Source organism: Delftia sp. ASV31, from assembly GCF_016428765.1.
Classification (GTDB): Bacteria; Pseudomonadota; Gammaproteobacteria; order Burkholderiales; family Burkholderiaceae_C; genus Comamonas; species Comamonas acidovorans.
Genome location: NZ_JAELTK010000050.1, coordinates 1 through 44,826 on the forward strand (window position 1 = coordinate 1; position 44,826 = coordinate 44,826).

Sequence of the window (44,826 nt, forward strand, 5' to 3'; positions counted from 1 at the left end):
GGCCAGGGCCGTGACCACGGGCATGCGGCCGACCAGCTCGGGGATGATGCCGAACTTGATCAGGTCTTCAGGCTCGATCTCCTGGAACACTTCCGAGATGGAGCGCTGCTTCTTGCTCTTGACCGTGGCGCCAAAGCCGATGCCCGACGCCTCGGTGCGGTTCTCGATGACCTTCTCCAGGCCCGCGAACGCGCCGCCGCAGATGAACAGGATGTTGGTCGTGTCGATCTGCAGGAAGTCCTGGTTCGGATGCTTGCGGCCGCCTTGCGGGGGAACGCTGGCCATGGTGCCTTCGATGAGCTTGAGCAGGGCCTGCTGCACGCCCTCGCCCGACACGTCGCGCGTGATGCTGGGGTTGTCGGACTTGCGCGAGATCTTGTCGATCTCGTCGATGTAGACGATGCCGCGCTGTGCACGCTCGACGTCGTACTCGCAGCTTTGCAGCAGCTTCTGGATGATGTTCTCGACGTCCTCGCCCACGTAGCCGGCCTCGGTCAGCGTGGTGGCATCGGCCATGACGAAGGGCACGTTGAGCATGCGCGCCAGCGTCTGCGCCAGCAGCGTCTTGCCGGAGCCCGTGGGACCGATGAGCAGGATGTTGCTCTTGGCCAGCTCAATCTCGTCCTTGCCGGCCTTGTCCTTGTGGCGCAGGCGCTTGTAGTGGTTGTAGACGGCAACGGCCAGCGTGCGCTTGGGCAGGTCCTGGCCGATCACGTAGTTGTCCAGGTTGGCCTTGATTTCGGCGGGCGTGGGCAGGTCGCCTCGGCCGTCCTTGGCCTCGGTGCTGGGCTGCTCGTCGCGGATGATCTCGTTGCAGAGATCGATGCACTCGTCGCAGATAAAGACTGACGGACCCGCGATCAGCTTCTTGACCTCATGCTGACTCTTGCCGCAGAAGGTGCAATAAAGGTTTTTTTCGCTGGAGGAGCCTTTTTTCTCGGCCATGGGGTCGGTGCCTTGTTACAGAAATATGGAAAAGGATGATAACCAAATGGAAAGCGGCGTTTTCCGTAGGGGGAAAACGCCGCCCATTCTCATGCAGCCTCCGGACTTCAGGAGCGCTTGTTGATCACCTGATCGACCAGGCCGTAGTCCTTGGCTTCCTCGGCGGACAGGAAGTAGTCGCGCTCGGTGTCGTGCTGGATCTTTTCCAGCGGCTGGCCCGTGCGCTCGGCCAGGATCTTGTTCAGGCGCTCGCGGGTCTTGAGGATCTCGCGTGCGTGGATCTCGATCTCGGTGGCCTGGCCCTGCATGCCGCCCAGCGGCTGGTGGATCATGACCTGGGAGTTGGGCAGCGCAAAGCGCTTGCCCTTGGTGCCAGCGGCCAGCAGGAAGGCGCCCATGCTGGCTGCGATGCCGGTGCACAGCGTGGACACATCGGGCTTGATGAAGTTCATCGTGTCGAAGATGGCCAGGCCGGCGCTCACGGAGCCGCCGGGGCTGTTGATGTAGAACGAAATGTCCTTGTCGGGGTTTTCGCTTTCAAGGAACAGCAGCTGGGCCACGACGAGGTTGGCCGTCTGGTCATTGACAGGGCCCACCAGGAAGATCACCCGGTCCTTGAGCAGGCGCGAGTAGATGTCGTACGACCGCTCTCCGCGGCCGGACTGTTCGATGACCATTGGGATCATGCCCAAACCCTGAGTTTCCAATGCGCTCATGTTTTCTCCAGTACTAGGGGGCTACTTTAGCCGTATCCGGAAAGAAAATGGGGCTTGTGCGCCAAAGCACAAGCCCCGCAGATGCCAACCCGCCCGCCGATCTCACGAAGCGGCAGGCAGGCGGTGCTCAAACCCTCAGGCCTGGCCCATCAGTTCGTCGAAGGACACGGCCTTGTCGGAGACCTTGGCCTTGCCCAGCACGAACTCGGTCACGTTGTTTTCGATGACAACGGCTTCGACTTCAGCCAGGCGTTGGCGGTCGCCGAAGTACCAGCGTGCCACGTCTTCGGGCTTTTCGTAGCTGGCGGCCAGCTCTTCCACGTGGGCCTTGATCTGGTCGGGCGTGGCGTGCAGCTCGTTGGCGCGCACCAGCTCGGCCACCACCAGGCCCAGGCGCACGCGGCGCTCGGCTTGGGGCAGGAACACGTCTTCAGGGATCTCGGCCTTCTCGGCGTCCTTGATGCCGCGCTGCTGCAGCTCGGCGCGGGCGCCTTCCAGCAGACGTGCGACTTCAGCCTGCACCGACGCCTTGGGCAGTTCCAGCTCGGCCTTGGACACCAGGGCGTCCATCACGGCCTGCTTGTTGCGGCCCTGGACGCGGAACTTGACTTCACGCTCCAGGTTCTTCTTGATGTCGGCGCGCAGGCCTTCGACCGTGCCTTCAGCCACGCCCAGTGCCTTGGCAAAAGCCTCGTCCACTTCGGGCAGGTTGGCGGCTTCGATCTTCTTGACCGTCACCAGGAAATCAGCGGTCTTGCCGGCCACGTCCTTGCCGTGGTAGTCGGCGGGGAATGCCAGCGGGAAAGTCTTGGACTCGCCAGCCTTCATGCCGCGCACTGCGTCTTCGAATTCCTTGAGCATCTGGCCTTCGCCGACCAGGAACTGGAAGTCTTCAGCCTTGCCGCCGGAGAAGGTCTCGCCGTCGATCTTGCCTTCGAAGTCCACGGTCACGCGGTCGCCGTCCACGGCCACATCGGCCTGGGCGCGCTGTGCGAAGGTGCGGCGCTGCTTGCGCAGGATGTCCACGGTCTTGTCGATGGCGGCGTCGTCCACTTCGGCGGTCAGCTTCTCGACTTCGGCCGAGGTCAGGTCACCGATCTTGACTTCAGGCATCACTTCGAAGATGGCTTCGAACTGGGCCTCGCCCTCGGGAGCGCCTTCCTTTTCGGAGATGCGGGGCTGGCCAGCCACGCGCAGCTTGGCTTCGTTGACGGCCTGTGCAAAAGCCTCGCCAACCTTGTCGTTGAGCACTTCGTACTGCACCGAGTAGCCATAACGCTGGGCCACCACGCTCATCGGCACCTTGCCGGGACGGAAGCCGTCCATCTTCACGGTGCGCGCCACTTGCTTGAGGCGGTTCTCGACTTCGCTCTGGATGGAGTTCAGGGGCAGGCTCAGCGTGATCTTGCGCTCGAGCTTTTCAAGGGTTTCAACAGTAACGGCCATGTTTGTTCCTATGAGGGATTGGACCGTGCCGGCTGCTGTACAGCCCGCACCGTATTGCGCAAAAGTCACGGTGCGACGCGAGCCAAGCCAGTCGGCCGCGCGGCACCTCAGATTTCAAGGGCTTACATCACATGCACCTGGCCGCTGGGGACCGCACATGGTTCGCTCAACCCGTGATGTAAGCGAAGCCGGACATTATAAACGAGGCGGTTTTGCCTTCCAGACGCGCGCTCTTGCAGGGGAATCCCGCAATCCGCCTGGCCAATGCGCCTCCTCTACAGGAAGCGGGCTTGAGCAGTGTTCGCCGCAGTTGAGCGGCGTTGGTGCGTGGTGCGCGGGGGGCGGGTCGTTATCCATTCAAAAACAATCACTTGCCTTCACTGCGCGGGATCCGTGCGGGCCAATAAAAGCTTTCGAGGCCGCCCGGCACACGCCGACCCAACATGCGCGCAGCCCGACCAAAGGCCCTGCCAGTCATCGCCAATCAGCAGATGAAAAAGGGTCATATCAAATTGAAACATCTGGCCATTCGACCTATACTGTATGTGCATACAGTAGAAAGAAGACGCGATGCAGCACCAGATTGAGACGGTCAGGGACGATGTGGAAAGCGCCAGCGAGCAAGTGGCCGCCATCTGCGAGCTGCTGGCTGCAGCCCGGGGCACGGCCGTGCACGCCTCGGCCATTACCGCATTGCTGCTGCCCGTGTCACGCAAGCTCAGCGCGGCAGCGGGTGACCTGTCCGACCATCTTCATCGCAGCCAGGTAGTTGGCAGCAAGCGCTGCTAGACCCTCTCACCCCCACCATGACAAGACCCCGCCCTGCGGGGTCTTGTCATTTCTGCATTCGGCATGGCCGCTGGCGTGCCCGCAGCGCGCACAGGCTGCAGCGATTGCCGGGCCTGCTCCCGTCGGCAAACATGGCATTCATACCCGGCCCGCGCGCCGGACCCGGCATACCGCCTGCCCGGTGCCACCGCGATCCGGTGGCCTGAGGCGTTCCCGGCATCCGCAGCCACACGCATGGCGGGTGCACCAGGAACAGGTCCGCGCGGGCCGGCCCACGAGGAGCTTCAGTGAGTCTTGCCATTCCCTTTCCCGCGCCGGATCAGGCGATACCGCCACCGGCCCGTATCGCCGCTCCCGCCGACCCTGCACACAGGGAGCGCGCCTGATGCTGGCCATCGCCCGTGAATACGAAACGCTGGACGAGCTGTGCATGCGCCAGCTGGGCGCCACGCGCGGCGTGGTGGAAGCCACGCTGGAGCGCAACCCGGGCCTGTCGGCCCACGGTCCCCATCTGCCCGCCGGCCTGGCCGTCGAGCTGACCGAACCCGCCCAGGCGCCCAGCCTGCCCCTGATCAGCTTCTGGGATTGAAATGGACCGAGAAACCATCGTCAGGACCGCCGCCCTGGAGGGCGCCAAGGCCGCGCCTCCCGTCACCGTCGTGGCCGCTAACGTGGCCAATGGCTGGACCATGACCCATACCGCCACCGCGCTGACCATCGTCTACGTGCTGCTGCAGGCCGCGTATCTGCTGTGGCGCTGGCGCAATGAGCGCGAGGACCGGCGCGCGCGCCAGGCCGAGGACGCTGCGCGCAGGAAGGCGTCTTCGACCGCCACAGACACCGGAGCGGCCCCATGAGCACGGCCCGCATGCCAGCGGCAGGACTGGGCATTGGCGCGGCCATCGTTGCCGCCTGGATTGCTGCAGAAGGCTTCAGCGCGGCGCCCATCATTCCCGTGCAGGGCGATGTGCCCACCATCGGCCACGGCGCCACGCGCTACGAGGACGGCACACGCGTGACCCTGGCCGACCCGCCCATCACCCGCGAACGGGCGCGCGAGCTGGCGATCAACCTGCTGGAGCAGCAGTACGGCGCCTGCGTGCGCGATTCGCTGGATGACACGCGGGTGCACCCGGCCGAGTTCGCCCAGGCGGTGGACTTCGCAGGCCAATACGGCTGCGGGGCCTGGCGCGGCTCCTCGATGCTGGCCAGGACACGGGCCGGCGACTACGCCGGCGCCTGCCAGTCCTACCTGTCCTGGCGATTCATGACCAGCACCCAGCCTTTGCAGGGCTTCAGCGTCTATCGATGGGATGGCGCAGGCCGGCCGACGCGCTGGCGCTTTGACTGCTCTGCCCCCGGCAACAAGGTATGCCGCGGCGTGTGGACACGCCAGCAGGCGCGCCACGCGGCCTGCATGGAGGCCCAGCCTTGATGGACCGCCTGCAAACCCATGCCTGGCAGCTGCTGGCCCTGCTGCTGGCGGCGCTGCTGGTCTGGCAGTCGCTGGCGCGGCTGGGTGCCGAGCGCGATGCGGCGCAGGCACGCACGGATCTGGCGACCGATCGCCAGGCCGCTGCCACCGCCGCGCTGCACGCATCCGAACGCTATCGACAACGGGAAGGAGCCTACCGTGAACGCCTCGACTTTCTTGCACGCGACACGGACCTGGCCCTGGCGCGCGCTGCGGCGGATGCCGATGCTGCCCGCGCTGCTGCTGGCCGGCTGCGCGGCGACCTCGCCGACTACATCACCGCCCACCGTGCCGCCGCCCAGGCTCGCGCCGCTGCCGGACAGTGCGCGCCAGACACCGCAGCCCTCGATCTGCTCGCCGAGCTGCAGCGCCGCGCTGACGAGCGAGCGGGAGCGCTGGCGCGCATTGCTGACGACGCCCGCCACCGAGGCAGCGCCTGCGAGCGCGCCTACGACGCCGGGCTCGCCCTGACCAGCGCCCTGACCAGCACCATGACCCAGGACCCACGCCATGCTCAAGCCCGCTAGCCTGCGCGACGCGCTCGTCGCGGCCCTGCCCCAGCTGCAACAGTCGCCGGGGAACATCCGTTTCACCATCCAGAGGGGCCGTGTGGTCAACACGGGCACGCCGTCCCTTTCCTGGGAATACCGCTACACGCTCAGCCTGGTGATTGCAGACTTCACCGGCAGCATCGATGCCGTGACCGTGCCGCTGCTGGTCTGGGCGCGGCGCCACCAGCCCGACCTGTTCGACCATGCCGAAAGGCGCGAGCAGGCGATCCGCTTCGACATTGCGCCTCCTTCCACGGACCCTGCAGCCGCCTCGCAGCCGCAGCAGCTCGCCATCGAGATCGACCTGGTGGAGGCCGTGCTGGCGCGCCCGCGCGATGGCAGCCCCGGCGCCTTCGACCTGATCTACAAGCCCGAGCCGCCAGGCCAGCTCGACATTGCGCAGCGCCAGTTGTGGGAGCTGTTCCTGTTCGGCGAGAAGGTGGCCGAGTGGAACTACGACCCGCGCTGAGGCGTGGCCCTGCTCCATGCCGGGCTGCATGTCGGGCTGCATGTGGCAGCGTGCGCCACGCCCGGCACACGGCGACACGCAAGGGCCCGGCCGGCACCATCGATGCCATGGATTCGCCCGTCGCACAAACCGAGAGCCCGTACGAGATCATCCGCCGTCTGGAGGGGCTGATCCGCACGGGCACCATCGCCGCAGTCCGCCATGCGCGTCCTGCGCGCTGCCGCGTCAAGACCGGCAACCTGACCACCAACTGGATTCCCTGGCTGGCCCTGCGCGCCGCGGGCGAGAACGCCAGCGTCTGGTGGCCGCCTGCGGTGGGCGAGCAGTGCGTGCTGCTGTCGCCCGGCGGCGACCTGCTGGGCGCCGTGGCGCTGACCGGCATCTACAGCAGCGCCGCAGCCCAGCCCAGCGACCGCGAAGGGGTGTGCCACACGCAGTGGAGCCCCACCGATTTCATGGAGCACGACAGCACCACGGGCCGTCTCAACATCAACGTGGCCCACGGCATCACGCTGCGCGTGGGCAACTCGGTGATCAGCATCGACGAGCAAGGCATCAGCCTGCAGGCCGGCGGCGGTTCGGCCACCGTCAATGCGCAGGGCCTGGCCGGCGCGCCCGATGTGACCACCGGCCCCATCAGCCTGCTGCGCCATCGCCATGGTGGCGTCAGGGCGGGCGACGCCATCACGCAGGGGCCGCTATGAACCGCCACACAGGCCGCCGCATCGAGGGCATGGAGCATCTGCGCCAGAGCGTGGCCGACATCCTGTCCACGCCCATCGGCTCACGCGTGATGCGCCGCGACTATGGATCGCTGGTCCCGGCGCTGCTGGACCAGCCCGACAACAACGCCACCCAGGCGCGCCTGCGCGCCGCCGTGGCCAGCGCGCTGATGCGCTGGGAGCCCCGCATCCGCCTGACACGCATCGTGATCGAGCGCGATCCGACCGCACCCGGGCGCGCCGACCTGACGCTGATCGGCACCTTCAACAACACGCGCCGCCCGGCCCCGCTGAGCCTGCAGATGCCCATTGCCCGCACCCTTTCATGAAGCAAGACATGACCCCTGCACTGGACGCCCTGCCGCCGCCCGGCGTCGTCGAGACGCTGGATTTCGAGCGCATCCTCGACGCCCACCGCGCCGATCTGCTGGCGCGCCACCCCGAGGCCGCCGAGGTCCTGGCGCTGGAGAGCGAGCCGCTCAACAAGCTGCTGGAGGCGCACGCCTACCGCGAACTGCTGTACCGGGCGCGCGTCAACGATGCCGCGCGTGCGCATTTGATTGCGTTCGCCCAGGGCTCGGACCTGGACCACAAGGGCGCCTTCTACGATGTGGCCCGACTGCCCGGCGAAAGCGACGAACGCTACCGCCAGCGCATCCTGCTGCGCGTGCGCGCGCTGGCCGGCAGCGGCACGGCCGAGCACTACGAGCACCTGGCCATGACGGCCAGCGCCAATGTGCACAGCGCCATCGCCACACAACCCCAGCCCGGCCGCGTGAGCGTGCAGCTGTGGCTGGTCGAGCCCGCACAGGCCGAAGAGACCCTGGCCATCGTGCTGTCGGCCCTCAATGCGCCAGGCGCACGGCCGCTGGGCGTGCCCGTGTCGGTATCGCTGGCGCGCCCGCACCCCATCGACATCACGGCGCGCCTGCTGCGCGAGCCCGGTGCGCCCGTGGACATCGTGGCGCGCCTGCAGGCCGGCCTGGCCGCCCAGATCGCGGCCTACGCGCTGCTGGGCCGCGATGTGCCGCGCTCGTGGATCACCACGCGCCTGCATGTGGACGGCATTGCCCGCGTCACCTACCCCGACGCACAGGCCCCGGCCGAGCTCACGCCGCTGGCTGCAGACGAATACCCGGTGCTGGGCCGAGTACAGCTGGTGGACGAGGGCCTGCAGGCATGAGCACCGCCGCCATCGTCCCGACGGCGCCCCGCCGCCACGTGCTGCCGCCCAACGCCACGGCGCTGGAGAAGGCCGTGGACCAGGTCGTCCCGAATTGGGACGGCCTGGCCGGCGCCTTTCCCGCGCCGGCCCATGGCGAGCCTGCGGCCTTTCTGCCCTGGCTGGCGGCCGAATGGGGCATCGCCCAGTTCGACCGCTACTTCGACGACGTGCCCGCCCTCATCGCCAACGGCCTGCCCTGGCTGCGCGAGCGCGGCACGGCCGCGTCCATGCAGCGCGCGCTGGGCTGGCTGGGCTATGACGGCGCGCAGCTCGACGAGGATGGTGCCTGGCTGCACCTGGACCTGGGCCGCATCATCGGCGACGCAGAGCTGGCCAGCGTGGCCCATGTGGTGCGCGCCAGCCTGCCGGCGCACGTGCGCTTTTACCGCGTCTTCCACGGCCACGACCTGCGCCCGCTGCGGCTGGACCACGGCCCGGGCCTGGACGCCGGCATGCTGGACAACGACAGCGGCACCTGGATCGATGTGTCGCCGTATGGCGAACCCGTCAAGCTCAGCCAGGGCCTGCCCCGTCGCACCGGCACCGAGGCACCGCCTTCGGACGGCGTGCTCACGGCCCAGCTGTTCCGCGTCACCACCATCGCCACCTATGCCGACCGCATGCTGCTCGATGCCTGGACGCTTGACAGCGAGATCCTGATCGACGCCAGCCTGGGCATCACCGAAGTCAACGCCACCACCACGGGCGAGCCCGCCTACTACGCGCCGCTGCGGCCCATTCCCGCCCAGGCCATGGCCACCCACAGCGCCTGGACGGCGCCCGCTCCGCTGGCCCTGGCCAGCCTGCACCCCTGGGCCAGCACCGAGCGCCCGCACGACAACACCCGTACCTGGACCGGACGCTGGGACAGCACGCCCTGGCGCCGATCCTTCGAAACCCGCACCACCACCACCGAAGAACCCGAGGAACCCTGAACATGGCAGTTCTGCAGCAAGCGGGCCGCATCGCCCTCGCCAAGGCGGTCGCCGCCCAGACCATTCACATCGCCTGGGGCCGCGGCCTGCCCGCCTGGGACGCCGCGCCCGAGCCCGAACCCATCACCGCCAACGCCCTGGTCGACGAAATCGGCCGCCGCCTGGTCACCGAGGTGCGCTTTGCGCGGCCGGACGACAACGGCGAGATCGAGCTGCCCAGCGGCGCGCGCTACAGCGTCAGCGACACACCCACCACCTTCGTCTACCTGCGCGCGGCCTTCGGCTTTGACGACGCCAAGGGCGAGGACGTGCGCGAGATGGGCGTGTTCTTCGGCACCCAGGTCGCCACGGACGTGCCGCCCGGCCAGCGCTGGGTGCTGGCCAGCCAGCTGACCGGCAAGGGCGAGCTGTACACGCTGGAGCGCCGCCCCCGGATCCTGCGCAGCGGCAGCGTGCGCCAGGTCGAAGAAATCATCCTCCCCTTCTGAACGGCACCCCATGAGCCAGACCAAGATCTACGACCGCTTCGACGCCGGCAAGCGCTACGACAGGCTGCAGTTCGCGGCCGACCGCGTGCTGCAATCGGCCGAACTCAACGAGCTGCAGAGCATGCAGCAGCACCGCCTGCGCGGCATCACCGATGTGCTGTTCAAGGAGGGCGACATCGTCCGCGGCTGCCAATGCATCACCTCCGCCGACACGGGTGCCACCACCATCGAGGCCGGCGCGCTCTACGTGGCCGGCGCCGTGCGCGGCATCACGCCGGGCACGCTCACCGTGGCCACCGTGGGCACGGTCTACGTGGGCGCCTACCTGCAGACCGACACCGTCACCGAGCTGCAGGACCCCGAACTGCTCAACCCCGCCGCCGGCACGCGCGGCTATGGCGAGCCCGGTGCGCTGCGCGAGCGCGTCACCCTGGTCTGGGGCGCGCAGGGCGACGGCACGGCCGGCACCTTCTATCCCGTGTGGACCATCATCGACGGCTCCGTCATGCCCAAGGAGCCGCCGCCCAACATCGACGCCGTCACCCAGGCCCTGGCCCGCTATGACCGCGACAGCGCGGGCGGCACCTACGTCGTGCGCGGCCTGGACGTGATCATGGGCGAGGACCTGGCCACCGGCCAGCAGGTCTACACCGTGCGCGAGGGCGCCGCCCGCGTCAACGGCCATCCGCTGGAGCTGGGTGCCAGCCGCCGCCTGGTCTACGAGGCCAAGCCCGACCTGTTCTTCGTGGACAGCGAGCCCCACACCTCGGCCGGCACGGCCGCCCAGCGCATCCGCTTCGACCGCCAGCCCGCTGTCGGCACGCCCCAGGTGCGCGTGCAGGCGCGCAAGACCGTCACGCTCACGCATGGCGGCTTCACGGGCGCGGCCGACCCGCTGCCCGACAACGCCGTACTGGCCGTGGACAGCGTGGTCCAGGCCGGCACCACCTACGTGCAGGGCACGGACTGGAAGCTGGTGGGCGGCCAGATCGACTGGAGCCCCTCGGGCGCCGAGCCCGTGCCCGGCAGCACCTACCAGGTCACCTACCAGTACATGCTCAACGCCACGCCCACGGCAGTGGACTCCACGGGCTTCACCGTGGAAGGCGCGCTCAAGGACACCCTGGTACTGGTCAGCTACCACTACGCGCTGCGCCGCTACGACCGCCTGGTGCTCAACAGCGAAGGCCAGCTGCAATGGGTGCCCGGCGTGCCAGCCGCCTGGTCGCCCAAGGTTCCGGCCGCACCCAGCGGCACCCTGGCCCTGGCCTCGGTCTACCAAAGCTGGGACAGCAACCGCCGCGTGGACCAGGACGCCGTGCGCGTCGTGCCCATGCAGACCCTCAAGGCCTACCAGGACCACATCCAGACCATCTACGCCGACCTGGCCGAGCTGCGGCTGTCGGTGGACGTGTCGGGGCGGCACAGCGGGGTCAAGAAGGGGTTGTTTGCGGATCCGATGCTGGACAACGGCCTGCGCGATGCGGGGCGCAGCCAGAGCGCCCATATCCTCGGCGGACAGCTGCAGTTGCCCATGAACGCCGCGCTGTACCAGATCGGCACCGACATCACCACGCCCCAGACCACGCCTTACCAGGCCGTGTCCGTGCTGGGCCAGCTGGGGCGCACCGGCACCATGCTGGTCAACCCATACGGCGCCTTCGACGTTCTGCCCAGCGCCGCCACCCTGACACCCGCCGTGGACTACTGGACCGACGTGCAGACCCAGTGGGCCAACCCCATCCTGGTCTGGCTCACACCCAGCCAGGCGCGTCCCACGGAGACCCAGAAGCTGCTGTCCGAGTCCACTTCGGCACTGGAGCATCTGCGGCAGATCGAGGTGCAGTTCTGGCTGGATTTCCCGCTGGGCGAAACCCTCACCGAGCTGATCTTCGGTGGTATTGCCGTCACGCCCCAGCCGCTGGCAGGCGGCACGCTCGTGGCCACGGCCCAGGGCCTGAAGGGCAAGTTCAAGATCCCGGCGGGCGTGCCCTCGGGCACCAAGAGCGTGCGCTTCACAGGCCGCGCCGGCAGCCACGCCGAAGCCGTCTTCACCGGCCAGGGCCAACTGCTCGAACGCAGCGTGTCCAAGATCACTGTCCAGATCTACGACCCGCTGGCCCAGACGTTCACGCTGAGCTCCACCCGGGAGATCTGCGGCACGCGCCTGTGGTTCTCTACCGTGGGTGACAAGGATGTGCAGGTACAGCTGCGCGAAGTCACCGGCGGTGTGCCATCGCGCAGCATCCTGGCGGAATGCGTGCTCAAGCCCGCACAGATCCAGGCCGACATCGCTGGCGCCAAGCCCACCCAGGCGCAATGGGCACCTGCGTTGCTGGAGTCCGGCGTCGAATACGCCATCGTCGTGCTGACCAACGACGCCACCACGGCCCTGGCTGTGGCCGAGCTGGGCGGCTGGGACGCGGCGCGTGCCCAGTGGGTCACCAGCCAGCCCTACAGCGTGGGCGTGCTGCTGTCCAGCAGCAATGCCAGCACCTGGACACCGCACCAGACACGCGACATGGCATTCGAGCTGCTGGCGACCGAACACACGGCCACCACGCGCACCATCGAGCTGGGCAGCATCGCCGTGCAGGACGCCACCGACCTCATGGTCCAGGCCGGCGCCATGCTGCCCGCGGCCGACGCGCAACTGGTCTTCGCCATGCAGTTGGAGGACGGCACCACGCTCGAGGCCGCTGCAGGGCAGCCCGTGCAATTGGCCAGCCGCTACAGCGGCAACGTGGCCGTGCGCGCCAAGCTCTCTGGCAACACCAACCACGCAGCCCACCTGCTGCCGGGCATGCAGCTGGTGGCCGGCAGCCTGCAGGCCACGGGCGACTACATCAGCCCCGCCATCAACGCCGGCACCAACGTCACGCTCAACGTCGTGGCCGAGGCCGTACTGCCCGCCGGCAGCGCTCTGGCCGTGCAGATGCAGGCCGAAGGCAGCAGCGCCTGGACCAACGTGCCCTACCTGAGCACCAGCCCCCAGACCGCAGGCGTGCTGGAGCTGAGCTACCGCCTCACCGGCATCAGCGCCGAGCGCCTGCGTGTCCGCCTTGTCCTCACGGGCAGCCACGGCGCCCGTCCCCAGGTCACCAACCTGCGAGCCATCGTGATATGACATTGCACGACGACAAGACAGCGCAGGGCTGGCCCCTGCCCCACCCCGACAACCGCCTGGAAGACGACGTGCTACGCCTGCGCCAAGCCGTGCAGGACGTGGACCAGGCGCTGACCGCAGCGCGCCAGCTCATCGACACCAAGGCCAGTTCCCAGGGCGTGCAGGACGCCATGGACGTGGTGGCTCACCGCATAGAGCAACTGGAGACCGCCGTCCAGTCGCTGAGCACCGGCAAGGTGGCCAGCGTCAACGGCGTGGCCGGCGTCAACGTCAAGCTCAACCCAGAGCACCTTGCGCTGGGCCCGGCCAACGGCGCCACCAGCGAAAGCTTCGGCTACGACGCCCAGGGCCGCATCAGCAGCATCACGCGCAGCGTCAACGGCTTCAGCGCCACCACCGCCGTCAGCTACGACGGCGCCGGCCGCGTCTCCCAGCAGCAGACCAGCTACCGCGGGCGCGTGCGCACGGAAACCTATGCCTACGACGCCGCCACGGGGCGGGTGTCGGGGGTGAATGCGACGGAGGTACAGGGATGAGTTTCGATCCCATCACGAATGCAGGCGTCAAGGCGCTGCAGGGTCAGGTCAACACGGTGCAGTCGCAGACGACTGCGCTGACGACGAAGCTGGCACAGATCGAGAGTACGTTGGCCGGTTTGGGGACGGCCGCTGCGCGCAAGCCGCTCAGGGTAACCATCTACACCTGGGGCGCCGCCACGCATACGTTTCTGCCCGAGAGCAGCTACCAATATGTCTGGTTGATAGGTGCCGGGGGTGCCGGAGCTGTTGGCTACTCGTACTCCAACACAAGAATGCGCATCGGAACGGGTGGAGGTGCTGGCGACGAACTCTATCGGCGAATCACTCTCACAGGAAGTGCGACCTACGAAGTTGGCGCAGGCAGTTCGGGGCGCGGAGGCAATACAAGACTCGGGCTGCTCTCAGTGGACGGGGGGCCTCCAGGCCAGACCGGTGATTTCGACTTTCCAGCCTATCCGACCACGCAATCGACGCGGCGAGGCCATGGCATAACACCCGGCAATGTGGGAGCACAGGCTGGGGGCTCTTCCAGCATGGGAGTTGGGGGCGTCTGCGGCAACAACACCGTCGATGCTACGTATCCCACGGGATACGGCGCAGGAGGAGGCGGAAGCTACCCTACCCGCGCGGCGACCCCTGGTGCTGGTGGCTACATTCGCATCGAGGAGTATTGACCATGGAACGCTATGCAAAAGTCATCGAAGCGGTGGTAGACAACATCGTGCTTTCCGAGACTGATCTACCGGATTGGATCCCGTGTGGCGACGCCTCTCCAGGCTGGCTGCATGACGCCAACACGGGCCTGTTCACCCCCCCGCCCACGACGGTGTCCACTTCTGCCACACGCCACATCACCCCCCTGGCACTGCGCCGCCGATTCACCCTGACCGAACGCTCGGCCATCGAATGGGCTGCCGTGGACCGTGCCGACACCAGCGAGAAACAGCGCAAGGATGCCGCCATGCTGCGCGCCTGCCTGAAGGACCAGGAGCAGGCCGGCTTCATCGACCTGGACGATGCGGACGTAGCCGCCGGCGTGCGGCTTATCGAGGACCTGCAACTGATCGCACCAGGCCGCGCAAGCGAGATCCTCGGGGCACCCGTCCAGCCCGGCGAACGCCCCTGACATCTCCACCTGCAAAAGCCCCGGCACCTATTGGGCGGCCGGGGCTTTTCCGTTTCTGATCTGCACCCCGAACCGGTGCAAAAGCAAGCCTCTGTGCAGCCCTCCCGCACAGCCAAGGTCGCTGGCGCCCATGCCCCTGCCGCGAGAACATCAATGCAACCCGGGCGCAACGCCAGCGGCCTTGCAGGCTGCAGGCGCCAACCCGGCCAGGACAACCAGGCCGCCTTGGCTGCATGAACTTCAGCATGAAACAAACCATCACTGTCGATCCCGCCAACGCCGCAGCTTGCGCAAAGGTGCCTGCATGAGCCTGGATGCCGTCATCAGTGCCGATCTGGTGAAAACGCGGGCGGAGATTGCTGCGCTGGGCAGTGCTGTGGCGGCTGCGCGCAATGAGATTGCAGGGCTGAACACACAGGTAAGCGGCAACAGTGCGATCAAAAGCGTACAGCGATTGAGAGTTCAGCCAATTGCGGACAACACAAGCCGCATCTACCACAGCGATGTAACGATTAGTGCGATCAATCCCCTGAAGTCAATCGTGCTGATCCGCCGCATCTACTCCGGTTCTCGGTTCGACACCATTTTCCTGGATTGCGAAATACTCACCCCGACGCAGCTGCGCTGTAGCTCCTATGCTTACTACGAAGGAAGCTACAACGCAATTTCCGGGCCTCTCATGGACATCCAGGTGGTGGAGTTCAAGTAATGCCCCACCACTACGCCCAGCTCACCCCCGCCGGCGTGGCCTTCGCCATCACCGAAACGCACGCCGAGCTCAACGCTCCCGACCTGCTCCCCCTGCCCCGCTACGACACCTCGGTGCTCGGCCGCCGCTGGACCGGCACGCACTGGGAGGACGTTGCGCAGGCCCTGCCTGAAAGCCTGGCTGCACCCGCTGCAGCCAGCGAACCCGCCTTACGCCACATCACCCCCCACGCCCTTCGCCGCCGCTTCACCGTGGTCGAGCGCACGGCGCTGGAGTGGGCCGTGGTGGACCGCGCCGAGGCGGGCGAGGCCGACCGGCTCAACGCGGCCACGCTGCGCTCACTGCTCAAGGACATCGAGCAGGCACGGCAACTCGATCTTGACGACCCCGAACTGGCCGACAGCCTGCGCCGGTTCGAGGGTTTCGGACTCATCGCCGCGGGGCGTGCCCAGGAAATCCTGGACGGCCCCGTACAAGCCCACGAACAGCCGTGACCACCCCCTTTTGACGACAGCCCCACGGCCCAACCACCCCCCAACCCGGAGAACACCATGGCGACAGCCCCGTTCCATCATGGCATTCGCGTCACGGAAGTGAGCGAAGGCATCAATTCCATCCGCATCGTGTCCACGGCCGTCATCGGCCTCGTGGCCACGGCCAGCGACGCCGATGCGGCCACTTTCCCGCTGAACCGCCCGGTGCTGGTCACCAAGGTCGATGCGGCCATCGGCAAGGCCGGTACCAAGGGCACGCTGGCCCAGGCGCTGAACGCCATCAAGGAGCAGTGCCGCCCGGTGCTGGTCGTGGTTCGCGTGGCCGATGGCGAAGGCGCCACCGAGGCCGAGCGCCGCACCGACCAGGATGCCAAGGTCATCGGTACCACCGCCGGCAACCAGTACACGGGCCTGCAGGCGCTGCTGGCGGCCCAGGCCCAGCTCGGCGTCAAGCCGCGCATTCTGGGCGCGCCGGGCCTGGACAGCCAGGCCGTGACCGACGCGCTGGCGTCCGTGGCCATCAAGCTGCGCGGCTTTGCGTATGCAGCGGCCATCGGCAACGATGTGGCCGAGGCCCAGGCCTACCGCGAGCACTTCGGCCAGCGCGAGCTGATGCTGCTGTGGCCCGGCTTCAAGGCGCTGGACCTGTCCACCGCCGCCGTGCAGGACGCCTCGCCCGTGGCCTACGCCCTGGGCCTGCGCGCGCGCATCGACCAGGAGCAGGGCTGGCACAAGACGCTGTCCAACGTGCCGTTGTCCGGCGTGCTGGGCATCTCGCGCGATGTGCACTGGGACCTGCAAAGCCCCGATACCGAGGCCGGCATCCTCAACCAGGCCGGCATCACCACGCTGATCCAGAGCCAGGGCCACCGCTTCTGGGGCTCGCGTACCTGCACGGACAGCGAGCTGTTCCGCTTCGAGTCCAGCGTGCGCACCGCGCAGGTGCTGGCCGACACCATGGCCGAGGCGCATTTCTGGGCCGTGGACAAGCCCATGCACCCCAGCCTGGTCAAGGACATCCTGGAAGGCATCAACACCAAGTTCCGCGAGTTGAAGGCCCTGGGCTACATCCTGGACGGCAAGGCCTGGTACGACGAAACGGTCAACGAGACCGCCACGCTCAAGGCCGGCAAGCTGGTGCTGGACTACGACTACACGCCCGTGCCCCCGCTGGAGGACCTGGGCTTTCGCCAGCGCATCACCGACCGCTACTTCGCCGACTTCGCCCTGCGCGTGGGCACCGGCCAGTAAGCGGCGGCCGCACCCGACACACCCAATACACCGAACACACCGGATACACAGGAGAAAAGCACCATGGGACTGCCCCGCTCTCTCAAGAATTTCGCCACCTTCGTGGATGGCAACTCGTACATCGGCGACATGCCCGAAGTGGGCTTGCCCAAGCTCACCCGCAAGATGGAGAAGTACCGCGCCGGCGGCATGAACGGCGAGGTCAGCCTGGACTTCGGCATGGAGGCCATCGAGGCCGACCTGACCGCTGCCGGCTACATGAAGGAATTGATCTCCACCTGGGGCACGCTGCGCCACGACGGCGTGCTGCTGCGCTTCGCCGGCGCCCTGCAGGGCGATGACAGCGAAGGCGTGGACTCGCTGGAAGTGGTCATGCGTGGCCGCTTCTCGGAGTTCGACCCCGGCAAGGCCAAGGCCGGCGACAAGACCGAGATCAAGTACAAGCTGGCCGTCAGCTACTACCGCCTGTCCATCAACGGCCAGGTGCTGATCGAGATCGATCCGGTCAATTTCGTCGAAGTCGTCAACGGCATCGACCGCCTCGCCCAGGTCCGCGCCGCGCTGGGCATCTGAGCCTGGCTCAACTGACCGGGCCGGCCGGCCCGGTCCTCCTCTTTTCTTCACCCGAACGCTGACACACCATGGACACCACCAAGCCCCAGGAAGACCTCCAGAACCAGGCTGCCGCCAACGCGGCCGCCCTCGCATCGGGCGATGCGCGCGAGATCACGCTCGACGTGCCGCTCAAGCGCCCCGGCGGCGACCTGGCCCGGGTGCTGGTGCGCCGCCCCAATGCCGGCGCGCTGCGCGGCCTGTCGCTGGTCGAGCTGCTGCACATGAACGTGACCGCGCTGCAGACCCTGCTGCCGCGCGTGACCGAGCCCATGCTGCACAAGGCCGAGGTGCTGCAGCTGGACCCCGCCGACCTGGTGACCCTGGGTACGGAGGTGGCCTCTTTTTTGGTGCCGAAGGCGCAGAGGGAGCAATTCCCGAGCGCGTAGAGGACGCCATGGCCGACCTGGCCATGGTCTTCCACTGGCGGCCGGCGGACATGGAGGACATGTCGCTGACCGAACTCGGCCAATGGCATGAACGGGCGCGCGAGCGCTACGAAAGCCAGGACTGAGCCAGGACTGAGCACCACTTCCACTCCATCGCCCGCCTCTCGCCCCTCTCTTGCACGCCCCTTGCCCATGACCTCCACCCAACGCCAACACCGCACCGGCCAGGGAGCCCTCCATGGCCGTTGACACCCTGCGCCTGGACGAGGTGCTCAAGCAGGCCGAGCGCGTGCACCAGCCCCTGGCGCTGCTGGGCAGAACCAGCAGCAACACGGCCCGGGAACTCAAGGAAACGGTCGACCAGTTGAAGAAGCTGCAGCAGCAGCAAACCCAGCTGGGCGACTACCGCGCGCTGCGCAGCGGCTTGGCAGACACCACGGCACGGCTGCGCGGCGCGCGCCAGCAGATGGCCCAGCTGCGGCTGGAATCGGGCGCGGGCGAGCAGCCCTCGCGCGCCATGCTGCGCGCGCTGCGTTCGGCCCAGGTCGAGGAAGAGCGTCTGGCGCTGCTGCGCGCCACGCAGCGATCGCGCCTGATGGACATGCGCGAAGGCCTGCGCGGCGCGGGCGTGGACACGGGCAACCTGTCGGCGCACGAGCGCAAGCTGCACAACGACATCCGCGCCACCACGGCCCAGATGGAAAGGCAGCGCAAGGTGGTGGCACCGGCCGCCCAGCGGCTGGAGAGGATCGACGCCCTGCGCGAGCAGAGCAAGACCCTGGCCGATCGCGGCCAGGCGCTGCGCGAGACGGGCGGCAAGATGCTGGCGCCCGTGCGCGCCGTGAGCCAGGCCTTCATGACCGACGACCAGGCCGCCGCACAGCTGCGCGCCACCATGGCGGGCAGCAACGGCAAGCCGGGCGCCGACTACCAGCAGGTGCTGGACTTGGCCAAGAGCCTGGGCACCGACATGCCCGGCAGCACGGCCGACTACATCGCGATGATGAACCAGCTGCAGCGCCAGGGCGTGTCCTCGCAGGATGTGCTGGGCGGCGTGGCCCGGCAGGCGGCCAACCTGGGCGCGGTGCTGAACATGCCCGCCAAGGAGGCCGGCGAGTTCGCGGCGCAGCTGCAGCAGGCCACCCGCGCAAGCGCGGGCGACATGGCCGCACTGGCCGACACGGTGCAGCGCACCTCCCACCTGGGACTGGACCCGACAGGCATGGTCAAGGGCCTGGATGCCATCGGCAAGGCCCTGCCGCAGCTGGGGCAGCAGGGCGCAAGGTCGGGACAGATGTTCGCGCCGCTGCTGCTCATGCTCAACGACGCCAGCATCAGCGGCGAGGCCGCGGGCAAGGCCGTCGGCAACCTGGTCAAGAACTCCATGGACCCGGCCAAACTAGGCCAGGTCAACAAGATGCTCGCGGGCCAGGGCGTGTCGCTGGACTTCAAGGACGCCAGCGGCCAGTTCGGCGGCACCGAGCAGATGATGGCCCAGCTGCAAAAGCTGCAGAGCCTGGGCAGCGACAAGCTGCGCGCCGCTGCGCTGGACAAGCTGGCCGGCGGCGATGCGCAGACGCGCAAGGCCTTGGAGGCGCTGCTCCAGCAGGGCCCGGGCGGCTACCAGCAGATCGCCTCCCAGCTCAAGTCACAGGCGGATCTGGATGGGCGCGTGGCCATCCTGAAGGACTCGGTCTCGGCCCAATACGAGTCCGTCAAGGACAGCTACAACGGCCTGTTGAGCGACATGGGCTCGACCATCGAGTCCGACCTCAAGGCCGTGCTGGGCACGCTGCGCGAGATGACCGAAGGCATGCGTGCCTGGGTCAAGGAGCATCCCCAGATCGTGCAGTGGACGCTGCGCATCGTGGCCGTGCTGGGCCTGCTGGTCGCAGGCGTCGGCGTGGTGAGCAGCGTGCTGTTCGGCCTGCTGGCGCCGCTGCTGCTCACGCGCACCGTATTCGGCCTGCTGGGCGCGGCCATGGGCGCAGGCAGCGGTGCCTTGGGCGTGCTCAGGCGCGGCCTGGCGGCCGTGGTCCTGTCGCTGGGAATGATGGGCGGTGGCGGCAGTGCCATGGGCCTGTTGGCCGGCGGCATGCGCATGGCCAGCAACGCCGTGGGCGTGCTCCGGCGCGGCGTGGGCGCCGTGGTCCTGTCCCTGTCCATGATGAGCGGCGGTGGCGGAGCCATGGGTCTGCTGTCGGGAGGCTTGCGCATGGCCAGCAACGCTGCGGGCGTGCTCAGGCGCGGGCTGGGAGCCGTGGTCCTGTCGCTGGCCATGATGGGCCGCGGCGCTGCCATGGGCAGCATAGGCACCGCCCTGGCCGGCGCGGGCCGCGCTGCAGGCCGCATCTTCGGCGGCGGGGCAGGCGCAGCCAAAGGCGTGGCCGGCAAGGGCCGTGCGGGCGCCGTCATGGGCCTGCTGGGCGCCGGCCTGGGGGCCGCAGGAGCCGTCGGCGGTGGCCTGGGCGGTAGTCTGGGTGGTGCAGCCGCATCGCTGATGGGCCTGGTGCGCATGACACCCATGGGCCGGCTCGCAGGCGGCCTGATGGGCGCGGGCGGCTCGATCATGCAGAACTGGGACGGCCTGTCCACCGCCTTCAAGGCCGGCGACTGGAAGGGCGTCGGCGGCACGCTGCTGGAGGCCGGCAAGGCCGGTCTGGATGGCGCTACGGGCGGGTTGTTCGGCGTGGTCTCTGACCTGGCGGGCAAGGGCATCAGCGGCCTGGCCTCGTCGGTGGGCTCGTGGTTCAAATCCGGCGATGCGTCAGCACCCGACCAGGGCCGCGCCGGCGCACTGCGCCAGGGTGTTGCGGCCGCAGCCACGGCGGCCACGCTGGCCACGGGCGCCATGCCGGCCCTGGCCGACACGGGCGCCGTGCGCATCGACAGCCGCCCGCCGCTGGCCAGCGCCGCTGCACCCGCGCCGGCACCGGCCCCGGTGGCCGGCGCAACCATCCATATCACCGTCAACGCTGCGCCCGGCCAGGATGCGCAGGCCATTGCCCGCGCCGTGGCCGCCGAGCTGGACCGCCGCGACATGGCCAAGCGCTCCAGCGTGCTGTCGCAGCTGTCGGACATCGACTGAGGAGCATGAGCATGCTGATCACACTGGGCCAGTTTGCCTTTGGCATCGACACACTGGCATTCGACAAGCTGGTGCGCAGCAGCACCTGGCGCCACCCGAGCAACAGCCGCGTGGGCGCGCGCCCCGCCCGCCAGTCACTGGGCCCAGGCGATGAAACGCTGGGCCTGACCGGCGTGCTCGCACCCGAGTTCCGGGGCACGGCCAAGTCGCTGGACGACCTGCGCGAAATGGCCGACCAGGGCAAGGCATGGGCCCTGGTGGGCGGCGAAAGCATCCTGGGCGCCTGGGTCATCGAGAGCCTCCAGCAGACCGGCACGCACTACACACCGGGCGGCAAGCCGCGCCGCATCGAGTTCGATCTCAAGCTGGCCCGCGTGGACGATCACCTGGCCGAAGGCGGCGGCGGCGTCGACCCCTGGCCCGATGACGACTTCTGGGAATGGTGGATCTGATGGCCACGCAGGAATACTTGCACGCCAAGCCCCAGTACGAAATCGTCCTGGACGGGCGCGACATCACCAGCAGCGTGAACACGCGGCTGATGAACCTGACGCTGTCCGAATCGCGCGGCGAAGAGGCCGACAAGCTGGACATCACGCTGGACGACAGCGATGGGCGCCTGCCCATGCCGGGCAAGGGATCCAAGATCGCGCTGAAGCTGGGCTGGGCCGGCCACGGCCTGGTCGACAAGGGCACCTACGAGGTGGACGAGGTGGAGCACCAGGGTGCGCCCGACAGGATCGTGGTGCATGCGCGCTCGGCCGAGCTCAAGCGCCAGCTGCGCACGCGCTCCGAGCACAGCTACCACAACAGCACGCTGGGCCAAATCGTGCGCAGCATTGCGCAGCGCAACGGCCTGCAGGTGCGCGTGGACGCGCAGTTCGAGAACCTGCGCGTGGACCACATCGACCAGACCCACGAGAGCGACCTGAACTTCTGCAGCCGCCTGGCGCGCCAGTACGACGCCGTGTGCACGGTCAAGAAGGGCAAGCTGGCCTTCATCGCCATCGACAGCAAGATCACCGCCGGCGGCCAGACCGTGGAGGCCGCCACGCTCACGCGCGCCGTGGGCGACAGCCACAACTACCACACGGCCGCACGCAACGACTACAGCGGCGTGCGCGCGTACTGGAACGACGCGGATCGTGCCGAGAAACGCAGCGCCACGCAGGGCGCCGAGGACAACGAAAAGCGCCTGAAGGACACCTACGGCAGCGAGGCCGAGGCGCAGGCCGCCGCCAAGGCCGAGATGGGCCGCATCAACCGCGCCAAGGCCACCATGGGCCTGAAGCTGGCGCTGGCGCGGCCCGACCTGATGCCGCAGACGCCGCTGAAGCTGCAGGGGTTCAAGGCGGAGATCGATGACACGCCGTGGCTGGTCGTCAAGATCCAGCACGAGCTGGGCGACGGCGGCTTCACCTCCAAGCTGACGCTGGAGACTCGCGCCAAGTGAGCGAGAGGTAGGCCGGTAGAACGCGTCCTGGAACGGGCCGGCGCAGGCCGTTCAGCGCGCGGCCAGGGTCGCCACGGCCATGATGGCGGCGCGGCCCGAATCGTCGGCCCGGCCGTAGCAATCGAGCAGCTCGCGCTCGTCGGGCGCCAGGGTCTGGACCGATGCGTTCGCATGCTGGCCCGTGACCACATACAGGACATCCACGCCCAGGCCCGCCATCACGGCCAGGGCGGCCGCATTGGGCGATTGCTCGCCCTTCTCCCAGGTGGCCAGGGTGCCGCGCGAGACGTCGCAGGCGTCGGCCATGGCGAGCTGCGCCACGTCCAGACGCAGACGCTCTTGCCTCAGCCTTTCACCGATGTGATCGAAATTTCTTCTATTCATCAATTGACATGCTCGAAATTTCGAGCAATGATGCAGTCAGCGTGTAACCAAACCATCCAAACCATCCCAAATACTACATGACAGCCATGCACTCCCCCAGAGCCGTGCCCGGTATCCCTGCGGATCCGGTGCTTCATGACAGGCCCGTGCCACTGCGCATGACGGCATCCGAACGCGAACGCCACGCCCGCTATGCCAGCCGTGAAAGCCGCAGCGCCTCCAACTTCGCGCTGAAGCTGTACCGCATGGGCATGCAGCAGTACGAGCAGCAGATGCCACCGCTGCCCCAGGCCGATCAGGCGCGATAGCCACCCGCGCCGACCTGTTCACCGCCTTGTCTTCGATCCCAACTGCCCCCAGGAGCCTGCCATGCGCATGATGTGCCCCCACTGCAACGAACACGCCTACACCCGCACCAGCCTGCAGCTGACCAGCACCAGCCGCGAGACCATCTTCCAGTGCCGCAACTTCGAGTGCGGCCATGTGTTCTCGGCGGTGACCGAGATCAACCGCACCATCAGCCCCAGCGCCATTCCCAACCCCATGGTGATCCTGCCGATGAGCACGCACATCAAGCGCAAGCTGCTGCAGACCCAGCTGGACGCCATGCCGTCCTCGCAATACGAAGGCGCAGCGCACCGCGCAGCCCAGGCGGCCGAATCCGCCCAATCCACCGAAGGCGCGCGCAGCTAGCGCGGCCGGGGCGCCTTCGCCGCTCCTGACGGCGCCCCACCCGGCGCGCGGGCAGCCCGCCTGCACCGCCGCCACCCCACCCCCTTTCCCGCAACCTGCGGAGCCTGCATGAAGGCCCTGCGGGATGCGCTCACCCTGAAACGACCTGGACAGACCATGAAGCTCGGCGACCTGCGCCTTTCCGATCTGATGCGACTGCTGCGGGCAGACGATGCGCCCGCGCCCGAATACCGGCCCGAGGACCCGCCCGCGCTGCCCGAGGCCTACCAGCGCCTGAGCGTCCAGGACTGCCGCATCCGCCTGCGCGAACTGCAGCGCGAGGCCGCGCAGCGCTGCGCCAATGGCCGCTCGGGCAGCGCCGAAAGCCGCGAATGGGCGGGCCTGGCCAGCCACTACCGCATGGCCCTGGTGCTGCTGGCGGGCATAGACGGCGAGATCGAGGAGCTGGCCCTGCGCGACTGGCGCGAAATGCCGCCGCCCGAGCGCGACGCCATCCGCCGCCAGATCCGCGCGCTGCGCAGCTGCCTGCTGCCGCTGCGCGCGCTGGCCCTGAGGACCTGAGTCCATGTCCGTCCTGCTCGCCGCCAAATCCACCGGCCGCAGGCTGCGCACCGACAGCCTGCAGCAATGGGACCAGCACAAGCCCCGCCCCCACATGGTCCAGCGCGCCATGCAGGCGCTGGAAAAAGCCTTGCCGCCGCAGTGGCTGCAGCCCATGAAGCTGCTGGGCCTGGGCGACTGGCAAAAGGGCGCGCAACACGCCAACGGCCAGCCCGAATGGGCTGCCTGCCACGACGCGCTGGCCGCCATTGACGACTTTGCCAGCCGCCACGGCCGTGCGGCCGAATGGAATCTGGACGACTACGAGATCTGCCAGATGGCCAGGCGCCTGAGCGACGAAGTCGGTGAGCTCGACGCCGGCGCCCAGGCCCAGAACATGGACCTGGCCGCACGCGTGGACCTGGTGCGGCTGATGCTGCGCATGCTGGGCCTGCAGGAAAGCACGCCGCTGGCCGGCGAGCCCGCCATCCGCCGCGCGCTGGACGCGGCCTGGTGGCGCCGCATGCTGCGCCGCCACGTCACGCGCACCGTGGAGGCCGGCGCCGTCAAGCTGGGCATCGTCAACCGCAGCGCCGGCGGCTATGCCAGCAATGCCACCGTGCGCCGGCGCACCGCGCAGATCGAACGCAACGCCCGCGCGCTGGAGCGCAGCCTCTACCGAAACGAGGCCGGCCAGGTCTTCACCCTGGCCGAGCTGGCCGCGCTGTCGCCGGCCAACCCCGTGATCCGTGGCGGCGAGCTGATGACGCGCATCCGCGGCGCAGAGGAATATGCCGACGCGCGCAGCCACGTCGGCCTCTTTCTCACGCTGACGGCGCCCAGCCGCTTTCACGCCGTCACGCTGGGCAGCGGCGGCCGGCCGCGCCCCAACCCCCATTACGACGGCCACAGCACGCCGCGCGATGCCCAGCTGTGGCTGCGCACCATGTGGGCGCGCGTGCGCTCGCACCTGGGCCGCCAGCGCATCGCCATGTACGGCATCCGCGTGGCCGAGCCGCACCATGACGCCACGCCGCACTGGCACGCCCTGGTCTGGGCCGAGTGCGAGGAGCACGCCCGGCACATCGAGGCCGCCATCCGCAAATGGTGGCTCAGCGAAGATGGCGACGAGCGCGGCGCCCAGCGCAACCGCGTCAACGTCAAGCGCATGACCGGCGGCGGCGCTGCCGGCTACGTGGCCAAGTACATCGCCAAGAGCGTGGGCCATGTGGCCCTGGCCGACCACCTGGACGTGGTGCAGGGCCGCCTGTGGGATGTGGAGCAGGGCGGCATGCCCGGCCACCGCCGCGTGGACGCCTGGGCCGCCTGCTGGGGCATTCGCCAGTTCCAGGCCGTGGGCATGCCCAGCGTCTGCGTCTGGCGCGAGCTGCGCCGTGTCAGCAAGGACCAGGTCGAACAGATCCGCATCGACGGCGACAAGGCCAGCTGGAAGGCCTGGGGCGCCAGCCACCGCCACGGGCCCGACATCCCCGCCGACTGGCGCCGCTACATGGAAGCCATGGGCGGCCACTGCCTGGCCCGCGACCGCTGGCACCTGCGCATGGCACGCCGCCCCGTGCCCGCCGGCGCCGTCAACCAATACGGCGAGGCCATCGCGCCCGGCTGCGGCCGCGTGGTGGGTCTGGAAACCCGGCGCGGCCAGTGGCTGGTCTCGCGCCGCATCGCCTGGCGCAGCGTGGCGCGCGCCACGCTGGAGTTCCAGGAAAACCACGGTGCAGAAAGCGTCGAGGGCGCCGAGGGTGCCGAGGTCGCCGACACGGCCCCGCCCGCCCTGCCCGCCCGCGCGCCGCTGGCGCGCGCTTGGACTGGTTTCAATAACTGTACGGCCCGGCTCACGGGCCACACGCTGCGCGCCCTCATCGGCCGCGGCGGGCACCAGCGCGAGGACCGGGCCAACCCGGCCGGGCCCGATTCGGGTGCCGATCCAGTGCCCCATTCCGTGCTGCACCGCCCCGCATCGGGCGCCACGCCATCCAACCACCCTTTCTTGACCAGCTGATCCACCCCAGGAGGACCCACCATGCACCACAACATCACCGCCCTGCGCAGCTATCGCGCCACCCTCATCCCCCACGGCGTGGACGCCGCGCAGCTGGATCAACTGGCCGACGCCCGCCTGCTGCCCGTGCTGCGACTGAAGGCGGCCAGCGCCAGCCACGCCCAGGCCTGCGCCCTGCTGGCCAGCGGCCGGCCCGTGCTGCGAGTCGAGCGAGTTGAACGTGTGGAGCGCAAGAAGGCAGGCAAGTCCATCACGCCGCGCCAGGCCTGATCAAGCACCCCAGCACCGGACACGACATCGGAGAACACCGCAATGACGCAACAGAACATGGAACTCTTTCACAGCGCCCCGCGCCTGGACACCCAGGGCATCGCCAACTACCTGGGCCTGAGCCGCGAGCACGTCACCGCGCGCCTGACCAAGCGCCCGGACTTTCCCAAGCCCTTCATCAACGCCAGCCGCCGCATCCGCTACTGGCGCATGGCCGACGTCAAGGCCTGGGCCGAGGGGCGCCGGTGAGCCGGCACCAGGCCATCGCCGTGCGCTCAGTGATCGCTGCCCGCAAGAAAGCGGCGAGCCTGGTCGCGCGCCCCGTCGAAGATCTGCCGGGCCATAGGCTGCGGCACGCTGGCCGGCAGGCGAGGCTGCAGCCGGTCGATGGCGCCGTCCAGCGCCTCGACCATCTCCACCATGCTCTCCCACAGGCCTGCGATGCGCGTGGTCTCGGCCAAGGCCTTCCAGTGGCGGCGCTGGATCTCGGCCAAGCGGTAGTGGCGGCTGCGCCCCGGCAGGGCCATGGCCATCCTGGCGCGCTGGCGGGCGATCTTGCCGTGGCCGTGACCGATGATGGGCCAGGCCGACAGCACGTCGTACAGAGGCGTCATCTCATAGCCGCCGCCCGGCTGCAGGAACACCGAGAAATTCTTGGCATGCCCGTCCGTGGCCGCCAGCAGCCAGAACGCCAGCTGGGCCATCACGAAGCGGGCGCAATCCTGGGCAGGCTCGCTGCCATGCTGCAGCACCTGCAGGCACTGCAGCATGCCAGGCCCGCCATGGGTCTCGTACTTGTTGGCGCTGGCAACGCCGCGCACCTGGCAGAAATCTTCCTGGGGCAGACGCGCAATCCAGCCCCGGGGCGTCCAGGCGCGGTCAAAGCGCTCCACGCACAGCACCTGCTGCCCGCCAAAGCTCTCGATGCTGCTGTCGGCCACGGCAAAGCCCAGCTCGGCCAGCAGGCGGGCGCACAGCCACTCATTGGCCACTGACTCGCTCAGGTCGTAGTGCCAGTGCGGCACCACGCCGATGGCCGGCTTCAGGATATGCGTGGTCGGCGTCGCACCCAGCGGGCGGCACCACTGGCCGCCATGGCGCAGCACCGCCGTCTTCTCCTGCGCACCGGCGATGGACAGCCGGAACTCCTGGTCCACCTCCAGCGCACCAAACCCGCCACCCAGGCTGGCCAGGTGCTCTGCAATCTGCGCCTCGCTCAGCGGCTCGAAGCGCACCTGGTCAAAACCGTCGGGCACGGCCCCCTCGGGCAGCAGCTGCACGGCCCCCACGCAATCGCGGCCAATGGCTTCCAGCAGCGAAAACGCATCGATCCCGCGCAGCCCGAAGCGCTGGTGAATGCGCCGGCGAATGCCCTCGCCGTCCGGCAGCAGGTTGTCGAAATAGTGGGCCACCACCTCGCCCGCCACCGTCAGGTCGCGCGTGAAGGGCATGGACAGCGACAGCGGCCGCGCATGCGCGCTCTGCGGCCAGGCCGGGTCATAGGCGAACACATGGCGGCCCGTACGCGTGACCTCCCAGGTGCCCACCCGCTCCCCATTCATCCAGACGCCCAGCACCGCCATCACCAGGACCCTTTCGGCTTGCGGTCCTGCCAGTGCGGCGGCAGCGCCTGCGGCTTGAAGGCCACGGGGCGGTCGGCGGGCTTGCGGGGCACGTTGTCACCCGCGTACGGTTGTGGAGCTGGCTCGGCAATCTTCAACGCAGCAGGCACAGGCACAGGCACAGGCACAGGTGCAGAAGAAGCCACCGCATCCGCCCTGGGCCGCATGAGCAGATCGGCATCCAGCAGCTGCAGGATCTCCATCAGCTGGCGCACGCTGATGGCGGCCGGGTCACGCTCTATCGCCGCCACACGCGACTGGGACACGCCCAGCCGCTGTGCCAGTTGGGCCTGGCTCACGCCAGCGGCCTTGCGCAGCGACTTCAGGTGCAGCGCAAGCTGATCGGGCAGTTGCAACAGGTGGTCCATGGTGTTCTCCTGGCCAGGGCATTCAAAATATCATCTCAAGATGATGGATTGAAATTATCACTCCAGAATAATATTGTCAACATATCATATTGGAGTGATATTTCTGGCAGCCATCCTGCCTACAACCGTGCCGCTATGTCCTCGGCCGTCTCCCGGTAATAGGTATTGAACAGCTCGTTGATATCCACGTGGCCGCTGATGCGGGCCAGCGTCATCACATCCACGCGCTTGCTCAGCCAGGTCAGCGCCGTGGCTCGCAGGTCATGAAAGCGCAGGCCCTCCACCATCACCCGGTCGCGCAGCTTGCGGTAGAGCGTGTCGCGGCTGGCGTCGCTGATGGTCCAGTAGGCGTCGCGCCCGGCAGCCTCGGCCGCGGCGTCCAGCACGCGCAGCAGGCGCACGGCACGGCGCGTCAGCGGCACATGGCGCTCGCCCACTTTGGCCTCGGTCTTGTGGTGCGGCAGGTGGTAGACCCGGCGCTTGAGATCCACATTGCTGCGGCCCATGCGCAGGATCTCGCCGCTGCGCATGGCCGTGTGCAGGGCCACCAGCATGGTCCAGGCCGTCTGCTCCATGGCGGTGACAGGCGCCAGGCGCGGCGAGACATTGGCCGAGCGCAGCATGCGCCGCACCTCGCTCCACTGCCCCGTGCGCCGGCGCGCATGGGACTTGGCCGGCAGCTTGATCTCCGGCCAGGGGCTCTTGCCCACCCATTTCCACTGCTTGACCGCCAGCGTCCAGATCGGACGGAATTGCTGCGCCTCGCGCAGCACGCTGGCGCCGGAGACCTGCTGCAGCCGCGCATCGCGCCAGCGCGCCAGGTCGTCGCCCGTGATCTCGTGGAAGACCTTGGAGGCCAGCTCGGGAAACTCGCGCAGCCAGGCATCAAAGCGCAAATGATCGGCCCGCGCCGTGCTGGCCGTCTTTTTGTCAGTCACCTCGCGCCGATAGCGCTCCACCGCCTCGGCCAGCGTGCGCCGCGGAAACTCCCCGCGCGCCCCGGCCAGAATGGCCGCCTCCTCGGCCACGGCCCAGCCCTGCGCCTCGGCTTTGGTCGCCCGCGTGGCGGTGCGCCGAATACCCGCACGCTCCACCTCGGCCCGCCAGCCGTTCTTCACCTTCCGGAAATACGCCATCCCACCTCCTGCTGCCCGCGCGGGATCACAAGCGGGATCTGCGCGGGATTGTGATGTGATTTTGCGCTGTTTTGTGCCGGTTTCAACCCGTTCCGTTTTGCCCCCAGAAACCAGAAAAAAAGCCCGCCTCCTCTACAGGAAGCGGGCTTGAGCAGTGTTCGCCGCAGTTGAGCGGCGTTGGTGCGTGGTGCGCGGGGGGGGACTCGAACCCCCACACCATTGCTGGCGTCAGGACCTAAACCTGGTGCGTCTACCAATTTCGCCACCCGCGCTGGTTCTTGGGGGAGCCGCCTGCGCGGCGGCTCCTAGGTCAGGGCGCAGATTCTAGCCGCAATTGCGGGGTGCATTGCCATACCCCGGATTTGAGCGGCGGCCTCTGCGCTTTCGCCGCATCAATGCGTGGGCTCGCGGCGCACGCGGAACACGGCGGCGTACATGGCCGGCAGCGCCAGCAGTGTCAGCACCGTGGCCACGATCAGCCCGCCCATGATGGCCACGGCCATGGGGCCCCAGAACACGCTGCGCGACAGCGGGATCATGGCCAGCACGGCGGCGGCAGCCGTCAGCACGATGGGGCGCAGGCGGCGCACGGCGGCTTCGATGATGGCGTCCCAGGCCGGCACGCCGCGCGCGCGGTCGGTCTCGATCTGGTCGATCAGGATCACCGAGTTGCGCTGGATCATGCCCATCAACGCCACCACGCCCAGCAGCGCCACGAAGCCGAAGGGCCGGCCCAGCAGCAGCAGCGCCGCCGCCACGCCGGGAATTCCCAGCGGCCCGGTGATGAACACCAGCAGTGAACGGCTGACACTGCGCAGTTGCAGCATGAGCAGCGTGAAGGTGAGGAACAGCATCACCGGCACACCAGCGACGATGGCGTCCGAGCCCTTGGAGCTTTCCTCCACGGCGCCAGCCACATCGATGCGGTAGGCCGTGTCGCCTGCGGCATGCCAGCGCGCCTCGATCTCGCGCAGGCCCGGCAACAGGGCATGGGTCAGCGTTGCGCCCTGCAGGCCCTCGCGCACATCGCCCTGCACGGTGATGGCGAACATGCGCTTTTCTCGCCACATCACGCCGGGCTCCCAGACCATCACGGGCTTGGCGATCTGCGTGAGCGGGATCGACTTGCCCGACGCCGTGGGCAGGTAGGCGTTGGCGATGTCGGTGATGGCGTCTCGCTCCGAATACGGCGTGCGCAGCACGATGTCGATGAGCTTGTCACCCTCGCGGAACTGGCCCACGGTGGAGCCGCTGAGCATGACGCGGGCCGCCTGTGCGATGGCCTGGCTGCTCACGCCCAGGGCGCGCGCCTTGTCCTGGTCCACCTCCAGGCGCACGGCCTTGACGGACTCGTTCCAGTTGTCGTTGACGCCGCGCATGTCGGCGTTGGCGATCATGACCTGCTTGACCTCGTCGGCATAGGCACGCAGCTTTTGCGGATCGGTGCCGGAGACGCGGAACTGCACCGGATAGGGCACGGGAGGCCCGTTGGGCAGCAGCTTGACGCGGCCCCGCACCTCGGGGAACTCCTGGGCCAGCAGCGCCGGCAGCGCCTTGCGCAGACGCTCGCGCGTGGGCAGGTCCTGGGCGACCAGGATGAACTGCGAGACGTTGTTCTGCGGGAACACCTGGTCCAGCGGCAGGTAGAAACGCGGCACGCCCGAGCCCACCCACTCGCTGACCGTGCGCACGCCGTCCAGCTGCATGAAGCGCTCTTCCACGCGGCGCGTGACGGCCTCGTTGGCGGCCAGCGACGTGCCCTCGGGGAACCAGATGTCCACCAGGACCTCGGGCCGGCTGGAATCCGGGAAGAACTGCTGCTGCACGCGCGACATGCCCACCAGGCCCAGCGCGAAGACCAGCACCGTGATGGCGATGGTCAGCCAGCGGTGCGTCACGCACCAGTTCACGGCGCGCCGGAAGCGGTTGTAGAACGGGCTGTCGAAGACTTCATGCTCGGCAGACGAGGCATTGAGGTTGGTCTCCTCGATGGGCACCTCGCCCGAGGCCACCTCGGGCGGCAGCGTGGCCGCGTGCGGCGGGCGCTTGAGCAGCAGCATGCCCAGGTAGGGCACGAAGTACACCGAGGCGAACCAGCTGAGCACCAGCGCAATCACCGTCACCGCGAAGATGGCGAAGGTGTACTCGCCCGTCATGGACTTGGCCATGCCGATGGGCAGGAAGCCCGCCGCCGTGATCAGCGTGCCGGTCAGCATGGGCTTGGCCGTGATCTCGTAGGCAAAGGTGGCGGCGCGGTACTTCTCGTAGCCCTCCTCCATCTTGCGCACCATCATCTCCACGGCAATGATGGCGTCGTCCACCAGCAGGCCCAGCGCGATGATCAGCGAGCCCAGCGACACCTTGTGCAGGCCGATGTTCCAGTACCACATGGCCAGGAAGGTCGCGGCCAGCACCAGCGGGATCGTGATGGCCACCACCAGGCCCGGGCGCGGGTCGATGTACCAGCGCTTCCACAGCGGCTGGTGGCCCTCGCGCTTGTGCAGGCCCAGGCTGATGAAGCTCACGGCCAGCACCACCACCACGGCCTCGATCAGCACCTGCAGGAATTCGTTGACCGAATCGGCCACCGCCTTGGGCTGGTCCTGCATGTTGGCCAGCTCCACGCCGGCCGGCAGCGTGCGCGCGATGTCGCCCACGGCGCCGCGCAGGGATTTGCCCAGGCGGATGATGTCGCCGCCCTTGGTCATGGATACGCCCAGCGCAATCGTCTCGCGGCCCTGGTGGCGCACCTTCACATTGGCCGGATCGGCATAGCCGCGGCGGATCTCGGCGATATCGCCCAGGCGCAGCTGCGCGCCCGATGCGCCGCGGATGGGCATGGCGCGCAGCTCATCCACCGCCAGGAACTGGCCGGCCACGCGCACCTGCACATCCTCGCGCGGCGTCTGCAGCACGCCTGCGCCCTCGATGGCGTTTTGCTGGCCCAGCTGGCCCAGCACCTGGTTCATGTCCAGGCCCAGCTGCGACAGGCGGCGCTGCGACAGCTCGATGTAGACCTTCTCGTCCTGCACGCCGAACAGCTCAACCTTCGCCACATCGGGCACGCGCAGCAGGCGCTGGCGCACGTCGTCGGCCATGGTCTTGAGCTCGGCGTAGCTGAAGCCGTCGGCCTGCAGGGCGTAGATCACGCCATAGACATCGCCGAACTCGTCATTGAAGAACGGCCCCTGCACGCCCTGCGGCAGGGTGTAGCGCATGTCGCCGATCTTCTTGCGCACCGTGTACCACAGCTGCTGGACATCGCCGGGGCGCGAGTTGTCCTTGAGCTGGAAGATGATCATCGACTCGCCGGGCTTGGAGTAGCTGCTGATCTTGTCGGCGTAGGGCACCTCCTGCAGCGTGCGCTCGATCTTGTCGGTGACCTGCTCGGCCATCTGCTGCGCCGTGGCGCCGGGCCAGTTGGTGCGCACCACCATGGCGCGGAAGGTGAAGGGCGGGTCTTCGTCCTGTCCCAGCTGGAAGTAAGAGGCAAAGCCCAGCAGGAGCAGCACGACGATGAAATAGCGCGTCAGCGCCACATGGTCCAGCGCCCAGCGCGAAAGATTGAAGTGCGCGCCCTGCGGCGCCTTGTGCTTGGGCCCGCTCATTGGGCCGCTCCGCTGGGCGCAGCGCCTGCGGCGGCAGGTGCCTGTGCAGGCTGTGTCTGTTGCGGCCGCTGCTGAGCCGGCTGCTGCTGTGCCGGCTGCGGGGCCTTGTCATAACGGTCCTGATAGACCGTGACCTTCTGGCCTGGCGTGAGCACATGCACGCCGGCGGCCACCACCTGCATGCCGGGCGTCAGGCCAGCGGCAATCACGGCCTCGTTGCCATCGGCCGTGGCCAGTTGCACGGGCTGCAGCTTCACCGTGCTGCTGGCGGCGTCGAACACCCACACGGCCGTACCCTGGCCGCCGCCGCCTTCCTGGCGCAGCGCGGTGGTGGGCAGCTTGATCACGGGCTGGCCCGTGGGGCCCATGCCCTCGGGCAATGCGTGGACCGTGGCACCCAGCGGCGGCACGGCGGCGGCGTCCGAGGTGGGCAAAGCCACCTTCACCTGGTAGGTGCGCGTGACGGGATCGGCGCTGGCTGCCACCTCGCGCACCTGGCCCTGCAGCGGCTGCATGCCGGCCGACCAGGGGCGCACATTCACTTTCTGTCCCACGCGGATGGCACCGCGCTTGTCTTCGGGCACCACGAAGACCACATCGCGCGGGCCGTCCTGGGCAATGCGCACCACGGGCGAGCCAGCCGACACCACCTGGCCCGGCTCGGCGTCTATGCCTGTCACCACGCCGGGCACATCGGCCAGCAGTTGCGCGTAGGACTCCTGATTGCTCTGCGATGCCAGTTGCGCCTTGGCCTGGTCCAGCGTGGCCTGGGCGGACTTGAGCGTGGCCTCGCGCCGCTCCAGCTCCGCACCGCTGATGAAGTTCTGCGCCTTCAGCTGCGAGTAACGCCTCACATCGGCGGCGGCAAGATCGCGCTGCGTGGTCGCGGCCGCCACCTGGGCGCGCGCGGCGTCAGCTCCCAGCCGGTAGTCGCTGGCATCGAGCCGCGCCAGCAACTGGCCTGCCTGCACGTGCTGGCCCAGTTCCACCTCGCGGCGCACGAGTTTGCCGGCCACGCGAAAGCCCAGGCGCGACTCTATGCGCGCGCGCACCTCGCCCGCGTACTCCAGTTGCGTGTCCAGCGCGCCCACGCCTACGGTGAGCAGCTTGACGGCGCGCACCGGCTCGGGCGGCGGCTCGGCCTTGGAGCAGGCGCCCAGCGCCAGCGCGGCGGCCAGGCACAGAGGGGCAAGAAGAAGATGGCGCGGCAAAGCGGGCGCGGCAGGGTTCGATGGCAAGTCGGGCATGTGGATCCGGGAGGGCTGGTGCGAAAAGCGGCTGCGGGCTGCAAGATCCGGGCAACATGCCGCGGCAGCTGGCTGGCGCCGTTTACTGACTGACGGGTTAGTAATTTAGGAGAAGCCCTTGAGCCCGTCAAGTGAAATGCATGGCCTTGCGCGCAGCATCGACAATCGGCCACCGTGAAGTCCACCGCTCCCACCCTGCCCGCCTCCCCCGCCCCGGTCACGCACTACGAGAACTTTCCCGTGGCGTCCTGGCTGTGCCCGCCCCGCTTGCGCCCGCCGATTGCCGCGCTCTACCACTTCGCACGCACTGCAGACGATCTGGCCGACGAGGGCGACGCCACGCCGTCCGAGCGCCTGGCCGCGCTGGCCGCCTACCGTGCCGACCTGATGGCGCTGGGCACCGAAGGCGAGGCCTCCATGCTCGCCCGCACGGCCTGGCCTCTTGTCTTTGCAGGGCTGGCGCCGCAAGTACGCGCCCACAAGCTGCCGCTGGCGCTGATGGACGACCTGCTCAGCGCCTTCGCGCAAGACGTGCACAAGACCGAATCCGGCACCACCTACGCCGACCGCGCCGAGCTGCTTGACTACTGCCGCCGCTCGGCCAACCCCGTGGGCCGGCTGCTGCTGCATCTGTACGGGGTGGATGATGCCGAATCGCTGGCCCGCAGCGACGCCATCTGCACCGCCCTGCAACTGATCAATTTCTGGCAGGACTTCAGCGTGGACCTGCCACGCCAGCGCCACTACCTGACCGATGCCGACTGCACGGCCCACGGCGTGCGGCGTGAAGACCTGCGCGCCGAGCCCGCTGCACTGACCCCTGCCGTGCGCGCGCTGTTGGCCGACCAATCGGCCTGGGCGCGCGCACTGATGCAGTCCGGCGCACCGCTGGTGCACCGCCTGCCGGGCCGCATCGGCTGGGAGCTGCGTCTGGTGGTGCAGGGCGGGCTGCGCATCCTGGACAAGGTCGATGCGCTGCAGGGCGCCAGCCTCTACCGCCGCCCCACCGTCGGCAAGGCCGATGCGCCGCTGCTGCTGTGGCGCGCCCTGCGCATGTGATGGCGGGCCGGCCGTTGCGACACCCAGGCTTTGGCCCCAAGCCGTCCATGGGACAATCCGGCCCCATATGAATCCGGATCAGTACGTCCAAGACAAGGCTGCCGCCTCGGGCAGCAGCTTTTATTACGCCTTCCTCTTCCTGCCGCGCGAGCGCCGTGCGGCCATCACCGCCTTTTATGCGTTCTGCCGCGAAGTGGACGACGTGGTGGACGAAGTCTCCGACCCCGGCGTGGCCGCCACCAAGCTCGGCTGGTGGCAAAACGAAGTGCACCAGGCCTTTGCAGGCAAGCCCTCGCATCCCGTGATGCGGGCGCTCATGCCGCACGCCCCGGTCTACGCCATCGAGGAGCGCCACCTGCAGGCGGTCATCGACGGCTGCCGCATGGACCTGGAGCAGACCCGCTACCTGGACTTCCAGGGCCTGACGCGCTACTGCCACCTGGTCGCAGGCGTGGTCGGCGAAGTGGCCGCACGCATCTTTGGCCAGACGCAGGAAGAAACCACGGCCTACGCCCACAAGATGGGACTGGCCTTCCAGCTGACCAACATCATCCGCGACGTGGGCGAGGACGCCATGCGCGGACGCATCTACCTGCCCATCAGCGAGCTGCAGCAGTTCGACGTCAAGGCGCATGAGATCACCAAGCGCGAGTACTCGGACCGCTTCACCGCGCTGATGCGCTTTCAGGCCGAGCGCGCCCACCGCCTCTACGACGAGGCCCTGGCCCTGCTGCCCGCGGCCGACCGCCGCACGCAAAAGCCCGGCCTGATGATGGCCAGCATCTACCGCACCCTGCTGCGCGAGATCGAGGCCGACGACTTCCGCGTGCTGCACCAGCGCATCAGCCTGCCGCCGCTGCGCAAGCTGTGGCTGGCCTGGAAGATGCAGGCGCTGGGGCGCATGGCGCGGTGAGCAGAGAGAGCGCCAAAGACAAGCCGCGCGCCGCGCAGCCGCGCACCGTTGTGCCGCGCGCCGCCATCCTCGGCGGCGGCTGGGCCGGCTTTGCGGCCGCCCTCACGCTGGCCCGCAGCGGCTGGCACATCACATTGCACGAGGCCGCACGCGAGCCCGGCGGCCGTGCGCGCGGCATGGACCTCGACACGCCACAGGGCCCGCTGCGCGTGGACAACGGCCAACACATCCTCATCGGTGCCTACACCGAAAGCCTGCGCCTCATGCGCGAGGTGGGCGTGGACCCTGAACGGGCCCTGCACCGCCAGCCCATGGCCTTGCCCTACGCCGATGGCAGCGGCCTGCGCTTTCCCGACTGGCCTGCGCCGCTGGATGCGCTGGCCGGCATTGCCACCGCACGCGGCTGGAGCCTGGGCGAGCGTGCAGCCCTGCTGGCGCGTGCCGTGCGCTGGCGGCTGGCGGGCTTTCGCTGCGCGCCGCAGGCCACCGTGGCCGACCTGTGCGCCGGCCTGCCGCAGCGCCTGGTCAGCGAGTTCATCGACCCGCTGTGCATCTCGGCGCTCAACACGCCCATTCACCTGGCCAGCGGCACGGTGTTCCTTCGCGTGCTGCGCGATGCGCTGTTCAGCGGCCGTGGCGGCTCGCATTTCCTGGTGCCGCGCCGTGACCTGGGCAGCCTGTTCCCGGCGCCGGCCGCGCAGTGGCTGCAAGAGCGCGGCCACGCCGTGCGCCTGGGCAGCCGCGTGGCCGAACTGCAGCCCCAGGGCCCGCACTGGACGCTGGGCGCAGCCCAGGCCGAAGACGCGCCCTTCGACGCCGTGCTGCTGGCCTGCCCCGCGCCCGAGGCGGCGCGCCTGGCACTCACCGCTGCCGAGCACGACAGCCTGCCTGCGCGCGACGGCATTGCCCTGCAGCGCTGGGCGCAGCTGGCCCAGGACCTGCAGCACCGCTCCATTGCCACCGTCTATGCGCAGACCGGCGATCCCTCCCACACATTGCCCCCGGGCGCGCCCTGGCTGGCGCTGCGCTCCACGCCCGATGCGCCCGCGCAATTCGTCTTCGACCGCGGGCAACTCGGCGGCCCGCAGGGCCTGATGGCCTTCGTCATCAGCGACAGCGCATCGGACCGCGAAACCCTGCAGGCCCAGGTGCTGGCCCAGGCCCGGGCGCAGTTGGGCTGGCATGGACTGGTTGCGCTGCGCACCGTGATCGACAAGCGCGCCACCTTCGCCTGCCTGCCGCAGCTGCAGCGCCCCGGCATGGAGTTGGGCCACGGCCTGTGGGCCTGCGGCGACCATGTGGATGGACCGTATCCGGCCACCATCGAAGGCGCCGTGCGCAGCGGCCTGCAGGCGGCCGAGGCCATCGGCCAGGCCCTGGGTGCCGAGGGAAAAGCCTGATCCCCCGGGTATCTCCGTAGCCTGCAGACCCTGGTTTGACAGCAGATTGACAGCCGCCGGCGCCACCATCGCTGGCGCCGCATCCGCTGCCCATTCACTACAACGATAGCCAGGAGACCAGACATGCCTTCGCGCGACTTTCTTCACCACGCAGACCTGCCCCCGCTCGGCCGCCGCCAACTGCTGGCCGGCACGGGCGCCATGGCCCTGTCGGGCCTGCTGCCTGCGGCCGCGCTGGCGCAGGACGCCTGGCCCACGCGCCCCATCCGCTTTGTCGTGCCCTTTGCGCCGGGCGGCAGCTCGGAAATCGTGGCGCGCTCCACGGCGGCCGAGCTGTCCAAGACCCTGGGCCAGAACGTCTTCGTGGACAACAAGCCCGGCGCGGCCGGCAACATCGCCATGCAGGAAGTGGCGCGCGCCGATGACCAGAGCACCGTCATCCTGGGCCACATCGGCACGCTGGCCGTCAATCCCTACATCTTCGACAAGCTGCCCTACGACGCGAACAAGGACTTCCAGCCCGTCAGCCTGCTGGCCAAGGTGCCCAGCCTGTACGTGGTCCACCCCGATGTGCCGGTCAAGAACCTGCGCGAACTCATCGCCTACGCCAAGAAGAAGCCGGGCCAGCTCAGCTACGGCTCGGCCGGCAATGGCAGCGCCGGGCACCTGGCCTTCGAGTACCTCAAGATGACGGCCGAGATCTTCATGCTGCACGTGCCCTATCGCGGCACGGGCCCCATGATGACGGACCTGATGTCGGGCCGCCTGGACGCCGCCTCGGTCGGCGCTGCCGCCCTGCTGCCCTTCATCAAGGCAGGCAAGGTGCGCTGCATCGCCACGGGATCGACCCAGCGCCTGCCCCAGTTGCCCGACGTGCCCACCGTGGCCGAGCAGGGCTTCCCGGGCTTCGAGATGACGCAGTGGTACGGCATGCTCGCCCCCTCCAGCATGACCCGAGCCCACGTGGACAAGCTGGCTGCCGAATGCGCCAAGGCCGTCAAGGCGCCCGACGCGCTCAAGCGCCTGCAGGGCGATGCGGCCGAGCCCATCGGCAGCACGCCCCAGCAGTTCGCGCAGTTCATTGCCACCGAGCAGACGCGCTGGCAAAAGGTGCTCAAGCGCGCCCAGGTCAAGCCGGACTGAGCGCACACGGACTGACACCCCCAGGCACAGGCTCCGGCATCAGCTGGCCGGGCCAGCCTTCTCGGCCATGGCGCGCAACACGCCCTGGCTGGCCTTTTGCACATGCTCGGCGCTCAGGCGCGCGGCTTGGTCCGCGTCGCCCTGCTCTATCGCCGCCACGATGGCGTCCAGCTCGGCCAGCGTCTGCGGCAGGCGCCCGGGCTGGGACATGGAGATGCGCCGCAGCACCGTCACGCGGTTGTTCAGCTGCCGCAGCATCTGGCCGGCCACCAGATTGCCGCAGCCCTCGATCAGGATGTCGTAGAACTGGTTCTTGATCGCCAGCAGGGCCACCTTGTCGCTGGCCACGGCGGGCACGGCCAGCTCGCCCAGCTTGGCGCGCAGCGCGGCGCGCTGGCCTGCCGAGGCATGCAGCGCAAAGCCCCGGCTGGCCAGCCCCTCCAGGCTGGCCCGCACCTCGTAGATATCGCGCACTTCCTGCACCGAGATGTCAGTGACCTCGGGACCGCGGTGCGGAACGATGGTGATCAGCCCCTCGGCCTGCAGGTGCTGCAGCGACTCGCGCAGGCATGAACGGCTCACATCAAGGCTCTCGCACAGTTCGCGCTCGGACAGCTTCTGGCCCGGCGCAAACACGCCATCGAGGATGGCCGTGCGCAGGGTCTGCGTCGTGCGCAGGCGCAGCGACGTTTCTTCGCGGGGGACACGCAGCATCTGGTTCATGGGACGAATCCTACCCGCCAATCCAGGGGCCGGACGGACTGACGGATTGTCATACACACACCTGGCTCGGCAGGCAATCCCGATTTTCATCAAGTAGGATTGTCTGACAATCTGATTAAATCCACTCCACCGAAAGACACCTTCACCGCCTTCCATCAGGAGTTTTCATGACCCGAGCCTATGCACCCAAGAACCCCGCCCTCTTCGACCAGGGCCTGTCCACCCGCCGCGAGGTGCTGGGCGCCGAGTATGTCGATGCGTCCATCCAGAACGCCACGGACTTCAACATCGACATGCAGGAGCTGGTCACCCAGTACTGCTGGGGCGATGTCTGGAACCGCCCCGGCCTGGACCGCAGGACGCGCTCCTTCCTGAACCTGGCCATGATCACGGCGCTGAACCGCCCGCATGAACTCAAGCTGCATGTGCGCGGCGCCATCAACAACGGCCTGACCAAGGAAGAGGTCAAGGAGGTCTTCCTGCAGACCGCCATCTACTGCGGCGTGCCGGCCGCCATCGACTCCTTCCGCGTGGCTTCGGAAGTCTTCAAAGAGATGGACATCTGAGGCACGCAGCATGACCACCATAGGATTCATCGGCCTCGGAATGATGGGCCAGCCCATGGCCCACCTGCTGCACGCCGCAGGGCACGCCCTGGTCATCCGGGACGCCGTGCCCGCCGCCACCGCACGATTCGCGCAGGAGCATGCGGGCGTGGCCGTGGCATCCGGCGCGGCCGACTTTGCCGGCTGCAGCGTGGTCTTCACCATGCTGCCCGACTCCCGCATCGTCGATGCCGTGGTCGGCGAACTGGCACCGCACCTGCCGCCCGGCGCCTGCATCATCGACATGAGCTCGGCCGACCCCAACCGCACGCGCGCGCTGGCCGGCCTGCTGGGCGAGCGCGGCATCGGGCTGCTGGATGCGCCGGTCTCCGGCGGCGTCAAGCGCGCCATTGCGGGCACGCTGTCCATCATGGTCGGGGGCGATGCGGACCTGCTCGCACAGCACCTGCCGCTGCTGCAGCGCATGGGACAGGCCATCACCCATGTCGGCCCCGTGGGCGCGGGCCATGCGCTCAAGGCCTTGAACAACTATGTCTCGGCAGCGGCCCTCATCGCCACGGCCGAGGCCATCCATGCAGGCGCGGCCTTCGGCATTGCGCCGGCCACCATCGTGGACGTGATCAATGCCTCCACCGGCAAGAACAACACCACCGAAAACAAGGCGCACCAGTTCATGCTGAACGGCGCCTTCAACTCGGGCTTCTCGCTGGCGCTGCAGGCCAAGGACGTGGGCATTGCCCTGTCGCTGGGCCAGGCCATGCACACGCCCATGGCACTGGCCGAACAGGTCAGCGCCATGGCGGCCGACGCCTCCAGGTCCCTGGGACCCGCCGCCGACCACACCGAGCTGTACAGGTACGTGGCCCCGGCCTGAGCCTGCGCCGTCTCGCCGTCGTCAAGGGCCGCATGCGGCCCTTGCCTTCCTGCCTCACGCCACCAAACACGCCACCGACAACCGGCCGCACAGAGCCGGCGGCCCCTGCACGCGCCTCCAGGAGACAAACCCATGCGCCACCTCATCCGCAACCCCCTCGCCCAGACCCTTCTCGCCGCCGCACTGGCAGCGGCCAGCCTTGCCGCCCAGGCCTTCCCCAACAAGCCCGTCACCATCGTCGTTCCCTACGCGGCCGGAGGCTCCACCGACGTGCTGGCCCGCGTGCTGGCCGAGGCCATGACGCGCGACCTGGGCCAGCAGGTCATCGTCGAGAACCTGGGCGGCGCCGGTGGCACCATCGGCACCAGCCGCGTCACACGCGCCCAGGCCGACGGCCACACCCTGCTGCTGCACAACATGGGCATTGCCACGGCACCCGCGCTCTACAGCAAGCTCGCTTTCGATGTGAGGCGCGACCTGGAACCCATCGCGCTGGCCGGCGACGTACCCATGATCCTGGTGCGCAGCAAAGGCTTTGCGCCCGCCACGCTGGCGGACTTCATCGCCCACATGAAGGCCAAACCGGGCGAAGTGCGCTTCTCGCATGCCGGCGTAGGCGCCACCTCCCACCTGTGCGCCATGCTGCTGCTGCAGACCACCTCCACCGAGGCCACCCTGGTGCCCTACCGTGGCACGGGTCCGGCCCTGCAGGACCTGGTGGCAGGCAATGTCGATGTCATCTGCGACCAGCCCGTGGCCACCGGCCCGCACATACAGGCGGGCATGCTCAAGGGCTACGCCGTCGCCACGCGCGAACGCCTGCCCTCCCTGCCCGATGTGCCCACCTTCGCGCAGGCCGGCCAGCCCGGCTTCGAGCTTGCCGTATGGCACGGCCTGTACGCTCCGCGAGGCACGCCCCAGGCCGTCATCGAGCGCCTCAACAAATCCCTGCGCACCGCCCTGGCCGAGCCCGCCCTGGTCAAGCGCTTCACGGACATGAGCGTCATCATCCCGCCCGCAGACCGCCTCACCCCCGACGCCCTGCGCCAGCACACCGCCGCCGAAATCAAGCGCTGGGACCCGGTGATCAAGGCTGCGGGGGCCAAGGCCGAGTAACGCCGCACTACGACGACACCGGCCTGCGGGCCACGACATCAAAGCGATGCCAGTGCTTGGGGCCCCGCATGCTGGCGGCCATGCCATCGAACTCATTGAAGGCCAACAGCTCCATGCCATCCAAAAGGCGCAAGACCTGATCACGCGAATGAAAGCTCATGGACTGCGAATCGGCCCAGGCATCGCGCGGCCCAAAAAAATGACCGGCGAACATACCGCCCGAACGCAGGGCAGAACGCACCAGCGACCAAAACGCATCGAAGTACTCAGGATGGCAAAAGGGCAGGCTCAGTCCAGCGTGGATCAGATGCGCTGCAGGCAAAGAGGAAAGATCCTCGAAACGGCAAGCCTGCAGCGTCAAAGCGCCGGACGCCTGCGATGCCAGGGGGCGCAAGCCCTCGATGGCCGCAGGTTCGCTGTCGATGGCGTGGACGCGCCAGCCGGTATTGAGCAGCACGCGGCACTCATGGCCCGCGCCACAGCCCAGATCGATGGCCGCTCTATCTGCCGTATCACCCGCCAACGCGTCAAGCGCCTGCACCAGCAGGGGAGATATCTTGCGCCCCTCGGTAAAGCGGTAGTAGTCCGTCCAACTCATGGGTGTGACGCCTGCGGCGTCATCTCTCCATCCACCACTGGATGACGATCTTGGCGATGTAGCCCACAAAGCCCACGCCCAGGCCCAGGAAGATCACGAAGGTGCCGAACTTTCCTGCCTTGGACTGGCGCGCCAGCTGCAGGATGATGAACACCATGAAGAGGATGAAGGCCCCCACGCCATAGGTGAGGAAGAAATGGGCGATCTGTTCTTCTGTATACCCGAATATCACGACAACACCGTCCTACATCCTCCCCTGCAGGCCCGGCCGGGCCGGGCCCGCCCGGCTCAACGCGCCGGGAAGGCCGACGCATCGACCAGATCGCGGTACGCGTGCCAGCTCGCGTGCCCCAGCAGGGGCATCACGGCCACCAGTCCCAGCAGCCAGCTGCCCAGGCCCAGCAGGGTCAACAACACAATGAGGGCGGCCCACAGTGCCAGAGGCACAGGGTTGGCCAGCACGGCCAACCAACTGGTCAGCACGGCCTGGCGCACCGTCACCCGCCTGTCCAGCATCAGCGGCATGGCCACCACGCTGGACGCAAAAATAGGCGCTGCCAGAAAACTGCCCAGCGCCAGCCATATCGCAAACAACTGCCCGTCGCGGGCCAGCACCACGTGCTGCACGAAATCCGCCGGAGTGGCGATGCGCACGGGCGAGAGCACCGTGATCAGCGAGGCCGACACCAGCACCCAGCCCGTGGCCGCCAGCGACAGCAGCAGCCCGAACTGCACCAGGCACCAGTAGCCGCCCTGCCCCTCGGCCTTGGACGCGTGGCCGCTTTGCCAGCGCATCCAGGTGATGCGCACCAGGGACAGGTCGGCGCGCTCGCCGCGCTCCAGCGCGCGGCTGATGGCGTAGAGGCTGGTCGCCACGACAGGGCCGACGATCAGGAACCCCGACAGGGCCCCGGCCATCAGCCAAAAGCGATTGTGCCCCAGCGTCAAGATCAAAAACCCGATCAAGGTCAAGACCAGGCCATGTGCCAGGCTCAGCCAGGGCGCCCTGGCCATGTCGCGCGCGCCACGCGCCAGCCAGCTCAGGGGGTGTTTCCAGCCGATGCTGCGCACGGCGGGGAGGACGGGGGGGTGGAAGAAAGCGGTGCTGTGGCTGGTGGGCATGGCATGGCGCGGCTTCGCGGGCAGGCAGGGTCAGCTGTCAGCCAGCCCCTGGCACAACTGCGCAAGGCTGGCCACCGTGACGTGGGGCGTGGACCCCTCGTGAGGCCATGCTACGCCCGTGCGGTTGAGCCAGACTGCGTGCATACCCGCATCCATGGCGCCCAGCGCGTCGAGTCGCGCGTCGTCGCCAATGTGCAGCACCTCGTCAGGCGCCACGCCTGCCGCTGCCGCCGCCGCGTGGAAAAAGCGCACATCGGGCTTGGCCATGCCGGCCTTGGTCGCGCTCAGCGCGGCATGGAAATGCTCGCCAATGCCCACCACGTGCACGCTGGCGTTGCCGTTGCTCAGCGCCACCACGGGCCAGCGCGCGGCCAGGAACTGCAGGGCGGGCAGCGCGTCCTCGTACAGGTCCACGCGCTGGCGCTCGGCAAAGAAGATATCGAAGGCCGTTTCCGCCAGGCCGCCATCGTCGCCATTGCGCTGCAGCGCCAGGCGGATGGACTCGCGGCGCAGGCCGCTCAGGTCGTGGGCAAGGTCCGGGCGGTCACGCTCGATCTGCACGCGGATGGCGCGCAGGGTGGCCACGTCGCGCAGCGCTGCGGCCGTGGTGGGCGCATGGGCGTGCAGCCAGTCCAGCAGCACCTGTTCGGCGCGCGAGATGGCTGGCCACACGGGCCACAGCGTGTCGTCCAGGTCGATGGAAATGGCGCGGATGCGGCCGCTGCGGCGCAGCTGCTGCAAGGCGGCCAATGCAAGGGCAAGAGAGGATTCGGCGAGGGGGGCGATGGTGGCTTGGGACATGGTTCGAGCATAGCGAAGGCAGCCGTTGCCGGCAGCAGCCGGGTCATCCGACTCGTGTGGCAGGCGGCTCCGTCC

51 protein-coding genes and 1 tRNA gene are annotated in these 44,826 nt (G+C 68.4%); 37 read left to right on the plus strand and 15 right to left on the minus strand.

The annotated features are described in order from the left end of the window. From clpX to tig, 3 genes are all read right to left on the minus strand, one after another. Positions 1–945, minus strand: a 945-nt coding sequence (gene clpX / locus JHD82_RS17850) for an ATP-dependent Clp protease ATP-binding subunit ClpX (protein ID WP_199137879.1), incomplete at its 3' end; no start/stop codon positions are given. A 107-nt stretch (positions 946–1,052) separates the two neighbouring features. Beyond that, positions 1,053–1,661, minus strand: coding sequence for an ATP-dependent Clp endopeptidase proteolytic subunit ClpP (gene clpP, locus JHD82_RS17855; protein WP_012204529.1), 609 nt, complete (start codon positions 1,659–1,661; stop codon positions 1,053–1,055). 135 nt (positions 1,662–1,796) lie between these two features. Next, positions 1,797–3,107 carry a trigger factor gene (gene tig / locus JHD82_RS17860; RefSeq protein ID WP_012204528.1) on the minus strand — a complete coding sequence of 437 codons (1,311 nt, stop codon included), beginning with the start codon at positions 3,105–3,107 and terminating at the stop codon, positions 1,797–1,799. Positions 3,108–3,677: 570 nt separating this feature from the next. On the opposite strand from tig, the gene JHD82_RS17865 reads away from it, so the two are divergent. The 24 genes from JHD82_RS17865 to JHD82_RS17980 all read left to right on the plus strand — a co-directional run bounded on the left by JHD82_RS17865 (position 3,678) and on the right by JHD82_RS17980 (position 22,548). Then, positions 3,678–3,896, plus strand: a complete 219-nt coding sequence (locus JHD82_RS17865; protein ID WP_012204526.1) for a hypothetical protein — start codon at positions 3,678–3,680, stop codon at positions 3,894–3,896. Positions 3,897–4,281: 385 nt separating this feature from the next. Then, a complete protein-coding gene (locus tag JHD82_RS17870; protein ID WP_043824232.1) occupies positions 4,282–4,485 on the plus strand; it encodes a tail protein X in 204 nt (67 codons plus the stop codon). Position 4,486: 1 nt separating this feature from the next. Continuing rightward, a complete protein-coding gene (locus JHD82_RS17875) occupies positions 4,487–4,753 on the plus strand; it encodes a hypothetical protein (protein ID WP_012204524.1) in 267 nt (88 codons plus the stop codon). Further along, the gene (locus tag JHD82_RS17880) at positions 4,750–5,331 is read left to right on the plus strand and encodes a glycoside hydrolase family protein (RefSeq protein ID WP_199137881.1); all 582 of its coding nucleotides are present in this window, start codon (positions 4,750–4,752) and stop codon (positions 5,329–5,331) included. The genes JHD82_RS17875 and JHD82_RS17880 overlap by 4 nt, the downstream gene beginning before the upstream one ends. Continuing rightward, entirely contained in the window at positions 5,331–5,897 is a 567-nt protein-coding gene (locus JHD82_RS17885) for a DUF2514 family protein (RefSeq protein ID WP_012204522.1), read from the plus strand. Before JHD82_RS17880 ends, JHD82_RS17885 begins: the two co-directional genes overlap by 1 nt. After that, the gene (locus JHD82_RS17890) at positions 5,881–6,390 is read left to right on the plus strand and encodes a phage tail protein (RefSeq protein ID WP_199137883.1); all 510 of its coding nucleotides are present in this window, start codon (positions 5,881–5,883) and stop codon (positions 6,388–6,390) included. The genes JHD82_RS17885 and JHD82_RS17890 overlap by 17 nt, the downstream gene beginning before the upstream one ends. A 50-nt stretch (positions 6,391–6,440) precedes the next feature. Next, a complete protein-coding gene (locus tag JHD82_RS17895) occupies positions 6,441–7,094 on the plus strand; it encodes a phage baseplate assembly protein V (RefSeq protein WP_307838104.1) in 654 nt (217 codons plus the stop codon). Continuing rightward, positions 7,091–7,441, plus strand: a complete 351-nt coding sequence (locus JHD82_RS17900; protein WP_199137885.1) for a GPW/gp25 family protein — start codon at positions 7,091–7,093, stop codon at positions 7,439–7,441. The genes JHD82_RS17895 and JHD82_RS17900 overlap by 4 nt, the downstream gene beginning before the upstream one ends. An 8-nt stretch (positions 7,442–7,449) precedes the next feature. Next, on the plus strand, positions 7,450–8,295 hold the full coding sequence (locus tag JHD82_RS17905; protein WP_233174780.1) for a baseplate J/gp47 family protein: 846 nt from the start codon (positions 7,450–7,452) through the stop codon (positions 8,293–8,295). After that, positions 8,292–9,272 (plus strand): phage tail protein, encoded by a 981-nt coding sequence (locus JHD82_RS17910; protein ID WP_141833969.1) that lies wholly within the window; start codon positions 8,292–8,294, stop codon positions 9,270–9,272. The genes JHD82_RS17905 and JHD82_RS17910 overlap by 4 nt, the downstream gene beginning before the upstream one ends. A gap of 2 nt (positions 9,273–9,274) precedes the next feature. Beyond that, entirely contained in the window at positions 9,275–9,760 is a 486-nt protein-coding gene (locus tag JHD82_RS17915; protein ID WP_012204516.1) for a hypothetical protein, read from the plus strand. 10 nt (positions 9,761–9,770) lie between these two features. After that, complete coding sequence (locus JHD82_RS17920; RefSeq protein WP_199137887.1) at positions 9,771–12,887, plus strand: DUF4815 domain-containing protein; 3,117 nt, start codon at positions 9,771–9,773, stop codon at positions 12,885–12,887. Beyond that, positions 12,884–13,423 carry a hypothetical protein gene (locus tag JHD82_RS17925; RefSeq protein WP_047327083.1) on the plus strand — a complete coding sequence of 180 codons (540 nt, stop codon included), beginning with the start codon at positions 12,884–12,886 and terminating at the stop codon, positions 13,421–13,423. Before JHD82_RS17920 ends, JHD82_RS17925 begins: the two co-directional genes overlap by 4 nt. Beyond that, entirely contained in the window at positions 13,420–14,100 is a 681-nt protein-coding gene (locus JHD82_RS17930) for a hypothetical protein (protein ID WP_199137889.1), read from the plus strand. Before JHD82_RS17925 ends, JHD82_RS17930 begins: the two co-directional genes overlap by 4 nt. Positions 14,101–14,102: 2 nt before the next feature. Further along, a complete protein-coding gene (locus tag JHD82_RS17935) occupies positions 14,103–14,552 on the plus strand; it encodes a hypothetical protein (protein ID WP_198041282.1) in 450 nt (149 codons plus the stop codon). A gap of 304 nt (positions 14,553–14,856) precedes the next feature. Then, positions 14,857–15,261: a hypothetical protein gene (locus tag JHD82_RS17940; protein WP_071954877.1), complete on the plus strand. Its 405-nt coding sequence runs from the start codon at positions 14,857–14,859 to the stop codon at positions 15,259–15,261. Then, positions 15,261–15,755: a hypothetical protein gene (locus JHD82_RS17945; protein ID WP_199137891.1), complete on the plus strand. Its 495-nt coding sequence runs from the start codon at positions 15,261–15,263 to the stop codon at positions 15,753–15,755. The genes JHD82_RS17940 and JHD82_RS17945 overlap by 1 nt, the downstream gene beginning before the upstream one ends. Positions 15,756–15,812: 57 nt before the next feature. Continuing rightward, positions 15,813–17,006: a phage tail sheath subtilisin-like domain-containing protein gene (locus JHD82_RS17950; RefSeq protein WP_016450710.1), complete on the plus strand. Its 1,194-nt coding sequence runs from the start codon at positions 15,813–15,815 to the stop codon at positions 17,004–17,006. Between the two features lie 63 nt (positions 17,007–17,069). Continuing rightward, a complete protein-coding gene (locus tag JHD82_RS17955) occupies positions 17,070–17,579 on the plus strand; it encodes a phage major tail tube protein (RefSeq protein ID WP_012204508.1) in 510 nt (169 codons plus the stop codon). 68 nt (positions 17,580–17,647) lie between these two features. Then, the gene (locus tag JHD82_RS17960) at positions 17,648–18,007 is read left to right on the plus strand and encodes a phage tail assembly protein (RefSeq protein WP_012204507.1); all 360 of its coding nucleotides are present in this window, start codon (positions 17,648–17,650) and stop codon (positions 18,005–18,007) included. 8 nt (positions 18,008–18,015) lie between these two features. Next, the gene (locus JHD82_RS17965; RefSeq protein ID WP_199137893.1) at positions 18,016–18,132 is read left to right on the plus strand and encodes a GpE family phage tail protein; all 117 of its coding nucleotides are present in this window, start codon (positions 18,016–18,018) and stop codon (positions 18,130–18,132) included. A gap of 113 nt (positions 18,133–18,245) precedes the next feature. Continuing rightward, the gene (locus JHD82_RS17970) at positions 18,246–21,095 is read left to right on the plus strand and encodes a phage tail tape measure protein (RefSeq protein WP_199137895.1); all 2,850 of its coding nucleotides are present in this window, start codon (positions 18,246–18,248) and stop codon (positions 21,093–21,095) included. 11 nt (positions 21,096–21,106) lie between these two features. Then, the gene (locus tag JHD82_RS17975; protein ID WP_012204504.1) at positions 21,107–21,547 is read left to right on the plus strand and encodes a phage tail protein; all 441 of its coding nucleotides are present in this window, start codon (positions 21,107–21,109) and stop codon (positions 21,545–21,547) included. Beyond that, entirely contained in the window at positions 21,547–22,548 is a 1,002-nt protein-coding gene (locus JHD82_RS17980) for a contractile injection system protein, VgrG/Pvc8 family (RefSeq protein WP_233174781.1), read from the plus strand. The genes JHD82_RS17975 and JHD82_RS17980 overlap by 1 nt, the downstream gene beginning before the upstream one ends. A 51-nt stretch (positions 22,549–22,599) precedes the next feature. Here the strand turns inward: JHD82_RS17980 and JHD82_RS17985 are convergent, their stop codons facing one another. Beyond that, positions 22,600–22,932, minus strand: coding sequence for a helix-turn-helix domain-containing protein (locus JHD82_RS17985; protein WP_012204502.1), 333 nt, complete (start codon positions 22,930–22,932; stop codon positions 22,600–22,602). A gap of 86 nt (positions 22,933–23,018) precedes the next feature. On the opposite strand from JHD82_RS17985, the gene JHD82_RS17990 reads away from it, so the two are divergent. From JHD82_RS17990 to JHD82_RS18015, 6 genes are all read left to right on the plus strand, one after another. Further along, positions 23,019–23,240: a hypothetical protein gene (locus JHD82_RS17990; protein WP_224986487.1), complete on the plus strand. Its 222-nt coding sequence runs from the start codon at positions 23,019–23,021 to the stop codon at positions 23,238–23,240. A gap of 61 nt (positions 23,241–23,301) precedes the next feature. Then, complete coding sequence (locus JHD82_RS17995; RefSeq protein WP_043825225.1) at positions 23,302–23,625, plus strand: ogr/Delta-like zinc finger family protein; 324 nt, start codon at positions 23,302–23,304, stop codon at positions 23,623–23,625. A 156-nt stretch (positions 23,626–23,781) separates the two neighbouring features. Next, the gene (locus JHD82_RS18000; RefSeq protein WP_232245122.1) at positions 23,782–24,186 is read left to right on the plus strand and encodes a hypothetical protein; all 405 of its coding nucleotides are present in this window, start codon (positions 23,782–23,784) and stop codon (positions 24,184–24,186) included. A 4-nt stretch (positions 24,187–24,190) separates the two neighbouring features. Then, positions 24,191–26,185, plus strand: coding sequence for a replication endonuclease (locus tag JHD82_RS18005; RefSeq protein WP_199137899.1), 1,995 nt, complete (start codon positions 24,191–24,193; stop codon positions 26,183–26,185). A 21-nt stretch (positions 26,186–26,206) separates the two neighbouring features. After that, entirely contained in the window at positions 26,207–26,455 is a 249-nt protein-coding gene (locus JHD82_RS18010) for a hypothetical protein (protein WP_043825231.1), read from the plus strand. A gap of 42 nt (positions 26,456–26,497) precedes the next feature. Beyond that, positions 26,498–26,704, plus strand: a complete 207-nt coding sequence (locus tag JHD82_RS18015; RefSeq protein ID WP_012204496.1) for an AlpA family transcriptional regulator — start codon at positions 26,498–26,500, stop codon at positions 26,702–26,704. 26 nt (positions 26,705–26,730) lie between these two features. On the opposite strand, the gene JHD82_RS18020 is transcribed toward JHD82_RS18015, so the two are convergent. From JHD82_RS18020 to JHD82_RS18045, 6 genes are all read right to left on the minus strand, one after another. Continuing rightward, positions 26,731–28,038 (minus strand): type II toxin-antitoxin system HipA family toxin, encoded by a 1,308-nt coding sequence (locus tag JHD82_RS18020; protein ID WP_199137901.1) that lies wholly within the window; start codon positions 28,036–28,038, stop codon positions 26,731–26,733. Continuing rightward, positions 28,038–28,445 (minus strand): helix-turn-helix domain-containing protein, encoded by a 408-nt coding sequence (locus JHD82_RS18025; RefSeq protein ID WP_199137903.1) that lies wholly within the window; start codon positions 28,443–28,445, stop codon positions 28,038–28,040. The genes JHD82_RS18020 and JHD82_RS18025 overlap by 1 nt, the downstream gene beginning before the upstream one ends. Before the next feature lie 119 nt (positions 28,446–28,564). Then, the gene (locus JHD82_RS18030; protein ID WP_012204493.1) at positions 28,565–29,581 is read right to left on the minus strand and encodes a tyrosine-type recombinase/integrase; all 1,017 of its coding nucleotides are present in this window, start codon (positions 29,579–29,581) and stop codon (positions 28,565–28,567) included. A 185-nt stretch (positions 29,582–29,766) separates the two neighbouring features. Beyond that, positions 29,767–29,853, minus strand: a tRNA-Leu gene (locus JHD82_RS18035). A gap of 120 nt (positions 29,854–29,973) precedes the next feature. Beyond that, a complete protein-coding gene (locus tag JHD82_RS18040; RefSeq protein WP_013803309.1) occupies positions 29,974–33,189 on the minus strand; it encodes an efflux RND transporter permease subunit in 3,216 nt (1,071 codons plus the stop codon). Continuing rightward, entirely contained in the window at positions 33,186–34,436 is a 1,251-nt protein-coding gene (locus tag JHD82_RS18045; RefSeq protein ID WP_199137906.1) for an efflux RND transporter periplasmic adaptor subunit, read from the minus strand. The genes JHD82_RS18040 and JHD82_RS18045 overlap by 4 nt, the downstream gene beginning before the upstream one ends. A gap of 174 nt (positions 34,437–34,610) precedes the next feature. Between JHD82_RS18045 and hpnC the strand changes: the two genes are divergently transcribed. From hpnC to JHD82_RS18065, 4 genes are all read left to right on the plus strand, one after another. After that, complete coding sequence (hpnC, locus tag JHD82_RS18050) at positions 34,611–35,495, plus strand: squalene synthase HpnC (RefSeq protein WP_199137908.1); 885 nt, start codon at positions 34,611–34,613, stop codon at positions 35,493–35,495. Positions 35,496–35,562: 67 nt separating this feature from the next. Continuing rightward, positions 35,563–36,408: a presqualene diphosphate synthase HpnD gene (hpnD, locus tag JHD82_RS18055; RefSeq protein ID WP_013803312.1), complete on the plus strand. Its 846-nt coding sequence runs from the start codon at positions 35,563–35,565 to the stop codon at positions 36,406–36,408. Further along, the gene (gene hpnE / locus JHD82_RS18060; RefSeq protein ID WP_199137909.1) at positions 36,405–37,808 is read left to right on the plus strand and encodes a hydroxysqualene dehydroxylase HpnE; all 1,404 of its coding nucleotides are present in this window, start codon (positions 36,405–36,407) and stop codon (positions 37,806–37,808) included. The genes hpnD and hpnE overlap by 4 nt, the downstream gene beginning before the upstream one ends. Positions 37,809–37,931: 123 nt before the next feature. Next, the gene (locus tag JHD82_RS18065) at positions 37,932–38,951 is read left to right on the plus strand and encodes a tripartite tricarboxylate transporter substrate binding protein (protein WP_012204487.1); all 1,020 of its coding nucleotides are present in this window, start codon (positions 37,932–37,934) and stop codon (positions 38,949–38,951) included. A gap of 39 nt (positions 38,952–38,990) precedes the next feature. Here JHD82_RS18065 and JHD82_RS18070 read toward each other — a convergent pair whose 3' ends face one another. Continuing rightward, on the minus strand, positions 38,991–39,674 hold the full coding sequence (locus JHD82_RS18070) for a GntR family transcriptional regulator (RefSeq protein WP_012204486.1): 684 nt from the start codon (positions 39,672–39,674) through the stop codon (positions 38,991–38,993). Between the two features lie 167 nt (positions 39,675–39,841). On the opposite strand from JHD82_RS18070, the gene JHD82_RS18075 reads away from it, so the two are divergent. From JHD82_RS18075 to JHD82_RS18085, 3 genes are all read left to right on the plus strand, one after another. Beyond that, complete coding sequence (locus JHD82_RS18075; RefSeq protein ID WP_012204485.1) at positions 39,842–40,240, plus strand: carboxymuconolactone decarboxylase family protein; 399 nt, start codon at positions 39,842–39,844, stop codon at positions 40,238–40,240. A gap of 10 nt (positions 40,241–40,250) precedes the next feature. Further along, positions 40,251–41,114 (plus strand): NAD(P)-dependent oxidoreductase, encoded by an 864-nt coding sequence (locus JHD82_RS18080; RefSeq protein WP_047218330.1) that lies wholly within the window; start codon positions 40,251–40,253, stop codon positions 41,112–41,114. A gap of 132 nt (positions 41,115–41,246) precedes the next feature. Further along, positions 41,247–42,230, plus strand: coding sequence for a tripartite tricarboxylate transporter substrate binding protein BugD (locus JHD82_RS18085; RefSeq protein ID WP_199137910.1), 984 nt, complete (start codon positions 41,247–41,249; stop codon positions 42,228–42,230). A gap of 7 nt (positions 42,231–42,237) precedes the next feature. Here JHD82_RS18085 and JHD82_RS18090 read toward each other — a convergent pair whose 3' ends face one another. The 4 genes from JHD82_RS18090 to JHD82_RS18105 are packed head-to-tail and all read right to left on the minus strand — an operon-like array spanning position 42,238 to position 44,751. Continuing rightward, positions 42,238–42,828 carry a class I SAM-dependent methyltransferase gene (locus tag JHD82_RS18090; RefSeq protein ID WP_199137911.1) on the minus strand — a complete coding sequence of 197 codons (591 nt, stop codon included), beginning with the start codon at positions 42,826–42,828 and terminating at the stop codon, positions 42,238–42,240. 19 nt (positions 42,829–42,847) lie between these two features. After that, entirely contained in the window at positions 42,848–43,060 is a 213-nt protein-coding gene (locus JHD82_RS18095) for a DUF2788 domain-containing protein (RefSeq protein ID WP_046240878.1), read from the minus strand. Between the two features lie 56 nt (positions 43,061–43,116). Beyond that, the gene (locus JHD82_RS18100) at positions 43,117–43,950 is read right to left on the minus strand and encodes a DUF2189 domain-containing protein (RefSeq protein ID WP_199137912.1); all 834 of its coding nucleotides are present in this window, start codon (positions 43,948–43,950) and stop codon (positions 43,117–43,119) included. A gap of 30 nt (positions 43,951–43,980) precedes the next feature. After that, positions 43,981–44,751 (minus strand): HAD family hydrolase, encoded by a 771-nt coding sequence (locus JHD82_RS18105; RefSeq protein ID WP_199137913.1) that lies wholly within the window; start codon positions 44,749–44,751, stop codon positions 43,981–43,983. Positions 44,752–44,826 lie beyond the last annotated feature (75 nt).

Bases quoted from the DNA above. Each gene is read 5' to 3' on its own strand.
- clpP (WP_012204529.1), bottom strand. From the start codon at position 1,661: ATGAGCGCATTGGAAACTCAGGGTTTGGGCATGATCCCAATGGTCATC.
- tig (WP_012204528.1), bottom strand. From the start codon at position 3,107: ATGGCCGTTACTGTTGAAACCCTTGAAAAGCTCGAGCGCAAGATCACG.
- JHD82_RS17865 (WP_012204526.1), top strand. From the start codon at position 3,678: ATGCAGCACCAGATTGAGACGGTCAGGGACGATGTGGAAAGCGCCAGC.
- JHD82_RS17870 (WP_043824232.1), top strand. From the start codon at position 4,282: ATGCTGGCCATCGCCCGTGAATACGAAACGCTGGACGAGCTGTGCATG.
- JHD82_RS17875 (WP_012204524.1), top strand. From the start codon at position 4,487: ATGGACCGAGAAACCATCGTCAGGACCGCCGCCCTGGAGGGCGCCAAG.
- JHD82_RS17880 (WP_199137881.1), top strand. From the start codon at position 4,750: ATGAGCACGGCCCGCATGCCAGCGGCAGGACTGGGCATTGGCGCGGCC.
- JHD82_RS17885 (WP_012204522.1), top strand. From the start codon at position 5,331: ATGGACCGCCTGCAAACCCATGCCTGGCAGCTGCTGGCCCTGCTGCTG.
- JHD82_RS17890 (WP_199137883.1), top strand. From the start codon at position 5,881: ATGCTCAAGCCCGCTAGCCTGCGCGACGCGCTCGTCGCGGCCCTGCCC.
- JHD82_RS17900 (WP_199137885.1), top strand. From the start codon at position 7,091: ATGAACCGCCACACAGGCCGCCGCATCGAGGGCATGGAGCATCTGCGC.
- JHD82_RS17905 (WP_233174780.1), top strand. From the start codon at position 7,450: ATGACCCCTGCACTGGACGCCCTGCCGCCGCCCGGCGTCGTCGAGACG.
- JHD82_RS17910 (WP_141833969.1), top strand. From the start codon at position 8,292: ATGAGCACCGCCGCCATCGTCCCGACGGCGCCCCGCCGCCACGTGCTG.
- JHD82_RS17915 (WP_012204516.1), top strand. From the start codon at position 9,275: ATGGCAGTTCTGCAGCAAGCGGGCCGCATCGCCCTCGCCAAGGCGGTC.
- JHD82_RS17920 (WP_199137887.1), top strand. From the start codon at position 9,771: ATGAGCCAGACCAAGATCTACGACCGCTTCGACGCCGGCAAGCGCTAC.
- JHD82_RS17925 (WP_047327083.1), top strand. From the start codon at position 12,884: ATGACATTGCACGACGACAAGACAGCGCAGGGCTGGCCCCTGCCCCAC.
- JHD82_RS17930 (WP_199137889.1), top strand. From the start codon at position 13,420: ATGAGTTTCGATCCCATCACGAATGCAGGCGTCAAGGCGCTGCAGGGT.
- JHD82_RS17935 (WP_198041282.1), top strand. From the start codon at position 14,103: ATGGAACGCTATGCAAAAGTCATCGAAGCGGTGGTAGACAACATCGTG.
- JHD82_RS17940 (WP_071954877.1), top strand. From the start codon at position 14,857: ATGAGCCTGGATGCCGTCATCAGTGCCGATCTGGTGAAAACGCGGGCG.
- JHD82_RS17945 (WP_199137891.1), top strand. From the start codon at position 15,261: ATGCCCCACCACTACGCCCAGCTCACCCCCGCCGGCGTGGCCTTCGCC.
- JHD82_RS17950 (WP_016450710.1), top strand. From the start codon at position 15,813: ATGGCGACAGCCCCGTTCCATCATGGCATTCGCGTCACGGAAGTGAGC.
- JHD82_RS17955 (WP_012204508.1), top strand. From the start codon at position 17,070: ATGGGACTGCCCCGCTCTCTCAAGAATTTCGCCACCTTCGTGGATGGC.
- JHD82_RS17960 (WP_012204507.1), top strand. From the start codon at position 17,648: ATGGACACCACCAAGCCCCAGGAAGACCTCCAGAACCAGGCTGCCGCC.
- JHD82_RS17965 (WP_199137893.1), top strand. From the start codon at position 18,016: ATGGCCGACCTGGCCATGGTCTTCCACTGGCGGCCGGCGGACATGGAG.
- JHD82_RS17970 (WP_199137895.1), top strand. From the start codon at position 18,246: ATGGCCGTTGACACCCTGCGCCTGGACGAGGTGCTCAAGCAGGCCGAG.
- JHD82_RS17975 (WP_012204504.1), top strand. From the start codon at position 21,107: ATGCTGATCACACTGGGCCAGTTTGCCTTTGGCATCGACACACTGGCA.
- JHD82_RS17980 (WP_233174781.1), top strand. From the start codon at position 21,547: ATGGCCACGCAGGAATACTTGCACGCCAAGCCCCAGTACGAAATCGTC.
- JHD82_RS17985 (WP_012204502.1), bottom strand. From the start codon at position 22,932: ATGAATAGAAGAAATTTCGATCACATCGGTGAAAGGCTGAGGCAAGAG.
- JHD82_RS17990 (WP_224986487.1), top strand. From the start codon at position 23,019: ATGCACTCCCCCAGAGCCGTGCCCGGTATCCCTGCGGATCCGGTGCTT.
- JHD82_RS17995 (WP_043825225.1), top strand. From the start codon at position 23,302: ATGCGCATGATGTGCCCCCACTGCAACGAACACGCCTACACCCGCACC.
- JHD82_RS18000 (WP_232245122.1), top strand. From the start codon at position 23,782: ATGAAGCTCGGCGACCTGCGCCTTTCCGATCTGATGCGACTGCTGCGG.
- JHD82_RS18005 (WP_199137899.1), top strand. From the start codon at position 24,191: ATGTCCGTCCTGCTCGCCGCCAAATCCACCGGCCGCAGGCTGCGCACC.
- JHD82_RS18010 (WP_043825231.1), top strand. From the start codon at position 26,207: ATGCACCACAACATCACCGCCCTGCGCAGCTATCGCGCCACCCTCATC.
- JHD82_RS18015 (WP_012204496.1), top strand. From the start codon at position 26,498: ATGACGCAACAGAACATGGAACTCTTTCACAGCGCCCCGCGCCTGGAC.
- JHD82_RS18020 (WP_199137901.1), bottom strand. From the start codon at position 28,038: ATGGCGGTGCTGGGCGTCTGGATGAATGGGGAGCGGGTGGGCACCTGG.
- JHD82_RS18025 (WP_199137903.1), bottom strand. From the start codon at position 28,445: ATGGACCACCTGTTGCAACTGCCCGATCAGCTTGCGCTGCACCTGAAG.
- JHD82_RS18030 (WP_012204493.1), bottom strand. From the start codon at position 29,581: ATGGCGTATTTCCGGAAGGTGAAGAACGGCTGGCGGGCCGAGGTGGAG.
- JHD82_RS18040 (WP_013803309.1), bottom strand. From the start codon at position 33,189: ATGAGCGGGCCCAAGCACAAGGCGCCGCAGGGCGCGCACTTCAATCTT.
- JHD82_RS18045 (WP_199137906.1), bottom strand. From the start codon at position 34,436: ATGCCCGACTTGCCATCGAACCCTGCCGCGCCCGCTTTGCCGCGCCAT.
- hpnD (WP_013803312.1), top strand. From the start codon at position 35,563: ATGAATCCGGATCAGTACGTCCAAGACAAGGCTGCCGCCTCGGGCAGC.
- JHD82_RS18065 (WP_012204487.1), top strand. From the start codon at position 37,932: ATGCCTTCGCGCGACTTTCTTCACCACGCAGACCTGCCCCCGCTCGGC.
- JHD82_RS18070 (WP_012204486.1), bottom strand. From the start codon at position 39,674: ATGAACCAGATGCTGCGTGTCCCCCGCGAAGAAACGTCGCTGCGCCTG.
- JHD82_RS18075 (WP_012204485.1), top strand. From the start codon at position 39,842: ATGACCCGAGCCTATGCACCCAAGAACCCCGCCCTCTTCGACCAGGGC.
- JHD82_RS18080 (WP_047218330.1), top strand. From the start codon at position 40,251: ATGACCACCATAGGATTCATCGGCCTCGGAATGATGGGCCAGCCCATG.
- JHD82_RS18085 (WP_199137910.1), top strand. From the start codon at position 41,247: ATGCGCCACCTCATCCGCAACCCCCTCGCCCAGACCCTTCTCGCCGCC.
- JHD82_RS18090 (WP_199137911.1), bottom strand. From the start codon at position 42,828: ATGAGTTGGACGGACTACTACCGCTTTACCGAGGGGCGCAAGATATCT.
- JHD82_RS18100 (WP_199137912.1), bottom strand. From the start codon at position 43,950: ATGCCCACCAGCCACAGCACCGCTTTCTTCCACCCCCCCGTCCTCCCC.
- JHD82_RS18105 (WP_199137913.1), bottom strand. From the start codon at position 44,751: ATGTCCCAAGCCACCATCGCCCCCCTCGCCGAATCCTCTCTTGCCCTT.